This window comes from Kitasatospora albolonga (assembly GCF_039535905.1).
Lineage (GTDB): Bacteria > Actinomycetota > Actinomycetes > Streptomycetales > Streptomycetaceae > Kitasatospora > Kitasatospora albolonga.
In genome coordinates this window covers 1-51,414 of sequence record NZ_BAAAYB010000016.1, presented here as the reverse complement: position 1 = coordinate 51,414, position 51,414 = coordinate 1, and the positions used below count along the sequence as shown (strand labels likewise).

Genomic DNA, 51,414 nt, shown 5'->3' with positions numbered 1-51,414 from the left:
CCGCAGAGGTCCTCCAGGGTCTTGATGCCCTTCGGGTTGCCCTTCTGGACCAGGATCGAGGTGCCGGCCTTGAAGTAGTCGACGAAGTCGACGCCCTTGCCCTGGCGCTCCTTGTTGTCGGTCATCGCCGACATGATCAGGTCGATCCGCTTGGTGGAGAGCGAGGTGATCAGGGTGTCGAAACCGGCGTCCTGGATCTGGAACTTGACGCCCAGCTGCTTGGCCAGCGCGTCGGCCAGGTCCGGGTCGATACCGGTGATCTTGCCACCGTCCTTGAACTCCACCGGCGCGTACGCGACCTCGGAGCCGACCTTGACGACACCGGCCTTCTGGATGTCGGCCGGGAGCTTCGAGTACAGCGGGGCCGAGGAGCCGGCCGCCGAGGTGTCGTCCTTCTTGTCGTCGCCGCAGGCGGTGAGCACCAGCGAGGCGGTCGCGATCAGGGCACCGGCGGCGAGGAGGCGGGTGCGCGGGTTACGGACGGTCATGGGGGGAGTCTCCTCCTGTGGGAGAGGCTGGGCGGAGCGCGCCGCGCTGGCGGCGTACACGGGGGGCCGGGGCTGTCGCCACCCTCCGCCGAGGTGGGCTGTAGCGATCCGAGTTGGTGGGAATCCTGCCACCAGGCATTCGGTAACGGACCACTATTCAGATCAAAATCGGATAACGAGGGGTCAGAGCGTCCGCTATCCGGACGAATACCGTGTCCCTGTCACTCCGTGTATAAGTATGCGGACCGAAGGGCTCCGGAGGGTCAGAACCCGCCGTTGACCACGGCGTTCTGTGCCGCGCCCGCGGAGACGTTCCACTTGGCGAGGATCTTGTCGTACTCGCCGCCGCGGATCACCCGGTCGAGCGCCTTCACCAGCGCGTCGCGCAGCGCGGTGTCGCCCTTGGTCAGCGCGATCCCGTACGGGCCGGGCTGGATCTGGGCGCTGGCCACCTCGAAGGTCCTGCCGCCGTCCTGCTGCTGGGCCACGTAGGCGGCCACCGGGAAGTCGTTCAGGTCGGCCACCGCGCGGCCGGCCTTCACCTCGGCCAGCGCCTGGTCGTCGGTGTCGAAGAGCTTGACCGTGAGGGGCTTCCCCGCCTTGGTGCAGGCGGTGGTCTGCCGGGCGATGATCGCGTCCTGGGTGGTGCCGCGCTGGAGCGCGACGGGGTGGCCGCAGAGGTCGTCGATGGACTTGACGCCCTTCGGGTTGCCCTTCTTCACCAGGATCGAGGTCCCGGCGATGAAGTAGTCGACGAAGTCCACTCCCGGATTCACCTGGGTGCCGTTGTCGTCGGTGCCCTCGCGGCGCTGGCGGTTGTCGCTCAGCGCGGACATCACGACGTCGTACTGCTTCGCGTGCAGGCCGGGGATGAGCTTGTCGAAGGGGGTGTCGACGAACTCCACCCGCAGGCCCAGCTGCTTGCCGATCGCCTCGGCGATCTCCGGGTCGAGGCCGGCGGCCTGGCCGTTGGCGTCCTTGAACTCCACCGGGGCGTAGTTGAGGTCGGAGCCGACCTTGAGCACGCCGGCCTCGCGGACGGCGGCCGGGAGCATCGAGCGCGGGTCCTCGGACGGGGCCTTCGGCGTCGATCCGGCGCCGCAGCCGGTCAGCAGGAGCGATCCTGCGGTCAACGCGGTGGCGGCGCGGGCGACATGACGGGATATGGGGGAACTGTGCTGCATGGGGGTACTGCTCCTCCTGTGGGAGAGGTCGTGCGGGTCCGGAGTGGGCCGGAGTCCGGAGTCTTCCATCCCGCCCTGCCGGGGCGGGTCTCGGATGTGTCAGAATCGGGTATCGGGTGACCCCCGATCAGAACCCCAGGCCGCCGGGTCGCGACAGACCCGGGGCGCGCAGAACCGGAAGTCGGGTACGCAGACTCCGGATTCGAGGCGCCAGCTCCCCTCCGTGTCTGGTGTTCACCTCCTGCGGGTGTGCGTGCACGATCACCAGGGTCCGAGCAGGGCCGCCGGTACTTCCGAAACCGACGGTCGTCAACTGCCCGACCTGGGGATGACGGGCACGTGAAAAGGACAAAAAGGCATAGGTGCGATGCCTCCGTCCGGCCTAGGCTCGTGGTCCGGTACCCACCGGAACCGGCCAGGGCAGACCGGCAGTACAACCGCAGAGACACCCATAAAACCCTCATTCGAGGGCGCGGCCCGACGGCAGCGCCCCGACCCCTCGTCCGGGTCCGTTTCGGCGGCCCGGGTTAACGGCGGGCCGCACGTGACAGCGCCCCACCCCGTGTCCGCGCCGTCATGAACGGTGCGGACGACTACCGGGTCTCGGTCGAGTTCTACGACCTGCTCCAGGCCGAGACCGACCGTCGGCTGGCCGAGCGGCGGTTCGCCCGGGCGGCGGCCCGGGCCCGGCGGGCGATCCTGGATGTCGGCGCCGGCACGGGCATCGTCACCGAAGTCCTGCTGGACGCCTCCGGCGCCCCGGTTCACGCCGTTGAACCCGCTCCGGCCATGCGGGCCGCGCTGCTGTCGCGCCTGGCTGCCCTGGGGGCCGACAGGCGGGCCCGGGTGACCGTGCACGCCGAACCGCTCGTGCGCGCGGGACTGAGAGAGGCGGTGGACCTGGCCATAGCCTCCAACGTCATCGCCTGCCTGGGCCCCGCCACCCGGCGGGCCGCCTGGCGGGACATCGCGGCGGCCCTGGTACCGGGCGGGCTGCTGCTCTTCGACTCGCCGCCGACCGCGCTGCCCGAAGGGTTGGAGGAGTTGGGGTCGCTGGGCCCGGTGCGAGTGGGGCCGGACCAGTACAGCGCCACCGTCACCCGCTGCCCCCACCGGGGCGTGGAGCGGGTCGAGTTCACCTACCGGGTCGAACGGGAGGGCAGGTCGCTGCGCGAGGCGAGCGAGCGGTTCGACCTGTGGCCGGCCACACCCGCCGAGCTCGCGCAGGAGCTGGACGCCGCCGGGCTGCGCGTCGTCCGCGCGCCCGGCCCCGACCTCACCGCCGCCTACCGTCCGCTCGCCGACCTCTGACCCCGGAGAGCGGCCCCGTGCCCGGAGCGGTGGAAGGGGGGTGACATCCGATCGGATGTCACCCCCCTTCCACCGTCGTCCCCGGGTCAGCGTCCGAGGGCGTGTTCGAGCTGCTTCTTGTTCATCGTGGAGCGGCCCTTGATGTTGCGCTGCCGGGCCTCGTTGTACAGCTGGTCGTAGGTCGGGCCCTTGGCACCGCTGTGGGAGCGCAGTCCGCCGCGACGGGCGGAGGAGATGTCGTGGGTGGAGGAGCGGCTGGCGGTCTTCGACTCGCCGTGCCGGGCGCGTTCCTTGTTGACGGTGCGGGCGGCGATCTCCTCCGCCTGCTCCTCGCTCTCCCCGCGCTCCCGCAGGCTCTCCTTGATGTGCTCGTACTGCCGCTCGCGCTTCGGGCTGGATCCTCGCGGCATGACGCCTCCTCAGGTTCCTTCCGGGCCGCCGGTGTTGGTGCTGCCCTTACCGGTGGTCAGTTGGGGCTGATGCGGCCGCGCCAGGAGCCGGTGGCCGTGCCGCGGTCCTCGATGAAGGTCTTGAACCGGCGCAGGTCGCCCTTCACCCGGCGGTCGACCATCCCGAGCACGTCGGCGGCCCGCTCGGCCATGCCCCCGGGCTCGAAGTCCATGGCCAGGTTGACGCGGGTGTGTGCCTCGTCCAGGCGCTGGAAGGTGACGGTGCCGATCTGCTGGACCTCGCCCCCCGTCGTGCGCCAGGAGACGCGCTCGTCGGGGAGTTGGTCGACGACCTCCGCGTCGAACTCGCGCTCGACACCGGCCATGCTGGTGCGCCAGTGCGTGTGCCGCTCGTCGAGCTGGCGGACCTCGTCGACCCCCTTCATGAAGCGGGGGAACTCCTCGAACTGCGTCCACTGGTCGTAGGCGGTGTGCAGCGGGACGTCGACGTCGATCGACTGCTTGACCATGCTCATGGTGGCTCTGCTCCTCCCGGTCGCCGGCCGGGCTACGGGCGGCCCGGCTTCAGGGAGCGCCTGCCCGGTCCGAGCGTCGTCATGCCCTCTGTCCAGCCTGAAGTGCCGAATCGGCGTGCCTACACCCGCACCGCCCGTGGACTCCCCGACCCTGCTGGCCACCCACGGCCCGCCCTTCGCCCGGGAGAGTGCCTGGGCCGCCTCCTCGACCTGACCGGCACACGCAGTCTGTTTCCCCCTGCCCCGGACGATCCGTCAACTGCCGCGGCTGCGGGACCCGGCGGCCGGTGACCGCCGCCGTCCGGTCAGGGCAGCGCGACTCCGCCGGTGGCGTTCACCACTTCGCCGGTCAGGTAGCTCGCCCCGGCGGAGGCGAGGAAGACGTACACCGGTGCGAGCTCGGCGGGTTGGGCGGGTCGGCCGAGCGGTGACTGTTCGCCGAAGGCGGCGACGTGGTCGGGCGGGAGGGTGGCGGGGATGAGAGGTGTCCAGACCGGGCCGGGCGCCACCGCGTTGACCCGGACGCGCCGGGGGGCGAGCTCGCGGGCCAGGCCCTGGGTGAAGGTGACGATCGCGCCCTTGCTCGCGGCGTAGTCCAGCAGGTGCGGTTCGGGCCGGTACGCCTGGACGGAGGCGGTGTTGATGATCGATGATCCCGGGCGAAGGTGTGGCAGCGCGGCCTGGCAGAGCCAGAACATCGCGTAGACGTTGGTCTTCATCACCCGGTCGAACCGGTCGGTGCTGATCGCGGCGAGGCCCTCCTCCCGGGCCTGCTGGTACGCGGCGTTGTTCACCAGCACGTCCAGGCCGCCGAGTTCGGCGACGGCGCGCTCCACCAGCTCCGCGCAGAAGCCCTCCTCCCGGACGTCCCCGGCCACCGCCACGGCCCGCCGGCCGGCCTCCTCCACCAGCCGCACCGACTCGGCCGCGTCCTCCTGCTCGTCGGCGAGGTGGCAGAACAGCACGTCCGCTCCCTCCCGGGCGAAGGCCAGCACGACGGCCCGCCCGATCCCGGAATCCCCGCCGGTGACCAGCGCGACCCGCCCCGACAGCCGCCCGGTGCCGTGGTAAGTCCGCTCGCCGTGGTCGGGCACCGGGTCCATCCGATCGCTCAGCCCCGGATAGGGCTGGCTCTGCGGCGCGAACTCCGGCCTCGGGTACCGCCGGGCCGGATCCTGCGGAACGTGCTGGTCGCTGCTCACGGCACTGCCTCGCCAACGATGTCGGAAACGGGTCGCCGGACGCCTGCCCGGCCGGGGCGGGGTTCACCCTCTGCGGCACGCCGGGCCGCACACCGTGCTCCCCGAGCGTGAGGGCACCCGGATCCGGGAACACGCCGCACCGCAAGCCCCCACGAGCCCCGAACGTAGTGGAGCAAGGCCATGACCGCGACCGCTGACCGACGGCAGTACCTGATGTGCCCGCCCACCTACTTCTCGGTGGAGTACGCCATCAACCCCTGGATGGATCCCTCCCAGGCGGTGGATGTTCGCCGGGCCGAGCGGCAGTGGCAGCGGCTGCGTGCGGTCCACCTGGCCCTCGGCCACACCGTCCACCTGATCACACCGCGTCCCGGGTTGCCGGACATGGTGTTCACCGCGAACGCCGCCACCGTGGTCGACGGCAGGGTGCTGGTGGCCCGCTTCAAGCACCGCGAACGAGCGGCCGAAGCCGCCCACTTCCGCCGGTGGTTCACCCGCAACCGCTACCGGCAGGTCAGCACCGCGGCCCGGGTCAACGAAGGCCAAGGCGATGTCCTGACCGCAGGCCGGATGCTGCTGGCCGGCACCGGCTTTCGCACCGAGCCGGCCGCCCACGGGGAACTGCGCACCGTACTCGGCCTGCCGGTGGTCCCCCTCACCCTGGTGGACCCCCGCTTCTACCACCTCGACACCGCCCTGGCCGTCCTGACGGACGATCAGGCGATGTACTACCCAGCCGCGTTCGACCGCCCCAGCCGCGCCGCACTGCACGCCCTCTTCCCCGACGCCATCGAGGCCGACCGGGCCGACGCCGAGGCACTGGGCGTCAACGCCGTCTGCGACGGCCACCACGTCGTCCTCCCCGACACCGCCGAGCACCTCGCCGCCGCCCTCGCGGCGAACGGGTTCGAGCCGGTCGGCGTCGACGTCTCCGAATTCCGCAAGGCCGGAGGCGGAGCGAAGTGCTGCACCCTCGAACTCCACCGCGGCGGACACTGACGCTCCCACCCCGGCACCCTCCAGGACCTCATGTTTCGTGCCAGTCGATCCGGAAACGCGCCAGGCATGGACATCAAGGACTTGGCACTGCAGACCCAACTCGCCGGGACCACCGGCAGCGCGCTGTGGCTGATCCTGGCCGGCGTGCTGATCGTCGTCGTGATCCTGCTCGCCTTCGTCTTCGGCCAGCGCCGCAAGGACCGCGAACCGCCGCCCAGCGGCATGCACCGGCGAGGAGGCCGACGCTGACCACTCCGGTGACGGCCGGGTGAAGACCGGGGCGGACAAGTTCGGGGGCGGTGAGGTGAGCGCAGATGAGCGCGAGGTTCTCCGGGTGGGAGAAGAAGCGATTGCTCGACATCGAAGCCGCCTTGCGCCAGGACCGGAAACTGGAGCGCCGACTACGGACATGGCGGGCCGGGCCGTGCTGGTCGGTCTGGTGCAGCGTCCGCGCGACCGTGGTCCTGGCCGCTGTGTTGGTCCTGGTATCGGTGGGCGCGTTCGTAGCGGCTGGTGAGGTACCTCAGGGCGGGCTCGTACTGGCCGGCGCGCTGGCGGCCGCCGGTGCGGTCTGCTCGGTACACCGGACCGCCGCGCTCCGTGGGCTGCGTCGTCACCGGCGCACCTGAGCCCGGGCGGGGCGGGCGACCGTCAGCCGGTGAGGGCGGCGCGTAGGTCGGTGAGGGTGTGGCTGAGGAGGCGGGAGACGTGCATCTGGGACAGGCCGAGGCGGCGGCCTATCTCGGCCTGGGTGAGGTCGCCGGTGAAGCGCAGGGCGAGGACGGCGCGTTCGCGTTCGGGCAGGGTGGCGATCAGCGGTTTGAGGGACTGGATGTCGTCGACGGTGACGAAGGACGGGTCCTCGTGGCCGAGGCGCCGGTCGAGAGGCCCGGGGTGCTCGTCTTCGTCGTCGCCGGGGGTGTGGGCGTCGAGTGAGCCGGCGGTGCGGGCGGTGGCGACCGCGATGCCGTCGGCTACGCCTTGTTCGGTCAGGCCGGTGTGTGCGGCGAGTTCGGTGTTGTCGGGCGGGCGGCCGAGGGTCTGCTCGAGTTCGTCGGTGGCCTGGGCGACCGCGAGCCGGGCTTCCTGGAGGCTGCGGGGGACGTGGACGGCCCAGGTGGTGTCGCGGAAGAAGCGGCGCATCTCGCCGAGGACGGTGGGCAGCGCGAAGGTGGCGAACTCGACGCCCCGGTCGGGGTCGAAGCGGTCGATGGCCTTGATCAGTCCGACCATGCCGGTCTGGACGATGTCCTCCATCGGTTCGTGGCTGCTGCGGAAGCGGCGCGCGGCGAAGCGGACCAGGGACATGTTGAGCTCGATCAGGGTGCCGCGGACGTAGGAGTACGTCTCGCTGCCCGGTTCGGCCTCGGCCAGTCGGCGGAACAGCTCCCTGGACAGCTCGCGGGCGTCACCGGTGCTGACCGTGCTCGGGTTCGCGATGATCTCGGGTGCCATCAGGTCTTCCTTCCGCAGACCCCCGTCCTTGCTCCTGCCCGGTTGGGCTGCGGGGAATCACCGCAGGCCCGATGATGTGCCCAACCGGTGGTCTCCTCCTGGGATGGGCAAGGCTCCACCGGGCAGGCGCACGCCATGGAGTGAGCGCTGAGCCGGGTGAGGTGAGAGCAGATGGCTTCGGATTCCTCAGCGTCAGTTTCGTCGCGACCAGCCGGAACGCCCTCGGCCCGCCCCATGGAGATCGACCTGACGGCGGAGCCCCATCCGGTCATCACGGCGCGCAGTACGGTGCGTGACGCCCTGACCGCCCGATCGGTGCCCGACCCGATCCGTGAGGACACCGTGCTGGTGACCTGCGAGCTGGTCGCCAACGCGGCTCTGCATGCCGGCGGGCCCGGCATGCTGCAACTGACCGTCCTGGCGGATGGCGCTCTGCGCATCGCGGTGAGCGACGCCAGCACCGAGCCGCCCCGCCGCCGCCAGGCCTCCCTCGGCCGCCCCGGCGGGCACGGCCTGCAGGTGGTCCACCTGCTCAGCCGCGACTGGGGCACCATGGCCGTGCCGGGCGGCAAGACGGTGTGGGCCGAGATCCCGGGCGACGCCCCGCAGGCGCCGGGAGGGCCGCCGAAGGAAGTTGAGGGCGGGTGAGGTTGCGGTGAAGGAGCAGCCGGGCGGCCGTGACGGCGGGCGCGCCGAGACGGCGGAGGAGCGGGCGGACCGCCCCGGTCTCCTACCACCGCGGCTGGCCGGCGAGCACGTCAAGGCCCGGATGGTCGACGCCGCCGCCCGCCTGGTCTCGCTGGGTCTGCTGCTCCTGCCGGTCACGGTGCTGCGCCGCAAGAGGCGGTGAGGCGGCCCCGGCCGGTTGTCCGGGCGGTGTTGCGATACCGAAATCCAGATACACACTTGAGGGGTGATCGAGCGATAAGAACCCCATACGAGCTGGACATCATTGGCCGGCCCTGGACCCGCCTGACCACTCTGAGGGGAGCGTGCAGCATGGACACTCCGCACATCACCCCGCACCCCGACGGTTGGATCGAGCCGGTGCAGCTGAAGATCACTACCTACGGCACGGCCGACGGCGCGGTGGTCGTGCACCTCGCCGGGGAGATCAGCCTGGACGAAGGCCCCAATCTGCAGGACACGCTCGCCCAGGCCCTCGAACCGGTGCTGAGGTGCCTGATCGTCGACATGGCCGAGGTGTTCTTCTGTGACTCGGCCGGACTCAACGCCCTGCTGAACACCCGAACCGCAACCACCACCGCCGGAGTGGACCTTGTCCTCACCGGAGTGGGTGAACGCATCACGCGGCTGTTCTGGGCGACCGGCACCGCCGAGGTGTTCACCGTCATCGCCACCGTGCAGGAGGCACTCGACCGACCAGGCGACGGCAGCACGCCGTGAACTCACGGCCCTGGCGATCAGGCGGGGCGGGTGAAGGCGTCGGCGAGGGAGTCCACGATGTCCTCGGCGCGGCCGAACCGGCCGAGTGCGGCGCGCTGCCGGTCGGCACCGGTGCCCGCGCGTAGCGTGCGCTTCAGCAGAGCGGTCACCGCGTCGAGGTCTCCGGCGGCGGTCAGCCCGGGGCGGGCGTGGTCGACCAGGCGGTCCAGCAGGTGGCGCAGGCTGGCCGGCCGGCCCGAGAGGGGGTCGAGACCCTGGCCGCTGAGGCCGGCTCGGGCCGCACAGCCGTGCGCGGCCCGCAGCAGGGCATCGGACACCACCGGGGCCTGGCGGCCCTCGCGGACATCGCGCCGCAGCCGGGCGACCAGGCCCCGCACCAGGCCGGCGAGCAGCACGGTGGTGTCCGCATCGGCGCTGACGTCGGCGATCCGTACCTCCAGGGTCGGCACGTGCTCGGAGGGGCGGGCGAACCAGTAGATCATCCGGCGGTCGAGCAGCAGCCCCGAGCTCACCAGGGCATCGGCGAGAACCTCGTAGGCCGCGGCGTCGAGGACGGGGGCAGGGCCGACGGTCGGCCACTCCGCCCAGCAGCGCGCGCGCCAGCTGGCGTGGCCGGTGTCCTTGCCCTGCCAGACCGGCGAGTTGGCGGCGAGCGCCTGCAGGGCGGGCAGCCAGGGCCGCAGATGGGCACTGAGCTGCAGCGCTTCGGCCCGATCGCGGACGCCGAGGTGGATGTGGCAGCCACAGACCGCGCCGGTTCGGCAGTCGGCCATGGCCCCGAAGTGACGGGCCATCAGCCGGTAGCGCGGCGTGTCGGTGACCGGAATCGGCATGGTGGCGGCCAGGGGCGGGCAGCCGGAGGCGACGACCTGGCAGCGGGCTCCGGCTGCGGCCCGGGCCACCTCTCGTCGCAGGTACAGCAGTTGGGTGCGCAGCGCGGGCAGGGTCCGGACCGGCTCGGTGCAGACCTCGACCTGGCAGGCGTAGAACTCGGCTTGAACCAGCCCACCCAGTCCGCGCGCCCCGGCCAGGACCTCCGGCGAGCGGGCGACCGGCGTGCGGGTGGCCGGGTCGACGAGCAGGAACTCCTCCTCCACGCCCAGTGTCGGGACGAGCGCCGCGCCGGCTCGGTGCCCGGCGGAGTCCGCGGGTGAAGTCCGGCGGTCCGCCACGGGGGCGGCGAGGAGCCGGGTGCGCGCGTGGACGGCCACGGCGGGCCTCCTCTTCGCTGTGGTGGGATGCGCGGTCCGATGACGTTCGCGCTGCCGTCCGGCACGAGCGGCCGTCCGGCGGTATCAGTCTGCGGTTGCCCCGGCAGGACGGAACCAAGCAACTGCAGGCCGGCCTTCTCCGGGCTTCGTGCCGGCCGTGAGGGCGGAGTCGCGGCCTACGCTGGAAGTCCACACCGGGTGAGTACGGTGCGCGGGCCGCTGCCAGGTCCAGGCCCGCTCGACTCATCCGGTGGTTGGTCTGGGGATTCTCGAGCTCCTCGTGGAGCGGGAGCTTGCTGGAGCCCCCCTCGGCGCGGCCACGCCGGCCTTGAATGCCGCGGCCGAAGCGGGGCAGGTTGTGACCGGACCGCTTTCCCCTCCGAGAGGGGGTCCGGCCATGTCCAAGCCGGCCAACCCCACCCGCACCCCGACCGCCGCATCGCGTTCCGCGCACCATGAGCACCGCAACCAGCACCGCCTTCCGCACCGGCGTAGCGGGCAGCTCGGTGCCGGCAAACGCTGCTGGGCGCCACCCTCGCACCACGGCACGGCCGGTGGTACCAGCCGTGGGCACCTGCCCGGTGGGTGGTGATGGCCGTGGATGCCGCGACGCGTTACGTGATCACCCTGCCGGGCCGGCCTGGCTCGCACCGTCCGCAGGAGGCGGTGGTCGTGCACGCCACCGGCGAGATGAGCGAGTGGGGCCGGCCCGTCTTCGCGGCCGGGGCCCTGCGGGTCGACATCGCGGACGGCATCGCCCACGTGCTGGCCGCCGCTACCGGGCCGAACGGCCACACCTGCCTGCCCGCCACTCCCCTGCTCTGACGGCGGACGGCACCACACAGCGGGGGAACGGACACAAGTCCTCGACCGGAGAAGGCAACCATGATCCTCCTTGGAGTGCTCCTGCTCATCATCGGATTCGTCACCGGCATCTCGATCCTGTGGACGATCGGCCTGGTGCTCGTCGTCATCGGTCTGGTGCTGTGGATCGCCGGAGCGATGGGCCACGCGGTCGGCGGCCGCAACCACTACTGGTAAGCCTCCGCACCGGTTCGCGCCTCGCCCCACACGAACCGCCCCGGTCTGCCGTCCGCGCGCACGGCTGGCGGACCGGGGCGGAGGCCGGTGTCAGGAGAGCAGCACGCGCACGGCGTCCTCGACCGGACCCTGGGTCGCGGCAGGTCCCCCGTCGGCGCCGAGGTCGGTGAGGGCCGGGGCGATGGTGACGCCTTCGTCGAAGGGAGCGCAGTACGGTGGTCAGGCCGTAGGAGCCGTTGTCCCTCGCGTAGGAGTCCGAGCCGACGCGGAACAGGCCCAGGTCCAGGAGGCGGACGGCGCATGCGAGGACACGTTCGCGGCGAGGTCCTGCTCGACGGCTGCCCGCAGCGTGGGCAGGCAGCGGGCGGCCTCTCGAACGTGATCGTGCTTGGCTTCCTCCTGCAGCGTGCGGAACTCGGGGTGGTAGAGGTACTGGTGTCGCCCGGCGGCGTCCGTGCCGACGGCCTGGAGGTGCCCGTTGGGGTAGGGGCAGATCCACACGTCGTTCCAGGCCGGTGGGACGGCGAGTGCCTTGACCCGGTCCAGCTCCTCCCCGTTCACGGGGGTGCCGTCGGGTGCGAGGTAGCGGAATCCCCGGGCGTGCCGCACGCGCTGGTATCCCGGGCGGTCGGGGTGACTGGTCCTCAGTCTCATGGCGGGTGCTCCGTTCATGACGGGCACCGGTGCGGTGGTCCGTCGCTGCGCGGCCCGGCTCGCGCGCCCCACTGCCCCTCGTAGCGGAGACACCGGACGGACGAGCTCGCGGACGAGCGGTCAACTGCCTGGCGCCACGACGGCTTCCCTGGAGGTGGCCGGGTGAGCGGTGAGGCGGTACACCGCGAAAGCGTGCCGGAGTACAGGACGGGCCACATTTCGGACCGGTACGCCGCCGGCTGTCAGGCCGTGCTCGCAGCCCAGGTGCGCGTGGCCGTGGACGGCGAGGTCGGCTCCGGCGAGGTCGATCGCTTCGGCCAGCAGGTAGCTGCCGAGGAAGGGGTGGATCTCCGGCGGCTCGCCGGCCAGGGTGTCGGCGACGGGGGAGAAGTGGGTGAGAGCCACCCGCAGGTCGTGAGTCTCGAGGGAGGTCAGCGCGTGGTGCAGACCGTCGGCCGGGCCGCGCGAGTAGCGGATGAAGGACTTCATCTCCTCCTCGCCGAACTCGGTGCCGCAGCGCCCCGGGAAGCCCCCGCCGAATCCTTTGGTACCCGCGATGCCCAGCCGCAGCGGACCGACCCGCACGGTGGTCGCGGTTCCCTCCAGCACGGTGGCGCCGCCCAGTTCGGTGAGCACCCGGGCCACCTCGGCCGGGTGGCCGGCGTGATGGTCGTGGTTGCCGAGGACCGCCACCACCGGCACCGGCAGGCCGGCCACTTCGCCCGCCACCACCTCGGCCTCCTCGACGCTGCCGTGCCGGGTCAGGTCGCCGGCCAGCAGCAGCACATCAGCCCGCTCGTCCAGCCTCTCCAAGGCCGGGCGCAGCGATCCTGCGCTCTCGGCGCCCAGGTGGATGTCCCCGACGGCGGCGATCACCACGAGCCCGCCCCGGAAATGGGCTCGCAGCCCCAGCTCGGCGGTGGCGCCGTCGGCCAGTCTTCGCTGCAGCCGGGCCACCCGGTACTCGGGCGCTTCGGCTGGGCCCACCGACGGCCCGGGCAGGTCTCGGCCGAACCGTGCGGTCCGGTCCCCGGACACGGGCACAGTCCGTAGTCCGGGTACGGGGAGGCCCTCCGATGGTGGATCGGACCGATCACCGGGTTCGTGCTCCGAAACGGTGGGCTCGGTCGGGTCAGCTCGTTCGGGAGTCATGGGTAGGCCCTCCTCGCTGGTCGCTCCGCTGCGTCTTCCCGGGCTGGGCAGGGGATAACGCCGACTGAGCGAGAGCAGAACGGGTAGACGACCGAGCCCTGGGGGAGCACTTTCGAGGAGCTTTCGATGCCCACCTCCGACCGACCCCGCCAGACCCCGCCCAGCCCCCAGCAGACCGTCCTGTCCGGTCCAGCCCCCGGACTGCCGCAGCTCGCTCCGCGCCCCCTACCGCCTCGAGCACGCCCTCGCCAACTGCTCACCGCTGGGGAGGTCCAGGAGGACGCCGAGCAGTATGCCGTGCTCGGCGAGGACTGAAGCGCAGTCCATCCGGGTTGGGAACCCGCGGGCTCCGGTCAAGCGCCCGGCACGCCCGTATCCCTGTCGGCGGAGGTCCTGGCCACTGCGGTGACCGGGGCCGTCGACGAGGAGTCAGCCCGATGATCCCCACCGATGACTCAGCGCCCCTGGCGCCGTCCGACCGGCAGCAGGGCGTACTGGAAGCGACGAAACAGGTCGCGCAACTGCTCAAGTCCGAAGGGCACCCCTTCGCGCTGGCCGGCAGTGTCGCAGCGTACGCGCACGGCGTCTCCCGGCGTTCGCCGCACGACACCGACTTCTGCGTGCTCCGCTCGGACGTCGAGGCCATCACCAAAACGCTAGGCGCAGCCGGGCTGCGGGTGTGGCAGCCTCCGGAGGACTGGCTGGTCAAGGCGGAGTACCAGGGGCATGCGATCGACCTGATCTTCGCCCTCGCCGACCGGCCGGTGGACACAGGATTGTTGGAGCGGGCCGAGGTGCGGCCGGTCTACTCGGTGTGGATGCCGGTGCTCGCTCCGACCGATCTGGTGGGCAGTCAGATGGAAGCCTTCTCCGAGCACCACTGCGACTACGGGGCCCTGCTGCCGGTCGCGCGGACCCTGAGGGAGAGGGTGGACTGGGCCTACCTGCGTCGCCGCAGCGAGGAGAGGCCGATGGCGCTCGCCTTCCTCCACCTGCTGGAACTCTTGGACGTCATCCCGGCTCACGGCCTGACACAGGATCAGGCCGGAACCGCCGACGCCCAATGAGACGGCTGTTGGTCGCCGGTCGGTGCCGATCGATCGGTGGTCAGGCGCTGTGGCCGTGGCTGTGGCCGTGGCGGTGGCTGGCCCCGGACCCGGGACGGTCGGGTTCGGTGACGGCGTGCTCGGGGCCGTCGTGGCCGGTCCTGAGCTCCTCGTGGGCGGGCGGAGGAGCACCCTCTCCGGTCATCCGGGCCTCGGGGGTCTCGGCCGGACCGCTGTGTGGGGCGCTGGTCGGGGAGGCGCCGGGCGAGCGGTGGGCCAGGTGGCCGCCGAGCGCACCGGCCAGGGCCACCACGCCGTTGCCCGCCAGGCCGAAGCCGATGCCGGCCAGGCGGTCGCCGCAGCGTCGGGCGCGCAGCGAGCGGAGCTGGAGCATGGTGGCGGCGACGGCGGAGGCGGCGTGCACCAGGCCGGTGCGGCGCTGCTTGCGGTCCAGCTCGGCCCAGTCCAGCCAGCCCGCCCACAGCGCCGGAGGCACCCCGGCCAGGCCGAGGGCGGTCAGGCGCCGCGCTGCCACCGGCGAGCTTCCGGTGAGGTCCAGCACACTGGCCGAAAGCCAGCAGCCGAGGGGGAGTTGGACCAGCGCTGGGTGGAGTGAGTGGCCGAGCCAGCTGCCGCGCAGTAGGCCACGGGCGCGGCCCAGCGACAGACCGTCCACCAGGTGCTTGATCCGATCGGCGGCCGGATCAAGCACCTGCCAACCCGCTGGGGAGTCCAGCCATCCGGGCAACGGCGAGGGGGTGGTGCTCATGGTGTTCATACCCTTGCGTCTGACCTGTCCGGCGGCCATGAAACGAGACTGGTGTGTTGTCGGCGTGGGCTACAGCCCTTTGCTCGGCCGTCTCTCGACGCGGCGCGGTTCGTCGACGGCCAGTACGCGGATGTCGTGGGCTTGATCCGCTTTGACGGACACCCCTGATCAGGGGCCTTGGGCCCCGGAGGGATGATGTCCATCATGGGGAGCATGGGGAAGAAGAAGCCGCGTCCTCGCTGCTCGGCTGAACCTCGGCTCCGGCTCCGGAGCCGGCCCTGGCGGAGGGCAGGGGTCTGGTCGTGGTGAGTTCCCGTCGAAGGCGGACGAGGGCGTCGCGGATGCGGGTCTTCGCGGTTCCCAACGGGATCCCGAGGTGCCCGGCGACCTGCGGGTAGGAGCGGTCCGTGTAGAAGGCGAGGTGGATCGCCTCGAACTGAAGGGCCGTCAGGGTGCCGAGTGCCAGCTCGACGGCTTCGTGGTCACGCTGACGCTCGTCCGGGTCCGTGTCGCTCTCCTCCTGGTACAGGCTGTACTCCTGCGCCGCCCACCGCTGCTCGCACTGCCGTTGCACGCCGAGGTGCCGGATCCGGTCGATGGCGCGGCGGCGGGCGATTATGGCCGCCCAGGGGCGCACGCCACCGAGGGCGCCACGGTAGCGGCCGGCGTGGAGCCACACCTCGGTCATCACTTCCTGGCTGACCTCCTCGGCTTGGGCCCGGTCGCGCAGCACACTGGTGACCACCGCTTCGACGAAGGGCAGGAGCTCGCCGTACAGGAGGCGGAACGCTTCCCCGTCGCCTTCCGCAGCGGCCAGCAGCCGTCGTTCGAGTGTGTTCTCCTGGGCAGGCTGGGGGTCGGCGCTTCGCGCCCGGGGAGGTCGGCGCCGTTCATCCACCAGAGCGCGGGGCTGAACGGAGCAGGCCGAGGGTGACGGTGGCCGGGGGTGGGGCGCGGTGGGCCAAGAGCTTCTACTTCCGGAGCGTGGTCGGCTACTTGACGGTCAGGGTGCCGGTCATGCCGGGGTGGATGCCGCAGATGTAGGGGTAACTGCCCGGGGTGGTGGGGGCGGTGAAGGTGGTGCTCTTGCCGCCGTCGATGCGGTCGGTGTCGAAGGCCTTGGTGGCGGCGGTGACGGTGTGCGGGGTGTTGTCCTGGTTGGTGACGGTGATCCGGGTGCCGGGGGCGACGGTGAGGTCGGCGGGGGCGAAGGCGAAGTCCTTGATGGTGATGTTCACTGCCGACGTGGGGTTGTCGGTGCCGGAGCCGGCCCCGGGCGCACCGGTGGCGGGTGCGGTGGCGGGGGCCGCGGGGCCGGTGGAGCCGGAGCAGCCGACCGCGAGCATCAGCAGGGCGGTGGCCGCCGCAGCGGTCAGGGCGCGGGAGGGGGACAAGTGCACGGGTGGCGTTCTCCTGGGTGGGGGGACGGGGGGCCGGGGCGGGGGCGCGGGATCCTCGTCCGCGTCCCCGCCCCGGGGTTGGTGTCGGGCCGTGTCAGACCGTCAGGAGGCTGGGCTTGGCGGCCTTGTCGACGGGCAGGAAGTCGTCCGGGACGGGGTACTGGCCCAGGACGTAGTTGAGGATGGCGGCGTGCATCGCCTCGACGGGGGCGATGGTGGCGGCGGTGGCGATCCCTGCCGGGCTGGTGACGTTGTAGGTCGCGAACAGGTAGGTCTGCGCGGCCTGGTCCTCCAGCTGCAGGGCCAGCTTGGCGACCGACCCGACGTCGGTGACCTTGCCGAGGGCCGCGGTGACGTCGGCCTGGTTGGACAGCGGCACGGTGGTGATGGCGGGCTTGCCCGCGCCGGTGAGCACCGCGTTCCACGCCTTGGCGTGGTCGGCGTGCTGGGCCATCGCGGTGGTCACGAAGGTGGCCACCGCCGACGGCACGGTGCCGAGCTTGCCGGCCTTGGCCGCGTCCAGCGCCGCCTGGTAGGCGCCGACCGCCTGGTTCTCCAGCGCGGTGGCCAGCGCCACCACCTTCAGGTCACCGGTGTACTGACCGGACGCGGACGCCATCGGCGAGCCGGAGCCGCTCCCGCCGGAGGCGGACGGGGACGCGGTCGAGCTCTTGGGGTCGCTGGAGCAGGCGGCCAGCACCATCGCCGCTCCCACGCCGCCCACGCCCAGCAGGAAGCGGCGGCGGCCCTGGTCCGCCAGGCCCTGATCGTGGCGGCGGGTACGGATCTCCTCGGCCAGGTCCACCGCACTCGCCCGCATCGCGGGCAGGGTGTCCTGGTGGGCCTGCTCCATGTCCCGCGTGAGGCGGGCCAGTTGGCCCTCCGTGATCGGCAGCTCCCAGCCGCCCTTGGCCTTGCCCGTCACTTGACGGCTCCTTCGCTGATCGGGGAGGCGTCCTTGGTCGGGTAGAACGCGTCCGGGAAACCGACACTGCCGGCCGCCGCGGGCAGCTTCGCCGGGTCGACGGGGATGGTGATCAGGTCGGCGGCGTTGCCCGCCAGCAGCGCCTGGACCGCAAGCAGGGTGGCCCGGTGCTGCGCCTCCACCGGCGCCACCGAGGCGAACAGCTTGCGCAGGTCCGCGTTGCTCACCTGCGCGACGTTCTTGGTGTAGGTCTGCGCCGCCACGTCCTCCAGCGTGATGGCCAGCTTCACCACGTCCGCCGGACCCTTGATGGTCGGCAGCGTCTGGTCGACCACCGCCTTGTACTTCGGGTCAGGCCCGGTCTGCGCCTTCCCGCCCGCCTGCGTGGCGGCCGAGTTGAACGCCTTGGCGTGCGCCTGGTGCTGCTCGGTGGTCTTGGCGATGAAGGCCGCCACCGTCTTGTTGCCGTCCTTGATGAACGGCAGCGTGGCGGCGGTCTGGTAGACGCTCACCGCCAGGTTCTCCAGCGACGCGGCCGTCTGCAGCGCCATGATGTCGTCGGCCGTGGCGGTGGCCGCGAAGGCCCGCGCCGAACCGAACAGCGCGGCCGCCCCGGCCACACCCGCCAGGACGCCGCCGCGCCGCCACCAGCGCCGCCCGGCGGGCTCGGTCTCCTGCCCGAAGTCGGTCAACGCGCCCCCGGGTGATCCGCAGCGCGTCGCTGTTCAGGTCCTGCGACTGCTCGGTCAGCTCTTCCAACAAACGGGTGTCGATGCGCTCTGCGGCCATCACGCCCCCATCTCCTCCGATGCCCGCACCACGCGGACACATCGCAGGCACTTCGGCGCACCACCCCGCCCGGCTTGGTGTCGGATCCCCGGAGCCCTCGAAGTTCACCCGTGCGAGCTGACGTGCGGTCAGTCCCTTGACGGCAGGCCCTGACTGCGGACAGCACCGGCGAACCGAGGTGCCGCGCCGGGTGCGCGGCCGGTCCTCGTCAGCAACCGGCCGTGGGGGCGATGGCCGGCGGCGCCACGAGGGTGCAGGCCGGCCCCGGCCGGTCGGCGACCAAGGTGATCACACCGTGGCGCGCTGACGGAGCCGTCGGTCCCGGAGTCTCGGGGCCGGTGCAGTGGGCGTGAGCCAAGTGCTCGGCCCGCAGGCGGTGGAAGGGGCTCTCCGCCGCCGGGCCCATGTAGGGCAGAAGCTCGGGAACCAGCCGGTCCGGCACGAACACCACCTTCGCGCCCGGGCGCAGGAGCACGTCCAGGTCCAGGAGCAGTTGGGCGGCGCGGCTGGGAGGGTAGCCGCTGACCAGGGCGAGGGAGAGCGCGGGCAGGCCCAGGGTCGGCAGGAGCAGCGGGTCGCCCGTGAGCCTGGTGACGTGCGGCCCGACGATGCCGCCCGGCGACCTGAGGGTGGTGAGTGCGAGGACGGGGCTGTGGCGCTCGGCCAGGGAGCGGGCCAGGTCTGCGGCCCGGGCACCGACCGTGAGGACCGGGCCCACCGCCGACCAGCCGGTCGCCTCGATGACCGCGTGGCGCAGCTGGACCGCGCATCGTTGGGGGTGGGGGCTGCCACAGGGGGCTTGTCGGGGCGTCACGTTGATGACTCCTCAAGTGAGGGTGCGCCCCGTCGTGAGTGCCGGGGAGCTTGCGGGAGTCTTCGGGGTGAGGCGTTGGTCGGCTTGGCCCGGCGGGTGGGGTTCACCCGTGGACGCGCTTCACGGCGAGCTGGGTCGGCCGTTCGGGTGATGCCACCAGTCCGGGGTACGGAGGTCTTCGAAGTGGTGGTGTGCGCGCCGTTCGTTTCAGGTGAGACGGCGGGCACGGGTGGGGCCCGGAGGAGGTGTCGGGTCCCACCACCCGGCCTCAGGAGCCGGGCGAGGTCTTCACGCACAGCCGGGCGTTCAGAGAACGATCAGGCCCAGACCCAGCAGGCCGTAGCCGTGGTGGCCGTTGCCCTGCCAGTGGCCGCTGCTCCAGTCGGTGCTGGAGTAGAAGGTCGTGCTCTCGCTGTAGTGGACGTTCCTGGTGGAGGCCTCCACCTGGTGTCCGTAGAACTGCTCCGAGCCGCGGGTGGAGGCGAAGGCGGAACCGGCGGCCGGGACGGCGACGATACCGGCGGCGAGGGCGGTGGTGGCCACGAGACGGGTCATGCGCTTGCTCACGGAGTGTCACCTCCGTTCCGGAGGCGGCGGGTTCCGCCTCCGCCACCGACGCTAGGCAGCGCCACGCCCGCCCGCCGGCTGCGCCACCTGGCTGTCGGACGGGCGGCGTTCCCCATTGGACGCTTTATCCCCCCGGGAATTGAGGATGGCATCACCGGGGATTTGGTTATACATTTGGAAGCGGCAAATCATCTGCCCTTTTCTGAGGTGACAGAAAATGACCAGGAAAATTGCTCGGTCCATTGCGTCATGCTCGCTCGCCGTGACGGCGGTGGCCGTCCCGATCGCTGCGGCCTCCACCGCCGGCGCGGCTCAGGCCCGTTCGGTCAGCGTCTCCAGTAGTTCCTCGGCCTCGTTCTCCACCAGGCACTACAACCAGTCGTTCACGGCCCACACCAGCCACATCAGCGTCAACGTGACCACCCACGGGCACTGGGGCTGCTACCCCGGCTGGGGCTGGTACTACGGTGGCCTGTGGTACGGCGTGGGAGGAATCGTCTTCCTCCTCTGAACGGCCGTATTTCCGCGACTGAGGGTGACCCTTTTCAGGGTCACCCTCAGTCGCGGAAAGGAATCTTCCAAATGTGACCAATCCGTACCGTCTCCGGCTTGAATGGCCTTTTCGAATTCACTTCGGTGGATTCTTCCGAAACGGTACGGGCGGACTCAGTGGGCGCGTTGGAGATCGCGGAGCCACATTCCCGTTGCGGCGAAGGCCGCGACCGCGAGGGTGACGGTCGCGGTGGCGGTGCCCTGGCCGGTCAGGTACCAGGCGGCCGGAGCGGTGACGGCTCCCGCCGCGGTCCCGGTCAGGGCGCAGCGGAGCTGCCACCCTTGCTCCGGAGGTGGCGGGGAGCCGGTACGGCAGCGGGGGTTCGGGGCGGTCGTCCCAGCCGGTCGGTTCGCGGGAGTTCAGGTGGTCGGAGGGGACGAGCGAGCTGCCGTCGGGGAGCACGAGGACCACGCGGCCGCCGGCCGTCCGTTGGTGGACCGTCACCGCGGTCGCGTCGGCCGCGTCGCTGCCGCGCAGGGCGGCTTCGCCCCGGCCCGGCATGACCGGTTGCCAGCCCTCGTGCACGGCGCCGGACGGGCCGTGCCACCGTACGTGGACCACCGGGCGGGAGGCGTTGCGGCCGTGGGAAGCCCGGCCGGCCCGGGCGGTGCCGGGCACGGACGGGCTCCGGAGGACCAGCAGGTACCGGGCTGCCCGACCCGTCCAGAACACCGCCACCGCGGCGCCGGCCGCTGCCGACAGCAGGAGCGGGACGAGCTGCAGGTCCCGCAGGGCGGAGACGTCCTCGGCCTCGGCGGGCACGGCCCGGGGATCGGTGCCGTCGGGGTCGTAGCGCAGCGGGTAGGCGTCGCCCGGGTGGTAGCGGTCGGGGTCGGTGAGGGCGAACCGCCCGCTGTGCCGGGCACCGTGTGCGTCGGTCCACGTCACCACGGCGGACGAGCCCCTGCCGCGGTCGACGCGTTCGACCCGGCCGACGGCGGTCGCGGTGGCCCGTTCGACCTCGGCGTTCGTGCGGGCCAACGCCAGCCAGAAGGCGACGGGAACGGCGGCGCACAGCGCCAGGACGAGGGCCAACTTGCCCAGTACGGCCATCAGTTCCGAGCGCAGCACGATCGCTTCCTTCTCTGGTGTCGCATCCTGAGGGTCTCCGCAGCCGCCCGTCCGATGGCGGGGACCGGGGCGGGCCGGGCGGGGGGAGGGGCGGACCGAACGTCGGTCGTGCCCTCCGCCGGGGCGAGGGGAGCGCGGGTCGTCAGGCGGTGACCTCGATGGTGGTGCTCACCGGCTGGCCGGCCGGGGACGGCGCCGGGCCCGGGGCGGTGCGTCCGAGGATGCCGCTCAGCAGCGCGGCCAGGTCGACGCCGGTGGTGGAGTTGAGCAGTTCGAGACCCTGGGTGACGTTGTCGGCGACCGTCCTGGTGAGCTGGCTCGCGCCGTCTGTGGAGATCACCGTGAGCTTGTCGATCGCACTCAGCGGCTCGGAAGCCTTGCCGACGACCTGGGGCAGGGCCTCGACCAGCATCTGTATCACCGCCGCGTCGCCGTACTGGGCGAGCGCCTCGGCCTTCTTGCGCATCGCCTCGGCCTCGGCGAGTCCCCGGGCCGCGATGGCGGAGGCGCCCGCTTCGCCCTCGATCCGCACCGCCTCCGCGAGCGCGGCGCGGTGCGCCTGCTCGCCCAGACCGGTGAGGCGGGCGCGCTCGGCCTCCGCCTCGGCCTCCTTGACCAGAGCGACCTTGCGGGCCTCGGCCTGCTGCTCGGCCTGGTAGCGGGCCGCGTCGGCGGGCTTGCGGACCTGGGTGTCGAGCTGACGGTCGGTCAGGGCGGCCTGCCGCTCGGCGACCTTCTCCTGCTCGGTGAGCACCTCCTGCTGGCGGGCCGCTTCGGCGAGCGGGCCGGCGGCGTTCGCCTTGGCGGTCGCGGCCTCGGTCTCCACCCGGATCTCGGCCTGCTTCAGGTAGAAGGTGCGCTCGGCGACCGCGACCTCCTCGGCGGCCTTCAGCCGTGCCTGCTCCGAGGCCCGCCGGGCGTTCGACTCGGCGATGTCGGCCTCCTGCTTGGCCCGGGCCGCCTCGGGCCGGCCGAGGTCCTCGAGGTAGGTGCCCTCGGTGGTGATGTCCTGGATCTGGAAGGCGTCCAGGACCAGGCCCTGGCCGGAGAGGCTGGCCTCCGCCTCCTCGGCGACCTGGCCGGCGAAGGCCGCGCGGTCGCGGATGACGTCCTCCACCGACATCCGCCCCACGATCGCGCGCAGGGCGCCCGAGAGGACCTCCTGGGTGAAGCGGACGATGCCGTCCTGCTGCTTGAGGAAGCGCTGGGCGGCGGCGCGGATGGCGTCCTCGTTGCCGCCGACCTTCACGATCGCCACCCCGTCGAGGTTGGCCTTCACGCCGCGCAGGGTGACGGCGCCGCGCACCGCGATCGGGATGTGCCGGCTGGAGAGGTCGAGGGTGAACTTCTGCTGCACGAACGGCACGACGAAGACCCCGCCGCCGACGACGACCTTCTGGCCGCTGTTGTCCGTGCTGACGCGGCCCGTCTCGGGGTTGGTCGAGGTCTTGCCGCGGCGGCCGGTGATGATGAAGGCCTCGCTCGGCCCCGCGACCTTGTAGCGGGTGACGACGACGAGGACGAGCAGCAGCAGGAGGACGAACACTCCGGCGACGGCGGTGACTATTACTGGACTCATGAGGTGTCCCCCTTCGCCCCGTGGAGGGCGGCTGATGGTTCGCTCCGGGTGCTCCGGAGTTGTGCGCGGGTGGGCCGGGTCGGTCAGGGCCGGGTGGGGCGGACCGTGACGGCGGTGGGCGACAGCACGCCGTCGACCCACACCTGCTTGCCGCGCTCGATCGCGGCGGTGCTGCGCGCAGAGACCTTCACGGGCTGCCCGCCGGAGCGCAGCAGGACCTCGCCGAAGCCGTCCGGCCGGATCTCGGTGACGACGGTGCCCGTCGTTCCGACGAGGCCCTCGGCGGTGGGCGTGGCGACGGTGCGATCCCGCCTCAGTGCCCGGTTGAACGCCCAGGTCAGCCCGCCTGTCGCGGTTCCCGCCAGGAGGCCGGCCACGACTGCCGCGGTCGTTCCCAGCGAGGTGACGCCGTGGACGAGAGCGCCGACGAAGCCGAACATCGCGACGAACCCGGCGGCGACCGGCAGCGACAGCAGCCCGTCGAGCGCACCGGCTGACGCACCGTCGAAGAGGCCGTCGAGCAGCCCGTCCAGCACCAAGGAGAGGGCGAGGACGGCGATGCCCGCGAGGCCCAGCCCCAGGAACAACGCCATGCCCCGCCCCCTCCTCGTGGTGCTCCCCCGTCGGGCTGAATCGTTGCAGGAGAGGGCCGTGGAGTTCATTGCCGTGTCCCGGCAGTCTTTACGTGCTCTTAATGCCGTCCCACGGCAGCTTCCGACCCGGACGGGTTGGGGGCGATGACCAGCATGGTCTCGGCGAGCCCCGAAAACCTCGGCGAGTGGTGCCGGCGGCGGGCGATCACCGATACTTCCGGGAAGCGGAAGACAGGAGCACGGCGTGACCCAGGCGGTACCGGACAGCCATCTGGCGGCGTACGCGCGCGTCCTGGAGCAGGTCGCCGACACCGGCCGCAGGCTGAGCCGGGACGAACTCGAGGCCTGCCGCCTGGCGGGCGAGCAGGCGGCCGAAACGGGGCAGAGCCTGCGCGCCGCCGTCCGCGCCCACCTGGCCGCCACCCGGACCGCGTGGCCCGCCGCAGGATCGGAGCGCACCACCACGGTGCTGGCCGCCGTGGAGCAGGCGGTGGACGCCTTCGCGGAGGGCCACGAGCGCGCCCAGCGCCTGGCGGTGCGTCAGGAGGAGACCGCCCGGCGCGAGTTCATCGACGACCTGCTCTACGGGCGCAGCGACCTGGGCCGGCTGGCGGAGCGGGCCAAGCACTTCGGGCTGCTGCTCTCGCACGCGCACGCGGTCGCCGTCGCCCAGGGGCCGGACGCCTACTCCGACGGCGATCCGGTCACCCGGCAGGTGGACAGCGCGCTGATCCACCGCTTCGGCAACCGCCGGATCCTTCTCACCACCAAGGAGGGCCGCCTGGTGTGCGTCGCACCGGGCGACGAGGACGACGTGCTCGACTACTTCGCCCAGCAGACGAGCGCTGCCACAGGCCGTGCCCTGGTGGCGATCGGCCGTCCGCACCCGGGCGCCGGCGGTATCGTCCACTCCTACGAGGAGGCCCTCGGCGCACTGGACCTCGCCGGGAAGATGGACCTGCCAGGACCCGTCCTGCGCGCCTCCGACCTGTTGGTCTTCCCGGTCCTGAGCCGGGACCGGCAGGCACTGGCCGACCTGGTGACCGGTGTGCTGGACCCGCTCCGCAAGGCCCGCGGCGGGCCGGCCACGCTGCTGGAGACACTGTCGGTGTACTTCGACTCCGGTTGCGTCTCGGCCGAGGCGGCGCGCCGGCTGCGCCTGAGCGTGCGGGCCCTGACCTACCGACTCGAGCGGGTGCAACGGCTGACCGGCTCCGACCCGACGGACCCGGTGCACCGCTACACCCTGCAGACCGCCGTCATCGGTGCCCGGCTGTTGGACTGGCCTGCGACCGACCCCTCGGGTTGAGTGTCACGGCTGCCTGGAACGATGCGTGGAGATCGGCGCCGCCATCGGGTTCCGATCGCCACGATCCGGGGAGCGCGGGCGTGCTGACCCTTCGTCAGGCCGTCTGTGTGATCGTCCACGACACGAGTGCCGGGCTGATCGCCGCCGTGCACTACGCGAACGACAGCTGGGCGAAGGAGCCGACGTGGACCGTCCCCGGGGGCAAGGTCGAGGAGGGCGAACGCATCGACCTGGCCGCCGTCCGGGAGCTGCGGGAGGAGACCGGGCTGGTCGTCGAGCCCGCCGACCTGCGGCTGGTGCACACGATCCAGGTGCGGGAGGGCTGGGACGGGAAGGGCGGTTTCCTGCTCCACGCCTTCGCCACCACCCGCTTCGACGGAGAGCTCACCAACACCGAGCCGGACAAGCACCTGGCCGTGACCTGGGTCCCCGCCGACCCCGACCGGTTGCCGATGCCGATGTTCGTGACCTCCCACGCGAGCCTGCTCGCCCACCTCACCGGTTCCACCGGCTTCTCCACCCACGGCTGGGAGCACGACGCCGACCCCCGCGCCGTCGTCCGCGCACGGCCGCCGCGGTCGTGACGCCTGATTTTGGGCGCCTCCCTGACAAGTCGTGGCCGGGACCTCTGAATTGGGCAGTGGGATTCGTTCTTCTGAGGTTAGGTTCGTCGGATGACCGATGAACCCCTCAAGCGTCTGGCCAGGGCCGAAGACGACGGCATCTGGGACCGTTTCTATGACAAGTTCGACTTCCGCCCCAGCATCCATGCCTTCCCCGGAATCACCGAGACTTCGCCGTCGATCACATGGAGCCTCGACGCGCTGAGCGACGACCCTGGCGACCGAAAGCTCGACCGTCTGGTCGATGTGGTGCAGGAAGGACTCGCTGGTTGCAGCGCCCCGGGGGAGTCGTTGTGGATCTTGGACTGGCAGCACACGTGCTATCGGCTCCGTCCGGATCTGCCGGCGACCGACATGTTCCTGCCCCGAGTTCTTGAAGGGCGCTCGCGTGAGGGCTGGCCACTCAGCCCGTATCCGGATGGGGATTACCACATCTTCCTGGCAGAGGACCTGCGTTTCGGCACCTTCGGCCACCCCTGGGAACACTCCCTCTGCGTATTCGGTGGCGAACTGCTCGAAGCGATCCAGGACGACCTGCAGCAGTTGCTGCAGGTCGTCCTTCGCCGGGACGGGAAGGCTGCCAGCTGAGGCTCACGCCGCTCGCTCCCACGCAGAGAGCCGTCCAACAGTGCGTCAGCTTGTTCTTTAACCTTTCCGATCTTGGTGTTCGGCCATGGTGAGGTCGCGTTTGACGGTTTTGCCCACGTCGTAGCGGGGTGCGGGCCGACGGTTCTTCGATCCTGGTGGTCGTCCGGGGCCGGGCTTGCCAGGTTTCGGGGCCCTGGCCGGGCAGAGCATGGTGGCGCGGAGGTTCCTGAACCCGCGCCGGACCCTGGCGGGGGTCAGTCGGCCCGGGGCGGCGGGCTTCTCCCAGGGCCGACGTAGGTCCTCGGCGAGTGGGCGGGCAAGGCGGAGTTGGGTGTGCGCGGCGATGACGGTCCAGGTCCAGCGGTCGGCGGCCTCGGGGGTGCGGATCTTCGGTCGGGTCCAGCCGAGGGTCTGCTTGAACAGCCGGAAGGTGTGCTCAAGGTCGAATCTGCGGAGGTAGGAGCGCCACCAGCGGTCGACGTCGGTAGCGGTGGCGCCGGTGGCCGAGGACCACAGCCACACCGGGTCGGGTGCGCGGTCGCCGGGCAGGTAGTCGACCTCCAGGCGGACCAATGTGCCTTCGATGACGGGCAGTTCGCCGTCGTGGTCGAGCCAGCAGGTGCGGTGTGTGAGCCGGGGGTGGAGCCGGTCCCAGCTCTGGGCGGTGGCGGTGCCGTAGCGGGTGGTCTCGGTCGTGGTGGTGTGCGCTGGTTCGGGCCAGGTGGCGGGCTTGGCCAGGGCGAACTCGGGTCCGTGCTTGGGCGGGCGGCCGTTGGTACCCGGCGCGCGGGGCGGCTTCGGCAGTCGAAGTACCCGGTCCGAGCGGATCCGGCCGAGTACTTCGACGGGCAGGTCCGCCAGCACGTAGGCGAGCCGGGTCACGTCGTAGCCGGCGTCCATCACGACCAGGATGTCCGGATCGCCGTCGGCCCAGTGCCCTGCCGCGACCAATCGCCTGACCACGGAACGCAGTTGATCGGCGGTCACCGCGGTGGCATCGTCAGCGGGCCCCAGCCGGAGTGCGTCCAGCACCCCGGTCCAGGACGTGCGCCCGGATTCCAGCGCGACGACGAAGGAGTAGGGCCAGCCCGGGATGAACTGCGAGACGCTCTTCGCTCGTCCGTGCACGTGGCAGAACAGTCTGTCCGCGCTGGTCGGCGCGTCGGACCGCAGCCAGGGGCTGACGTCCACCGCCAGCACGATCCGGCCGTCGTCCGTCCTCGGCAGCGGCAGGCCGGCCAGCTCGGCGCGCAGCCGGTCCACCTCGATCCGGCCGCAGTTCAGCGCGTCGTACAGTGCGCCGTGGCCGCGCCGGTGCTCAGCGGTCAGCGTCAGGTCGACCAGCGACCTCACCGGCCCGTCGGCGCACAGCAGCGCGTCGGTGAGCTCGAACAGCGCGTCCGCCCGGGCGGTCAGGCAGCCGTAGAAGTCAGCCCTGAACCCGGACAACACGGCCAGCGACTCAACGTGGGCAGCGTCGTCCAGCAGACTCACCATCACGGCCTTGGGTTCGATCATCAGCGTCTCGACAGCGCACATGATCACCCCAAGGCCGATCCGGTGTCCGGAGAACGTCAGAACCCATGGTCAGTCACGGGTCAACGGGCTGAGGTTTCGTCAGGCTTCTGCGGATGCTCTGCCTCCGCCTTGACGCCAGCGGCACATAGCCGATGGACGAGAAGAGTCATCTCGGGCATCGTGCCTGCGAACGTGCCGGCCCGGATCTGTTGGAGTGTCCCCTTTGCCTGTGCCAGATCTCCGCCGAGTTCGGCGCGAAGAACCTTCATCACGAGGACCGGGCTGGCGAGAGGGTCACTGAGTATGAGCCGCGCCTCGCCGTGTTCGGCCAGAAGACGCCGGCGCAGGTCGTCCGGTATGCAGCTTCCTCCCGGCCCGCACTCGTACAACGCGTCGCCGCAGACGGAGCAGTGGTAGCCGATGTCCCATTCAAGCCTCTGCCCAACCAACGCCTGAACGCCGACGCACTCCATCTCGGAGCCGCAGCCCGAGCACTGCGACGGGTACCTGACGGACTCGATCACCGCGACTTGTCCCATCCACTGGCACAACCATGACGACGCCAGCATCCAGGGCCCTGAGGTTAAAGAACAAGGTCAGTTCCTGCTCACGAAGAGGGATTCCTGCGTGGCTTGGTAGCGGTAGGACTCGGTGCCGGTCTGGATCAGGGTGCAGCGGAAGGCGATCCGGTCGGCGATGGCCGGGCAGAGGCGGGCGTCGCCGAAGGTCTTGTCCCACCCGGTGAAGGGCGAGTTCGTGGCGACGGAAGCGGCCGCCCTCGTGCTCCACTCTGGCTCCCGAACTCACCGAAGAACCGCCGGCTCCCCAACAGGCCGAATCCGTGGCTCCACTTCACCCCGGCGAAAACATGACGCCCCTTCGCGCACAAGGTCCGAGGGATCAGTCGTCGCCGTTGTCCTGAGGAGGGGCGACGCTCGGCCGCACGCCGGGAGCGCGGCCGCCGTCGGCTCGGATACGGGCGACGACCTTCTCCAACTCGGCGAGGGTGTCGTGGCCGAGCAGGGAGGGGTCGGCTTCGAGTATGGCGGCGACGTACTCTCCGATGCGCTGCGGTGTGAGGTCGTCCCTCACGTCCAGTTCCTCGGGACCGGCCTCGCCCTCGTCCACGATCCGGGCGTTGCGCAGGAGCCGGAGCTGACCGTCGCTGTAGATCCTGGCCGTCAGGGCGGAGGCGAACCGTCTGCGCGCCTCCGTGCCGCTCATGGTCGTCCGCTGGTCGTTCGGAGCGGTCTCGACCTCCTGGTGGATCTCCGCTGCATCGCCGGCCCGGCGGCCGATCGCGCGCTTGCGGGTGATGCTGCTCCACCTGGCCCTCACGGACGGCAGCGCCCGTTCGTTCCACCGCGTCCGCACTGCTGGCAGCGCCTGCTCGGACCACCACTTGATGACGTGCGGCGCGGCCTTCTCGGCCAGTTTGAGGCCGACTTCGACGAGCACCTCGGCGAGGAACTCCGCGTTCTCCTGCCGCTTCCGGGCTCGGGCCTCCTCCTCGTGGCGGTCGTAGTGGTCGTCGCCGGGCTGGTCGTACAGCTGATACCCGATCGGTTCCGGCTCGTCGTCCTTGAGGAAGATCTCGGCCTGACCCACCTGGTTGGTGTCGGGGTCGCGCGTCATCCCGCGGTTCGCGCCCGCGGTCTTCCTCGACTGCGTCAGCCGTGAGCCCTTCCGGACCCTGACGACGGCCTCGTACTCGTCGTACTCGTTGCTGTCCATTGCCCCGCCCTCGACCTCGTGATGCCCGGGACACTGTACGTCCGGCCGGCCCGGTGTAGGGCCGGAGCGGCGTGGCTCGAAGGCGGCCGCTCCGGCCGGGATTGACGAGGGGTCAGGCGGGGGTGGGCAGGGTCTCCGGGAGGGCGGGGATGCCGGCGGCGCTGGGGAGGATGTGGGTGTGGGGGTGGGAGGCGAGGTAGGCCTGGTCGACCTTGCCGGTGAGGACGCCGACGACGACGCCCGCGCCGGCGTTGGTGCCGGCCTGGAGGTCGACGGCGGTGTCGCCGGCGGCGAGGACGGCGCGGACGTCGAGGACACCGGTCTTCTCCATGGCGCGGTGGATCATGTACGGGGCGGGGCGGCCGCGGCCGACCTCGTCGGAGGTGACCACGGCGTCGAGGTTGCCGCCCTCGCCGGTGGACCAGCCGATGGCGGCGAGCAGCGGGATGGCGACGTCGTCGCTGAAGCCGGTGGTGAGGGCGACCTTGATGCCGCGGGAGCGCAGCTCGGCGAGGGCCTGCTCGACGCCGGGGAGGGGCTGCGGCGGAGTTGCCAGGTAGGCCTCGCGCAGGTACTCGGCGAAGGCCCGGTAGCTCTCCTCGACCAGCTCGGGGGTGGGGGTGCCGCCGGCGAGGCGGACCAGGGCGTCGATGGCCTCGCGCTTGTCGGTGCCCATCCAGGTCTGCAGGTCCTCGTCGGCGACGGCGACGCCGTTGCGCTCCACGGCGGCGCGCAGCGCCTGGTAGACCGCGCCGGCCTCGTCGATGGTGGTGCCGGCCATGTCCAGTACGGCGAGCTCGATCACGTGTCAGTCCTCTTCGGTGCGGGTGCGGGTGCGGTGGTGTTGACGGGAGCGGGAGCGGGAGCGGGAGCGGGTGCGGTGGCGGGGGAGCGGCCGGCGACGGTGCGGCCTTCGAGGGTGTTCTCGATCGTGAAGGTGGCCATCGCGGGGAGGTAGCGGTCGTCGCCGTACTCCAGCGGTTCCCCGTCGCTGGAGGAGGTGATCCGGCGGACCCGCAGCAGCGGATCGCGGGGCCGGACCTCCAGCAGCTCGGCGTCGGCCGCTCCGGCGGCGATGGCGTCGATGGTGTGCCGGGCGCGGTACAGGTCCACGCCGCGGCGGAGCAGTTCGGCGTTGACCGAACCGGAGTCCGGGTCGAAGTCGAACAGGTGGCGGCCGACCTCCGCGACGAAGCTGGAGCGTTCCAGCATCGCGGGGACGCCGTCGAGCAGCCGCAGGCGGACCAGCTCGACCACGTGGTCGTCCTCGGTCAGGCCGAGCCGGGAGGCGGCCGGCTGGGAGGCGCGGCGGCGGGAGACCTCGACCGTCCGCTGCCCGGGCTCCCGGCCGATCGACTCGGCCCACTCGGTGAAGGAGAGGAAGGTCGCGAACGGCTGCGAGGGCGCGGTGCGGCGGGCCACGGGCGGGCGGCCGCGGCCGCCGACCAGGTTGCCCTCGCGGCGCAGCGTGGCCAGGGCCTGGCGGACCGGGCCCCGGGAGACGCCGAACTCGGCGCACAACTGGGCCTCGGTGGGCACCGGTTGGCCCTCGGGCCAGGCCCCGGTGTTGATCCGGCGCAGGAGCTCCACGCTGAGCCGCTGGTGCAGCGGCCCCTCCGAAGTTGTCTTCACAACTCGACTATGACACTACGTCGGCGGATTCCCAAGAGGTGACCTGGGGTGCGATTTTCCTGGTGAACATCAGATGTCACCCGGGTGAGCAGACGGAAAGTTGTCTATACAGCCATTGACAGGTGCTCGGCCGGAGGGAAGTCTGGGCGGCATGAGCACCGCACCTTCTGACCTGGTCGTCGTCGGGGCCGGCATCGTCGGCCTCGCACACGCCTTCGAGGCCCTCGCCAACGGCCTGTCCGTCACCGTCGTCGAACGCGACCGGCGCCCGGTGGGCGCGTCCGTCCGCAACTTCGGACACTGCTGCATCGGCGCCCAGTCGGGGGAGTTGCTCGACATCGCCCGGCTGTCGCGGGGCGGCTGGCTGCGCGCGGCCGCGGCCGCCGGGTTCTGGGCGCGCGAGGCCGGCGCCCTGGTGGTGGCCCGCTCGGAGGCCGAGGCGGCCGTCCTCGAGGAGCTGCACGCCGACCGGGGCGGGGACGCGGTGCGGCTGCGCAGCGCGGCCGAGACCGCCGCGGTGCTCGGCCGGCCGGCCGTGGGCGACCTGGTCGGCGGGGCGTTCCTCCCCGACGACCTGCGGGTGAACCCGCGCGAGGCGGCTCCCGCGCTGGCGGCGTGGATCGCCCAGCAGCCCGGCGCCGAGATCCGGTGGGGCACCTCCGTCACCGGCGTGGAGCCCGGCACGGTGCACACCAGCCGCGGCCCGGTGCACGGCCGTCAGATCCTGGTCTGCGTCGGCCACGACCTCGACCACCTCTTCCCGGAGCCGGCCGAGCGCCACGGGATCGAGCGCTGCCGCCTGAACATGGCCCGGGTCAAGGCCCCCGCCGCCTTCCGCACCGACTCCGCCGTGCTGACGGCCACCTCGATGCTGCGCTACGACGCCTTCACCGCGCAGCCCTCGGCGGCCCGGCTGCGCGAGGAAGTCCTCGCCCACAGACCGGAGTTGGTGGAGATCGGCGCCAACGTCATGTTCACCGGCCTGCCGGACGGCACCATCCTGGCGGGGGACTCCCACCACTACGACGACACCACCCCGCCGTTCCTGGACGAGCGGGTCTCCCGGCTGCTGCTCGACGCGATCGCCGACGTGCTGGGCGTCGAGCGCCTGGAGGTGCTCGAACGCTGGCAGGGCGTCTACGCCAGCAGCGCCCGCGGCCCGCTGCTGGTCCGCGACCTCGCCCCCGGCGTGCGGGCCCTGTCGGTCACCTCGGGCGTCGGCATGACGCTCTCCTTCGGCCTCGCGGCCCGCACCTTCGCGGGCACCCTGGAGCCGACCGAGCTGGAGCCGACCGAGCAGGAGCCGACCGCGCTCTGACGGCCCGTCGGGCGGGCGGTAGGTCGCGGGAGCCCGTGCGGCCGAAGGGCTGACCTGCGGCGTGGTGCCGCCGGGGGCCCGGCTGATGATCACCTAACCTGACGCGGTGTCACCGGGCCCGGTGGCGTACGGCTGCGCGGACGGAGCGGTGCGGTGGGTGCAGCGGACACGCACGCGGTGTCGCGGGGGTCGAGGCTGCGGTCCTGGCTGCTGGAGGGCCTGTCCGATCGGGCCAAGCAGCACCCGGGGCCGCACGCGGACGGCCCGGAGGGGCACAAGGGCGCGCGCTGGTGGCGGGTGATGTGCCTGACCGGCCTGGACTACTTCTCCACCCTCGGCTACCAGCCCGGCATCGCGGCGCTGGCGGCCGGGCTGCTGTCGCCGGTGGCGACCATCGTGCTGGTGGTGGTCACCCTGGCGGGCGCGCTGCCGGTGTACCGGCGGGTGGCCGCGGAGAGCCCGCACGGCGAGGGGTCGATCGCGATGCTGGAGCGGCTGCTGTCGTTCTGGCAGGGGAAGTTGTTCGTGCTGGCGCTGCTGGGCTTCGCCGTCACCGACTTCATGATCACCATCACGCTGTCGGCGGCCGACGCCACCGCCCACCTGGTGGAGAACCCGCACCTGCACGACGCGCTGTCGGGGCGTCAGGTGCTGATCACGCTGGTGCTGATCGCGTTGCTGGGCGCCGTGTTCCTCAAGGGGTTCAGCGAGGCGATGGGCGTCGCGGTGGTGCTGGTCGCGGTCTACCTGGCGCTGAACGTGGTCGTGGTGGGCAACGGGCTGTGGCAGCTGACCCAGGAGCCGCACGTCGTCCAGGACTGGTCCTCGGCCCTGACGACCGAGCACGGCAACGTGTTCGCGATGATCGGGGTCGCCCTGGTGGTCTTCCCCAAGCTGGCGCTGGGCCTGTCCGGGTTCGAGACGGGCGTGGCGGTGATGCCGCACATCGAGGGCGACCCCGGCGACACCGAGGAGCGCCCGACCGGCCGGATCCGGGGCGCGCGCAAGCTGCTGACCACCGCCGCGCTGATCATGAGCACCTTCCTGATCACCAGTAGCTTCGTCACCACGCTGCTGATCCCGGAGTCCGCCTTCGAGGTCGGCGGCCCGGCCAACGGGCGGGCGCTGGCCTACCTGGCGCACGAGAACCTCGGCAACACCTTCGGCAGCGTCTACGACCTCTCCACCATCCTGATCCTGTGGTTCGCCGGAGCCTCCGCGATGGCCGGCATGCTCAACCTGCTGCCGCGCTACCTGCCCCGCTACGGCATGGCCCCGGCCTGGGCGAGGGCGGTGCGGCCGATGGTGATCGTGCTGACCCTGATCGCCTTCCTGGTGACCTGGATCTTCGACGCCTCGGTGGACGCCCAGGGCGGCGCCTACGCCACCGGCGTCCTGGTGCTGATCACCTCGGCGGCCATCGCCGTGACCATCGCGGCTCGCAAGGCCCGCCAGCGCGGCTGGACCGTCGCCTTCGCCACCATCGCGGCGGTCTTCGTCTACACCACCGGCGACAACGTCGCCGAGCGCCCGGACGGGGTGAAGATCGGCGCCTGCTTCATCGCCGCGATCGTGCTGGTCTCGCTGCTCTCGCGGCTCAAGCGCGCCTTCGAACTGCGGGTCACCGACGTGGTGCTGGACGAAGCGGCCGAGCGCTTCCTGCGGGACTACACCCACCGGCCGCTGCGCCTGGTCGCCAACGAGCCGGACCGGCGGGACCTGGCCGAGTACCGGGACAAGAAGCGGCAGATCCGCGCCGACAACGACATCCCCGAGGAGGACGACCTGGTCTTCGTCGAGGTCACGGTCAGGGACCCCTCCGAGTTCGAGGCCGAGCTGACGGTGTGCGGCGAGGTGCTGCACGACCGCTACCGGGTGCTCACCCTGGAGAGCTCCAGCGTCCCCAACGCCCTGGCCGCGCTGCTCCTGACGGTCCGTGACCGCACCGGCCTGCGGCCGCACATCTACTTCGAGTGGACCGAGGGCAGCCCCTTCGCCCAGTTCTTCCGCTTCTTCCTGCTCGGCCAGGGCGAGGTCGCCCCGGTCACCCGCGAGGTCCTCCGCGAGGCCGAGCCGGACCGCTCCCGGCGCCCCCGCGTCCACGTCGGGTAGGGCGGACGGGAGACGTCCGGAGGAGGGGCGGGGGCAACGCACCGGTCCTGCCGGTGCCAATGGGGTGTCAAGATCGGTGGCAGCGGCGCAAGAAGGGCGTCAGGGGATCCCGGGAGGACGCGTCGCCGACCCTAGGTTGGTCACGTCGGGAGCCGGGGCGGTCCGTGGGGGACGCTCCGGCTCCCAGCCTGGCGAGGCGCCAACATCGCGACAGGGAGCGGGTGTTGAGCAACGGTCGCCCACCGGTACGGTGGTCCGTGGGCGTAGCGTCAGCACCGTGCCCGCCGCCGGCTTCGGTGGCCGGACCCTGCCCGAGGAGAGGAACAGCCATGCCGCAGTGCGCGTGCACCGAGGACTCCGAGCCGTGTGAACCCGTCCCGGCCGGACCGCTCTACGTGCCCGTCCGGCCGGGACCGACGGGGCTCACCGCCCGGTTCTTCCGCACGGCGCTCGGCGCCCGGACGGCCGTCGGTTTCACCACCGGGCAGCTGCTGGCCGCCGCGCTCGGTCCGCAGCAGCCGTGGATCCGGCTCGCCGAACCGGCCCTGCGCGCACTCGCCGAGCCGATGGGCGTCACCGTGCTCACCGTGGATCCCCAACTCTCCGCTCCCGCACCCGCCGTGGACACCTGGGACCCCCTGCGGATCGACGCCCCCCGAACCACCGCCCGCCGCCACCTCCCGATCGGCTGAGGGCCCCTCGTGTCCATCGCGCGGCCCACCGCCCACCCGACCGTGTGGGTGCCCGACGAGGCCGGGCTCCGCGACCGGTGCCGTTCCTACCGCTCCGCCTTCCCGGACGCCGACGTGGTGCACGTGGCGCCGCCGTACCTCTGCGGCCCCGTCGTCCGGTGGGTCCGGGAGGAGGGGCTTGGCCTGGAGGTGCGCTCGACGAGGGAGTTGGCCCTGGCGGTGGCGGCCGGTCTCCCGCCGGGGCGGATCCTGCTGCACGGCGGTGCCGGGAGCCCCGAGGTCCTGCGCGCCGCGGTGGAACTCGGCGTGGGGCGCATCGTCCTCGACAGCGCTTCGGAGAGCGCGCGGCTGGCCGCGCTGGTCGCGCCGGGTACCCGCCAGCAGGTGCTGCTCTCGGTGCTGCCGGGCGTCGGGACGGGTGGACGCACGCTCGCCGGCCCGGCCGGCCCGAGGCCCGGCCTCTGCGTCACCGACGGATCCGCCCAGCATGCCATCGCCCGCCTCGTCCGCCGGCCCGAGCTCGAACTCGTCGGCCTCTCCTGCCAGGTCGGTGCCCAGCCCGGGACGCTCAAGCCGTACCTGGCCGCCGTACGCCGGATGGTCGGGCTGATGGCCCGGACGAGGGAGCAACACGGAATCCAGCTGAAGCAGTTGGACCTCGGCGGCGGGAGCGCGTCCGAGGGGCGGGCGAGCCTGACTCCGCCCGTGCTGTCCGCCCTGGCCCACCGCCTCCGGGCCGAACTGGCCCACGGCTGCGCCCAGGCGGGCCTCGCGGTGCCCGGGCTGACCCTGGAGCCGGGCCGCGAGGTCACCGGCCCCGCCGGGCCGACTGACGACCGGTCCTTCAGGACGACTGCCGACCCGATGGAGTGAGGGGCCGACGCCTGCCGCGGCCCCCCGGAACCCGTCCTCCCGGCGGTGCGCCTCTCCCGAGGCGGACCGTCAGTTCGTGCGGCCGGAGCCGGCCGCGCCGCGTGGGTCGGTGGTGGCGACCAGGGCCGGACCGGCCGCGCCGCGGACCGCCACCGGGTGGACCCTCCCACGGGGGGAGGGTCCACGATGGGGGCGTGCACGAGGAGCTACTCACCATCGGGCGGTTCGCCCGCCTGTGCCGGCTGAGCGTCAAGCAGCTGCGGCACTACGACGACACCGGCCTGCTGGCGCCCGCCCGGGTGGACGGGGCCACCGGCTACCGGTACTACGAACCGGCCCAGGCGCGGGACGCGCTGACCATCGCGCTGCTGCGCGAGATGGACCTTCCGTTGGCCGTGATCGCCCGGGCCTTGGCCGCGGGGCCGGGGCAGCGGGCGGAGATCCTGCGCGCCGAGCGGGACAGGGTGGCCGAGCGGATCCGGCGGGACGAGGTGCGGCTGGGCCTGCTGGAGCGGCTGGCGGAGGGCGGTCTGCCGGGGCGGGGCTACGCGGTGACGGTGGTTCAGGAGCCGGAGCTGCGGCTGGCCGTGGTCCGGGGCGACTGCGCTCCCGACCGGATCGCCGAGGCCTTCGGGGCGTGCGCGGGCCGTCTGCTGCCCGCGCTGGCCCGCTCCGGCACGGGGTGGGAGCCCCCGCTGTGGGGGCTGTACCCGCTGGACCTGGCGGAGTCGACGGGCATCGCCGTCGGCGCGCGGACCGTGGCGGCGGAGGTGGAGGGCCTGGAGACCGTGGTCCTGCCGGGCGGGCCGGTGGTGGAGACCACGCACACCGGGTCGTACGCCCAACTCCCGCTCGCCTACCACGCGTTGTTCGCCGCCGTGCACGAGCGCGGGCTGCACCCGCTGGCCCCGGCCCGGGAGGCGTACCTGGTCGGCCCGCACGAGGCGCCGCAGGAGGAACTGGTGACCCGGCTGGTGATCCCGGTCCGCGAGAGCGAGGAGCAGAGCGCATGAGCACGGTGGCCGGTGTGGAGACCCGGGGCGGGCAGCACTGCGAGACCACGGCCTTGGGGGTGCTGCTGCGGCACGAAGGGATCGACCTGTCCGAGCCGATGCTCTTCGGTCTCGGCGCCGGGCTTTCCTTCGTCTACTGGGACGGCAAGGGCATGGACTTCCCCTTCCTGGGCGGCCGGGTCAGGCCCTTCGAGCTCACCCGCAACCTGGCCGCCCGGCTGGGCCTGGACCTGGTGGTCCGGGAGACCAGCTCCCCCGGCAGGGCCTGGGAGAACGTACGGGCGGCGGTGGAGGACGGCCGCCCGGTGGGGCTCCAGCTCGACAGCCACTACCTGGAGTACTTCACCTCGGAGGCGCACTTCGCCGGTCACGTGGTGGCCCTGTACGGATACGAGGACGGCCGGGCACTGCTGGTGGACACGGCGCAGCAGGGCGGCGCCGTCTCCACCGGCCTGGCGAGCCTCGCGGAGGCCAGGGCAGCCCGAGGTCCGATGGCCGCCAAGCACCGCTCCTTCACCCCTGGCGGCACCGGCCGCCGGAACGCTCGACCCGTACCGGCAGATCGTGCCCGCCGTCACCGCCTGCGCCGAGGTCTTCCTCAACCCGCCGATCGCCAACCTCGGTCACCGCGGCATCGCCAAGACGGCGAAGATGGTGGGTGGTTGGCGCGAGCGCGCCGCGGATCCGGAGCGCGACCTGCCGCAGGCCGCCCTGCTGATGGAACGGGCCGGCACCGGTGGTGCGCTGTTCCGCAACCTCTACCGGGACTTCCTCGCGGAGTGCGTCGGGCTGATCGGCGGGGACCGGCTGCGCACCGGCCACGCGCTGTACGCCGAGGCGGCCGGGCTCTGGACGGAGGTGGCGGCCCTGGTCGGACGGGCCGGTGCCCCGGACGGGCAGGCCCGACTCGACGAAGCGGCGTCGCTGCTGGGCGAGTTGGCCCGGATCGAGCGCGAGGCCGTGCAGGTGCTGAGCCGGCTGGAGGAGCGGTGAGCCGACGGAGAGAGCAGGTGGGCCGGCGGTGTCCGGCCGGGCCTCAGGCCGGGCCCCGGCCAGGGGTGGTGAGGAGGCCGAGGCCCTCACGGGTGGCGGCGACCACGACCCGGTCGCCGGGGGAGAGCAGGTGGGTGGGGGCCGGGTTCCAGAGGAGTTCGGGCTCGGCGGTGTAGGGGCTGGTGAGGTCGGGGCGGCGTTCGGCGGGGTCGGCCAGGTCGAGGGCCAGGATGCGCCAGGAGCCCGGGCGTTGGGCCTCGCCGATGGTGCGGTCGGCGAGGTGGGGGTTGCCGGTGACGTCGAGGGCGGCGACCAGCAGGACTTCGCGGCCGATGGCGATGGCGCCGAGCACCTGACGGCCCATCATCGCGGAGGCGAAGGCGGGCGCGGAGAGGAAGGAGACGCTGCGGCTGCGGGTGTCGGCCTGGGGGTAGGAGGCGCGCAGGGCGCGGTAGACGTCGTTGGCGAAGCCGTCGTCGAACAGCCGGAGCACGACCCGGAGCCGGGGGTCGCTCTCGCGGGCGGCCAGCGCCGCCTCCAGGTTGGTGCCGTCCTCGCTGGTGAGGACGAGCAGGGCGCGGCTGTGGCCGATCCTGGCGGCCTCCAGGACACCGTCCTGGGTGGCGTCGCCGATGACCACCGGGACGTCGTAGGTACGGGCGCGGGCGATGCCCTGGGCGGTGGGGGAGCGGTCCACGCAGACCACGGGGATGCCCAGCTCCCAGAGCCGGTCGAGGACGCGGCTGCCGACCCGGCCGAGGCCGACCAGCACGACGTGCCCGGTCAGGCCGGACGGCGGGCGGCGCAGGGCGGAGGCGGAGCGGAAGGTGCCGAGGGCGTCCAGACTGAGGGCGATCAGGAACGGCATCAGCAGCATCCCGCTCACGGCGGAGACCAGTTGGAGGGTCTTGCCGCCGGGGCCGGCCCCGGCGGCCGGGTCCGAGATGCCGAGCACGTCGAGGGTGACCAACCAGGCCGCGTGCACGGGGGGTTGGCCGGTGACCAGCCAGGCGACGGCGGTGAGGACGAGCAGCAGTAGGGCCAGTCCGGCCAGGGCCCAGCGCAGCCGCGGGGTGAAGAGTTCGGCCAGTGGGAGGCGGTTGAGGTCGGGCAGCCGGCGGGGCCGGGGCGGGGTGGTCGGGCCGAGCAGTTCCAGGACGGTGCGGGGGCCGGAGGCCGGGACGTCGGCCGGGTCGGGCAGCGCGACCTGGGCGGGGCGGCCGTCGGGGTGCGGCGGCACCGGGGCGGAGGCGGCCAGGACGGCGAGTTCGGTGCCCTCGGCGCGGGCCCCGGGCTCCAGTTCGGCGACCCGCAGCAGCCTGCCGTCGACGGGCAGGGCGTGGGTGTGGCCGCCCAGGACGGCGGCGACCAGGGCCGGGGCGGCCGTGGCGGAGGCGGACAGCACGGTGGTGGAGGCCGTGAGCGAGCCGGGGGCCAGGCCGGGGTCGCGGGCCAGGGCGGCGCGGTCGAGGAGCTGCTCGACCCGGCTGCCCAGGCGCCGGTTGAAGACCCGCACCACCAGGCGCAGGTCGGGGTTGAGGCGGCGGGCCCGGAGGGCGGCCTGCAGGTTGGCCTGGTCGTCCTCGGAGGTGAGGGCGAGCGCCGCGGCGCGCGGCACCCCGGCGGCGACGAGCGCCGCGGCATCGGTCTCGGCGGCCTCGACGGTGCTGACCCGCAGCCCCTGGTCGGCGGCGAGCGCGGTGATCTGGGGTCCGTGCCCGTGCAGCCGGGACGGGAGGACCACCACGACCTCCTGCCGGTAGAGGGTGGCGAGTTCGAGCGCGATGCGGTGGGCGAGCGCGTCGTTGCCGCAGACCACCATGTGCCCGGAGAGCTCCGGCGGCCGCGCCGGCTCCCGGGGGAGCGGGAGCGGCAGCGGGGGCTGCTCGAACCCGGGCGGTTGGTGCTGCTGGGGCGGGTGGGATGGATGGGGCGGGATCGAAGTGCTCACCGGCACAGTCTGGCCGTCACCGGACCCCTCGGGCACACCGGACACCGATTGTTGACGACCTGTCACCTGCGGCCGGGCTCAGGGCAGCAGCAGCCGGCTGCCCGGGGGGAGGGCGCCGGTGCGGGCGGCTTCGGTGAGGTGGGTGAGCAGGGCGGTGCGGAACTCGGCGGCCGCGCGGCTGAGGGGGACCTCGCGGCCGTGCGCGAGGGCGATGGTGCGGCCCAGGCCGGGGCGGGTGAAGGGGGTGACGTGCAGGCCCGAGCGGGCGGCGACCATGCCGGGGAGGACGGCCGGGCCGAGGCCCGCCCGGACGGAGGCGAGGACGGCGTCCATCTCGCCGCCCTCGACCGCGTAGACGGGCTCGAAGCCGGCCCGGCGGCAGGCGGCCAGGGTGGTCTCCCGGACGTCGTAGCCCTCGCGGAACATCACCAGCGGGCGGTCCCGCAGGTCCTCGATCCGGGCCCGGCGCCCGGCCGCCGGGGCGGTGGCGGAGACCAGGACCAGCTCCTCGTGCAGCACCTCGGTGACGGCCAGCGAGACCGGCCCGCCACCGGCCGGCGGGACCACCAGGGCGAGGTCCAACTCGCCCGCCTCCAGGGCGCTTTCGAGCCCGCGCGAGCCGCCCTCGCGCAGCTGCAGGTCGACCCCGGGGTGGGCGGATCGGAAGGTCCGCAGTACGTCCGGGACCAGGCTGACGCACAGGCTCGGCGGAGCCCCGAAGCGCACCCGGCCGCGCCGCAGCTGGACGGTCTCCTGCACCGCGCGGCGGGCCGACTCGGTGTCGGCCAGGATGCGCCGGGCCAGCGGCAGCAGGGCCTCGCCCGCGTCGGTGAGGGTGGCCCCCGTCCGGGCGCGGTGGAACAGCGCGGCCCCCAACTCCCGCTCCAGGGACCGGATCTGCTGGGAGAGGGAGGGCTGCGCGACCAGCTCCCGCTCGGCGGCCCGGGTGAAGTTGCGGGTCTCGGCGACGGCGGTGAAGTAGCGGAGCTGCTGGAGCTGCATCCACCCATCATAGGCTCTGCCTATCGTCAGGACCGGAACCATGTCTTGGACGCACCGTGCCGAAGGTCCCTACCGTTCTCGGCATGGCACTCGCGACCCGGACGGACGGCCGTCCGCCCTCCCGTCCGTCCAAGCTGGCGGTCCTCTGGCGCTCGACCCTCGGCAAGAAGGCGGTCATGGCGGTCAGCGGACTCGTCATGCTGCTCTACCTGGTGGCCCACATGCTGGGGAACCTCAAGGTGTTCTTCGGGCCGGAGGACATCAACGGCTACGCGCACTGGCTGCGCACCCTGGGCGAGCCGCTGCTGCACTTCGGCTGGTTCCTCTGGCTGGCCCGGGTGGTCCTGCTCACGGCCGTGGTCGCGCACGGCGTCGCCGCGTACCAGCTGAGCCGCCGCGACCTGAAGGCCCGTCCGGTCAGGTACGCGCACACCCGCCGCCGGGCGAGCTACGCCACCCGCACCATGCGCTGGGGCGGGGTGATCCTCGGGCTGTTCATCGTCTGGCACATCCTGGACCTGACCACCCTGACGGTGAACCCGCTGGGCGAGGAGGGCCACCCGTACCAGAACATCGTGGCCTCCTTCTCCACCTGGTACGGAGGCGGGGTCTACTGCCTGGCCGTACTGGCGCTCGGCCTGCACGTGCGGCACGGCTTCTGGAGCGCCGCCCAGACCCTCGGCGCCAACAACCCCCGCCGCGACCGGGGGTTGAAGCTCACCGCGAACGGACTCGCACTGCTGCTCACCGCCGGTTTCCTGTCCGTCCCCGTCGCCGTGATGACCGGAGTGGTCCGATGAGCTACCTCGACTACACCCTCGGCGCGCCCGTCGCCGACACCAAGGCCCCGGACGGCCCGATCGAGGAGCGCTGGGACCGCCGGCGGTTCGAGGCCAAGCTGGTCAACCCGGCCAACCGCCGCAAGCACACCGTCATCGTGGTCGGCACCGGCCTGGCGGGCGGCGCCGCCGGCGCCACCCTGGCCGAACAGGGCTACCACGTGGTGCAGTTCTGCTTCCAGGACTCCCCGAGGCGCGCCCACTCGATCGCCGCCCAGGGCGGCATCAACGCGGCCAAGAACTACCGCAACGACGGCGACTCGGTGCGCCGCCTGTTCTACGACACCGTCAAGGGCGGGGACTTCCGCGCCCGGGAGTCCAACGTGCACCGCCTGGCCCAGGTCTCGGTGGAGATCATCGACCAGTGCGTGGCCCAGGGCGTCCCGTTCGCCCGCGAGTACGGCGGGCTGCTGGACACCCGCTCCTTCGGCGGCGTCCAGGTCTCCCGGACCTTCTACGCCCGCGGCCAGACGGGGCAGCAGCTGCTGCTCGGCGCCTACCAGGCGCTGTCCCGGCAGATCGCCGCCGGGAACGTCGAACTGCACGCCCGCACCGAGATGCTGGACCTGCTGGTGGTGGACGGCCGGGCCCGCGGGATCCTCGCCCGGGACCTGGTCACCGGCGAGCTGACGACCCATCTGGCCGACGCGGTGGTGCTGGCCACCGGCGGCTACGGGAACGTCTTCTACCTCTCCACCAACGCCAAGAACTCCAACGCCACCGCCGTCTGGCGGGCCCACCGGCGCGGCGCGCTGTTCGCCAACCCCTGCTTCACCCAGATCCACCCGACCTGCATCCCGCGCAGCGGCGACCACCAGTCCAAGCTCACCCTGATGAGCGAGTCGCTGCGCAACGACGGCCGGATCTGGGTGCCGAAGGCGAAGGGCGACACCCGCCCGCCGGCCGAGATCCCGGAGCAGGAGCGCGACTACTACCTGGAGCGGATCTACCCGGCCTTCGGCAACCTCGTCCCGCGCGACATCGCCTCCCGGGCCGCCAAGGTGGTCTGCGACGAGGGGCGCGGCGTCGGCCCCGGCGGGCAGGGGGGTCTACCTGGACTTCGCCGACGCCATCGCCCGGCTGGGGCGGGACACCGTCGAGGCCAGGTACGGCAACCTCTTCGAGATGTACCAGCGGATCACCGCCGAGGACCCGTACACCTCGCCGATGCGGATCTACCCCGCGATCCACTACACGATGGGCGGCCTCTGGGTCGACTACGACCTGCAGACCACCGTGCCCGGCCTGTTCGCCATCGGTGAGGCCAACTTCTCCGACCACGGCGCCAACCGGCTCGGCGCCAGCGCCCTGATGCAGGGCCTGGCCGACGGCTACTTCGTGCTGCCGCCCACCCTCAACCACTACCTGGGCTCCACCCCGCTCGCCCCGGTGCCCGCCGACCACCCCGAGATCGCCGCCGTCGAGGCCGAGACCGCCGACCGGCTGGCCCGCATCCTGGCCGTCGACGGCGACCGCACGCCCGACTCGCTCCACCGCGAGCTGGGCGAGCTGCTCTGGGACGAGTGCGGGATGGCCCGCGACGAGGCCGGGCTGCGCCGGGCGCTGGCGCGGATCCCGCAGCTGCGCGAGGAGTTCTGGCGGCGCGTCAAGGTCCCCGGCAGCGGGGCCGAGCTCAACCAGGCGCTGGAGAAGGCCAACCGGCTGGTCGACAACCTGGAGCTGGCCGAGCTGATGTGCCTGGACGCGCTGCACCGCACCGAGTCCTGCGGCGGCCACTTCCGCACCGAGAGCGCCACCGCCGAGGGCGAGGCCGCCCGCCGCGACGAGGAGTTCTCCTACGCCGCCGCCTGGGAGTTCACCGGCACCGGGCGGGCCCCCGTGCTGCACCGCGAGGAACTCCGCTTCGAACACGTCCACCCCACCCAGCGGAGCTACGCGTGAACCTCACCCTGCGCATCTGGCGCCAGCCCGGCCCCGACGCCCCCGGCTCCATGGCCACCTACCAGGTCTCCGGCATCAGCCCCGACATGTCCTTCCTGGAGATGCTCGACACCCTCAACGAGGAGCTGATCCAGCGCGGTGACGTGCCGGTCGCCTTCGACCACGACTGCCGCGAGGGCATCTGCGGCGCCTGCGGCATGGTGATCAACGGCCAGGCCCACGGCCCCGAGCGGACCACCACCTGCCAGCTCCACATGCGGCACTTCCGCGACGGCGACACCATCGACGTCGAGCCCTGGCGGGCCGGCGCCTTCCCGGTGGTCAAGGACCTGGTGGTGGACCGCACCGCCCTGGACCGCATCATCGGCTCGGGCGGCTACGTCACCGCCCCCACCGGCTCCGCCCCCGAGGCGCACGCCACCCCGGTGCCCAAGGAGACCGCCGACCTCGCCTTCGAGCACGCCGAGTGCATCGGCTGCGGCGCCTGCGTGGCGGCCTGCCCGAACGGCTCGGCGATGCTCTTCACCGCCGCCAAGGTGGTCCACCTCAACGTCCTCCCGCAGGGCGCCCCCGAACGCTCCTCCCGGGTCCGCGCCATGGTCGACACCATGGACGCCGAGGGCTTCGGCGGCTGCACCAACACCGGCGAGTGCGCCACCGCCTGCCCCAAGGGCATCCCGCTCACCGGCATCTCCCTGCTGAACCGCGAACACCTCCGGTCCCTGCGCGGCTGACCGCGTGTCAGTGACCGCCGGGGCGAACGGTCACCAGTGGCAGCGGAGTTCGGCCAGCAGGGCGTCGTCGGGCAGCCCGCGCAGGTAGTCGTCGGCGAGCCGCCAGTACGCGGCGGCCTGGGACTCGTCGGGGCGGACGGTGCCCAAGGGGCCCGCGGTCCACTGGTCGGCCCACTGCCCGTCGAGGGTCAGCAGCGCGGCGGTCCGCACGGCCAGTTCGGTGCCGCTCTCCAGGTAGTCCTGCTCCCCGGCGGCGAACACGGCGACCGGGTCCCGCAGGACGAAGCCGTTCGGATAGGCCGGGTCCCCGGCCGTGACCGCGTACTGGGCGAGCGCCTGCACCAGGGGCTGGGCGAGGTGCTCGGCCTTCGCCCGGTCCAGGGCGGGGGAGGGCAGGTCCGGGTCGGCCCCGTGACGGTCGATCAGCGCGGACAGCGGTTCGGCCGGCGGGTGCTCGGCGGAGAAGCGGGCCCACACCGCCCAGGTGGCCGCGGCCGCCGCGACACTGGCGGCCCGCATGCCCTCCAGGTCGAGCGACCCGCGCGACGCGCAGCTCACCAGCTGGTACCAGTCCCACTCGCCGTGCGGGTTGTGGCCCTCCCCGCCGGTGGCGGGGTCGACGTTCCTGTCGAACGGACGCATCGCCGCCGCGATCGCGGCGGCCGGATCGCCGGCGGCGACCGCGGGAAGGCAGACCGTCACCCTGAACTTCGCCATGCGTCCTCCATGATCAACACGCGCAGGCGGACCAGGATACGCACGCCGGACGTCCGGCCGGGCCGCGGGGGTCGGCCGGACGTGTGCTCAGTGCTCGGTGACGTCGACCCCGCGCCAGAAGGCCACCCGGCCGCGGACGTGCTCCGCCTCGGGCAGCGGGTCGGCGTAGTACCAGGCGGCGTCGGGGTTGGTCCGCCCGTCGACGTCGAGGGTGTAGTAGGAGGCCGTGCCCTTCCAGCCGCACATGGTCGTGGTGTCGGAGGAGAGGAGGAACTCCCGCCGGACCGAGTCGAGCGGGAAGTAGTGGTTCCCCTCGACGACGACGGTCTCGTCGCTCCGGGCGATGACGGTGTCCTGCCAGCGTGCGGTAGCCATGCGCTGATTCTGGCGGGGCAGGGCCCGGGTTTCAATGCGCGCCGCGGGACGGGCGGAGGCGGACGGAGCGGAGATGAGAATGCGGTGAGATCCGCAGGGGCGCGGAATCCCCGTCAGTACGGCGCCGACCTGCGGAGCAGCCGCCGGCGGAGCCGCCGAGGAGCCCCCGGACGGCCCGGATTCACAGGGAACCGAGAGATTCCGGTGCCAGGGTCTTACTCCTCGGCGGCGCCAGGCCGCCCGGGCACTCCCCGGAGAGGAGGCCGCGATGGCCGCCGTCGCACCGCGACCCCAGCACAGGGCCCGCCGTTTCCCGGTCGCCACCGTCCCCGTTCTGGTGCGGGCGGCCGTCGCCCTCGGTGCCCTCGCCGTCCTCGCGCTCTGGTGGCAGGGGACCGGTGCGGTCACCGGGGCGGCAGGGTGGCTGACCGGGGCCGGCCGGATCACCGGACTGCTGGCCGGGTACGCGGCCCCGGTGCTGCTCCTGCTGATGGCCCGACTCCCGTTCCTGGAACGGGAGGTCGGCGCCGACCGGCTGGCCCGCTGGCACGCCTTCGGCGGGCGCTACCTGGTCGCGCTGGTGACGGTGCACGTGCTGACGGTCGTCTGGGGCTACGCGCTGACGGACGGTCAGGGAGTGCTCGGCGAGGGCGTGGAGATCGTGTTCCACTACCCCGAGATGCTCAAGGCCGCGCTGGGCACCCTGCTGCTGCTCGGCACCGGCGCCGCCTCCGCCCGCGCGGCCCGCCGGCGGCTGTCCTACGAGGCCTGGTACTTCCTCCACCTCGCGACGTACCTCGCCGTCGCCCTGGCCTTCGGCCACCAACTGGCCACCGGCGCCGACCTCGGCGTCGGCACGCCCGGCCGGGCCGCCTGGTACGTGCTCTACCTCGGCACCGCCGCCGCACTCGGCTGGTACCGGCTGGCCCTGCCGTGGCTGCGCGACCGGCGGCACCGGCTGGTGGTCGCCGAGGTGCGGCCGGAGGGGCCGGGCGTGGTCTCGCTCTTCCTGACCGGCCGTCGGCTGGACCGACTCCGCGCCGAGCCGGGCCAGTTCTTCCGCCTGCAGTTCCAGGCGCCCGGGCTGCGCTGGGCCGCCAACCCCTACTCGCTCTCCGCGCCGCCGCACCCCGGGCACCTGCGCTTCACGGTGAAGGACCTCGGCCCGCACAGCGCGGCGGTCGCCGCCCTGCGCCCGGGCACCCGGGTACGCGCCGAGGGCCCGTACGGCGCCTTCACCGGACGGCTGCACCGGCGGCCGAAGGTGCTGCTGCTCGGCGCGGGTGTCGGGATCACCCCGCTGCGCGCGCTGTTCGAGACGCTGCCGGGCGAGGTGACGCTGGTGCAGCGGGCCCGAGGTCCCGAAGAGCTCCTGTTCACACGGGAGTTGGCGCTGATAGCGGCCCGCCGGAACGCCACGGTGCACGCGCTGACCGGCTCCCGGGCCGAGGTCGGCGAGCTCGGCGCGGCCCTGGGCCGGCTGGTCCCGGACCTGGCGGAGCACGAGGTCTACCTGTGCGGGCCCGAGGCGATGGCGGCGGAGGCCGTCCGGGCACTGCGGGCCGCCGGGGTGCGGGCCGACCGCATCCACCACGAGTCGTTCGCCTTCTGAGGAGCCGTCATGCGCAGAGCCGTCGTCACCGGGACCGCCACCGCCGCCGGGGTGATCCTGCTGCTCTCCCTGAAACCGCACGAGAGCACGCCCGCGGCGGCGATCGGCGCGGGCGGCCCCACCGCAGCGCCGGGAGGGGCGGCGGCAGGGGCGGCGGGAGGGGCCGCGGCCGACGCGTCGGCCGCCACCCGCTCGGTCACCGGCGACGCGGTCGACACCCGGTACGGGCCGGTCCAGGTGAAGGTCACCCTGACGGGGACGCGGATCACCGCCGTCGAGGCGGTCCGGTACCCGTCCGAGGACCGCCGCGACCGGGAGATCAACTCCTACGCCCTCCCCGTCCTCAACCAGGAGGCGATCTCCGCCCAGAGCGCCGACATCGACGTGGTGACGGGGGCGACCTACACCAGCGACGGGTACACCCGCTCCCTGCAGAGCGCGCTCGACAAGGCCGGCGGGAGCGGCTCGTGAAGCACGCCGAGCACGTCATGGGCACGGTCTTCTCGGTCACCGTGCGGGACCCGGGACCGCGTACCGGCGCCGCACTGGAGCGGCTGGTGGCCCGCCTGCACGAGATCGACGCGCGCTTCTCGACCCACCGGGAGACCAGCGAGGTCAGCCGACTGGCCCGGGGCGAGGTCGAACCGGCCGACTGTCACCCGGAGTTGGCCGAGGCGCTGGAGCGCTGCGCGCAGACCGGCCGGGAGACCGACGGCTGGTTCTCCGCCCGGCCCGCCGGCCGGCTGGACCCGAGCGGCTGGGTCAAGGGCTGGGCGGTCGAGGAGGCCTGCCGGATCCTGCGGCACTCCGGCTCCCGCGAGCACTGCGTGAGCGGCGGCGGCGACGTCCAGACCGCCGGCGGCCCCTGGCGGATCGGTATCGCCCACCCGCTGCGGCCGGGCACCCTGGCGGCGGTGCTCACCGGACGCGACCTCGCCGTGGCCACCTCCGGGACGGCCGAGCGCGGCGCCCACGTCCTCGACCCCTCCACCGGCCGCCCGGCCCTCGGCTTCGCCTCGCTGACCCTGGTCGGCGCCCCCGGCACCGGCCTGGCCCGCACCGACGCCTGGGCCACCGCCGTCTGCGCGATGGGCCCCGGACTCGGCCTCGCCTGGGCTGAGGAACGCCAGGAGGTCGAGGCCTTCGCGGTCCTCCCCGACGGCTCCCAGCTGCGCACCCACGGCCTGGCCCGCCACCTCCCGCCCTCCGGGCCCGCCGACTGGACGCTGCGCGCCGCGGGCTGACCGGGCCGGAGCCGACGGACCGTCAGGTCCGGTCCGGGGCGCCGTCGGGGGTCAGGCCAGGTGTCAGGTCGGGTGTCCAGTCGGGGTGTTCGCGGGCGGCCCAGGGGCGGGAGACGGTGCCGGTGCGCATGCCGCGGCGGGCTTCGGGGTCGCGGGCGGCCATCCAGATGTGGCCGGTGACGGCGACGGCGACGGCCGTGGCGAGCCAGTCGTGGACGAAGGTGGCCCCGGTGCGCCAGGCCAGCGGGGCGAGGCCGGTGAACCACATCAGGAGGCCGGTGCCGAGCAGGACCAGGACGGCCCCGGCGGTGAAGGCGGCGTAGAGCTTCTGGCCGGCGTTGAACTTGCCCGCCGGGCGGTGGGGCGAGCCGTGGCGGACCGCGCGGAGCCAGGTGCGGTCGGCGGCGGTGAAGCGGTTGAGCCGGGTGAGGTCGGCGCGCAGGTGGTGGGAGACCAGGCCGAGCAGCAGCGGCACCGGGAGGAGCAGGCCGGCCCACTCGTGCACCGTCCTCACCATTCCCCGCCTGCCCACGAGTTGGGAGAGGGAGGGGAGGTAGAGGACGGCGGCCGTGGCCAGGCAGGTGAGCATCAGGGCGGCGGTGGCCCGGTGCACCCGGCGCTGGGCGGGGCTGAAGCGGGCGACCCGGGGGACCGGGGGGACGTGGGCGGTCTCAGGAGGTCGGGGCATCGTCGCGTCCGTTCGATCGGCCGACCCAGGCGTCGGTCTCGTAGCCGCGGCGCTCCCAGTAGCCGGGTTCGACGGCGGGGGTGAGGGTGATGCCGGAGAGCCACTTGGCGGACTTGTAGAAGTACATCGGCGCCACGTACAGCCGCACCGGCCCGCCGTGCTGGTGGATGACCGGGGCGTCCTGCATCCGCAGGGCCAGCAGGACGTCGTCCCGGCGGGCCTGATCGAGCGTCAGGGACTCGGTGTAGGCGCCGTCGAAACAGCTGAACCGCACCGCCGCCGCGTCCGGCCGCACTCCGGCGGCGTCCAGCAGGTCGGCCAGCCGGACGCCCTCGAAGCGGGTCTCGGGCACCCGCCAGCCGGTCACGCACTGCACGTCGCGGACGATCCGGCGCTGTGGCAGGGCCTGGAGCTCGGGCAGCCGGTAGGCGGCCGGGCGGTCCACCAGACCGTCGACGGTCAGGGTGTAGTCGGCGGCCGTGCGGGGGCGCACCGAGTCGACCACCGAGTAGTAGCGGAAGCCGCTGCCGCCCGGCAGCAGTCCGGTCACCCCGGTCGGGTCGGCGCTGGTGACGGCGTCCACGCCGCGCTGGAGCCAGGGCCCGGCCGCGACCCCGGCCGCGCCGAGCCCGAGCATGGCCAGCACCACCCGCCGCCCCACCGGCGCGCCGGTGGCGGCCGTTTCGTCCTCGTGCTTCATGGCTCCGATTCGAGCAGGTGGAGCGGCCCGGGCCAAGGGGTGGCGGCGGGACGTGAGACTTCCGTCATCTCTCGGCCCGGCGGGGCCGTGGGCGTGTCGGTGCAGCCGGTTCGTAGCGTGGTCGGGCCGGACGGAGCGTGCCGCGCACCGGGCCGCCGGCGAACTCGCCCGGTATGGAGGGCTGCTGATGAGGACCGTCGTTTCGCGCCGTCCCCGTCGCGGCGTCGGAGGACTCACGGGCCGACCGCGACCGCAGGCGCGAGCGCGGCCGGAGACCGGATCAGGCCTTCGCGGGGGTGTCCGGTGCCGGTCTCAGCGGGGTGCCCGGTGCCTGGCGCGGGCCCGGCGGGCGGCGGACAGGCCGGCGGTGAGAGCGGTCACGGCCGCGATCCCGGCCAGCAGGAGCAGCCAGTTGCGCAGGTAGGGCAGCGGGAGGACGGACGGGTTGCCGTGGTCCTCCCCGGCCCGCAGGACGGCTGGCACCGCGACCGCGCTGACCGCCGCGGCCACCGTCAGCCCGGCGCGCACCGCCGGGTGACGGGTGAGCGGCACCCCGGCCAGCAGGACCAGCGGCACCCAGAGCCCGTCGTGGACGACGACGGCGCCGGCCGACCAGAGCAGCACGTCCAGCGGGTCGGTGATGTAGGGGTCGGTCAGCAGCCCGTACAGGCCGAAGGCCAGGAGGGCGGCGCCGACCGCGCCGAGCACGATGCGCAGGGGCCTCATCCGAGCACCTCGATCCGGGAGACCCACTTGGTCTGCAGGACGCCGGGGCGGTTGGGGGGCGATGACCCGGGCCGGGTGGCCGTGGTCGGCGTCGAGGACCTGACCGTTGACGGCCAGGGCGAGCAGGGTGAGCGGATCGCGGGGCGTACACCGGCTCCATGGTGGTGACGGCGTAGGGGCCGGAGGTCTCCAGGGAGACGATCCGCAGCCGGGCGTCGGCGGGCACCCGGGCGAGGTCGAGCAGGTCGCGCAGCCGTACTCCCGTCCAGTCGGCCGAGGCGCTCCAGCCCTCCACGCAGGAGATCGGCAGCCGGGCGGAGTGCTGTGGCAGGGCGCGCAGGTCGGAGAGGGAGAGGCGGAGCGGGGTGGGGCCGTCGACGGTCAGGTGCCAGTCCGCGGGGACGGTGGTGGTGCCGGCCTGGGCGGCGGTGCGGTTGACGGGCAGGCCCTGCGGGCCGAGGTCGGGGCGGCGCGCGGGGCGAGCAGGTCGAGGCCGCGCAGCCAGGGGACGGTCTGTCCGGCGGTGGTGAGGGTGACGGCGGTGACCGAGGCGGCGACGGGTGCCCAGGAAGGCGCGGCGGGCCGGGCAGCGGCAGGCGCGGACGCCACCAGTGCTCGGTGATGGTGGCGGCCTTGGCGGCGACGTGCAGCAGCAGGGCGCCGGTGATGGTCCAGCCGAGCCAGAAGTGGGTCTGCCGGAACGGGAACGGCCACGGGTACCACTGAAGCGTGTTGAGCAGCCCGGTGAACAGCTCCAGCAGGGTGGCCGCGACCAGGACGGCGATGGCCGCGCGCTCCAGCAGGTGCAGGACGCTGCGCGCGCGGCGGCCACTCGAAGAGCCTCGGGTAGACCGTCCAGAGCTTGGCGCCCCAGCAGCGGGATCGCGGCGGTCCCGGCGATCACGTGCAGGCCCTGGGTGGACCCGGTAGCCGTCCACCGGACGGCTCGTCAGCAGGGCGCGCAGCCCAACCGGGCGGCTCCTGGAGGCCGTGGCTGAGCAGACCGGTCAGGAAGCAGAGCACGATCGCCGCCCCGAGCCAGCGGCCGAGGACCACCGCCGTGCGCGGTTCGTGCAGGCGGGAGCGGAAGGTGCCCTCGCGCAGCGGGCCGATCCGCAGGGCGTCCGGGGGTGGCGGCAGGGGGAGGTCGAACCGGCGGGAGGAGCCGTCGGTGGTGGTGTCCTTCATGCCTTCATCAGAGGCGCCGATCGGGGCGGTTCGAGCGGTGCGACATGCTTACGGAAGTCGTACGGCGGCCTGCGGCTCCCGGCTGCGGCCTTGCCGCGGTGGCACGCTGACGGGGTGTCCGACACCACGCGCCCTGACCACACCCGACTGCCCCGACCGTTCTGCCGTCTGGCCCGCCGTCCTCGCCCTGGCGGCC

Annotated in this window: 57 protein-coding genes and 5 pseudogenes; 27 read left to right on the top strand and 35 right to left on the bottom strand. The window is 72.8% G+C overall.

Annotated elements, in window-relative coordinates; all coding sequences use genetic code 11:
• Positions 1 to 488, bottom strand: a 488-nt coding sequence (locus ABD946_RS05045) for a transporter substrate-binding domain-containing protein (RefSeq protein WP_345280476.1), incomplete at its 3' end; no start/stop codon positions are given.
• A gap of 263 nt (positions 489 to 751) precedes the next feature.
• Positions 752 to 1,672 carry an ABC transporter substrate-binding protein gene (locus ABD946_RS05040; protein WP_345280474.1) on the bottom strand — a complete coding sequence of 307 codons (921 nt, stop codon included), beginning with the start codon at positions 1,670 to 1,672 and terminating at the stop codon, positions 752 to 754.
• 576 nt (positions 1,673 to 2,248) lie between these two features.
• Here ABD946_RS05040 and ABD946_RS05035 point away from each other — a divergent pair.
• Complete coding sequence (locus ABD946_RS05035; protein WP_345280472.1) at positions 2,249 to 2,983, top strand: class I SAM-dependent methyltransferase; 735 nt, start codon at positions 2,249 to 2,251, stop codon at positions 2,981 to 2,983.
• Between the two features lie 86 nt (positions 2,984 to 3,069).
• Here the strand turns inward: ABD946_RS05035 and ABD946_RS05030 are convergent, their stop codons facing one another.
• From ABD946_RS05030 to ABD946_RS05020, 3 genes are all read right to left on the bottom strand, one after another.
• Positions 3,070 to 3,393: a plasmid stabilization protein gene (locus ABD946_RS05030; protein WP_345280470.1), complete on the bottom strand. Its 324-nt coding sequence runs from the start codon at positions 3,391 to 3,393 to the stop codon at positions 3,070 to 3,072.
• A gap of 56 nt (positions 3,394 to 3,449) precedes the next feature.
• Complete coding sequence (locus ABD946_RS05025; protein ID WP_345280468.1) at positions 3,450 to 3,908, bottom strand: SRPBCC family protein; 459 nt, start codon at positions 3,906 to 3,908, stop codon at positions 3,450 to 3,452.
• Between the two features lie 305 nt (positions 3,909 to 4,213).
• Positions 4,214 to 5,110, bottom strand: coding sequence for a glucose 1-dehydrogenase (locus tag ABD946_RS05020; protein ID WP_345280466.1), 897 nt, complete (start codon positions 5,108 to 5,110; stop codon positions 4,214 to 4,216).
• Positions 5,111 to 5,290: 180 nt separating this feature from the next.
• Here ABD946_RS05020 and ddaH point away from each other — a divergent pair, with 180 nt between their 5' ends.
• The 3 genes from ddaH (at position 5,291) to ABD946_RS05005 (ending at position 6,738) form a co-directional block, all read left to right on the top strand.
• Positions 5,291 to 6,109: a dimethylargininase gene (gene ddaH, locus ABD946_RS05015; protein ID WP_345280464.1), complete on the top strand. Its 819-nt coding sequence runs from the start codon at positions 5,291 to 5,293 to the stop codon at positions 6,107 to 6,109.
• Between the two features lie 66 nt (positions 6,110 to 6,175).
• Complete coding sequence (locus tag ABD946_RS05010; protein ID WP_345280463.1) at positions 6,176 to 6,358, top strand: DUF6479 family protein; 183 nt, start codon at positions 6,176 to 6,178, stop codon at positions 6,356 to 6,358.
• A gap of 65 nt (positions 6,359 to 6,423) precedes the next feature.
• On the top strand, positions 6,424 to 6,738 hold the full coding sequence (locus ABD946_RS05005) for a DUF3040 domain-containing protein (RefSeq protein ID WP_345280461.1): 315 nt from the start codon (positions 6,424 to 6,426) through the stop codon (positions 6,736 to 6,738).
• Between the two features lie 22 nt (positions 6,739 to 6,760).
• Here the strand turns inward: ABD946_RS05005 and ABD946_RS05000 are convergent, their stop codons facing one another.
• Complete coding sequence (locus ABD946_RS05000) at positions 6,761 to 7,564, bottom strand: SigB/SigF/SigG family RNA polymerase sigma factor (protein ID WP_345280459.1); 804 nt, start codon at positions 7,562 to 7,564, stop codon at positions 6,761 to 6,763.
• A gap of 234 nt (positions 7,565 to 7,798) precedes the next feature.
• On the opposite strand from ABD946_RS05000, the gene ABD946_RS04995 reads away from it, so the two are divergent.
• From ABD946_RS04995 to ABD946_RS04985, 3 genes are all read left to right on the top strand, one after another.
• Positions 7,799 to 8,212, top strand: a complete 414-nt coding sequence (locus tag ABD946_RS04995; protein WP_345280457.1) for an ATP-binding protein — start codon at positions 7,799 to 7,801, stop codon at positions 8,210 to 8,212.
• A 7-nt stretch (positions 8,213 to 8,219) separates the two neighbouring features.
• Complete coding sequence (locus ABD946_RS04990) at positions 8,220 to 8,414, top strand: hypothetical protein (RefSeq protein ID WP_345280455.1); 195 nt, start codon at positions 8,220 to 8,222, stop codon at positions 8,412 to 8,414.
• Between the two features lie 149 nt (positions 8,415 to 8,563).
• The gene (locus tag ABD946_RS04985) at positions 8,564 to 8,971 is read left to right on the top strand and encodes an STAS domain-containing protein (protein ID WP_345280454.1); all 408 of its coding nucleotides are present in this window, start codon (positions 8,564 to 8,566) and stop codon (positions 8,969 to 8,971) included.
• 17 nt (positions 8,972 to 8,988) lie between these two features.
• Here ABD946_RS04985 and ABD946_RS04980 read toward each other — a convergent pair whose 3' ends face one another.
• Positions 8,989 to 10,182, bottom strand: a complete 1,194-nt coding sequence (locus ABD946_RS04980) for a carboxylate-amine ligase (protein ID WP_345280452.1) — start codon at positions 10,180 to 10,182, stop codon at positions 8,989 to 8,991.
• A 597-nt stretch (positions 10,183 to 10,779) separates the two neighbouring features.
• Here ABD946_RS04980 and ABD946_RS04975 point away from each other — a divergent pair.
• Positions 10,780 to 11,007: a DUF6296 family protein gene (locus ABD946_RS04975; RefSeq protein WP_345280450.1), complete on the top strand. Its 228-nt coding sequence runs from the start codon at positions 10,780 to 10,782 to the stop codon at positions 11,005 to 11,007.
• Between the two features lie 60 nt (positions 11,008 to 11,067).
• Positions 11,068 to 11,223 carry a DUF6131 family protein gene (locus ABD946_RS04970; RefSeq protein WP_345280448.1) on the top strand — a complete coding sequence of 52 codons (156 nt, stop codon included), beginning with the start codon at positions 11,068 to 11,070 and terminating at the stop codon, positions 11,221 to 11,223.
• 205 nt (positions 11,224 to 11,428) lie between these two features.
• Here ABD946_RS04970 and ABD946_RS04965 read toward each other — a convergent pair.
• Both ABD946_RS04965 and ABD946_RS04960 read right to left on the bottom strand, forming a co-directional pair.
• Positions 11,429 to 11,877: pseudogene (locus ABD946_RS04965) on the bottom strand (DNA topoisomerase IB); the annotation flags it as partial.
• Between the two features lie 120 nt (positions 11,878 to 11,997).
• A complete protein-coding gene (locus ABD946_RS04960) occupies positions 11,998 to 12,750 on the bottom strand; it encodes a metallophosphoesterase family protein (RefSeq protein ID WP_345280482.1) in 753 nt (250 codons plus the stop codon).
• Positions 12,751 to 13,155: 405 nt separating this feature from the next.
• Between ABD946_RS04960 and ABD946_RS04955 the strand changes: the two genes are divergently transcribed.
• Both ABD946_RS04955 and ABD946_RS04950 read left to right on the top strand, forming a co-directional pair.
• Positions 13,156 to 13,344 (top strand): hypothetical protein, encoded by a 189-nt coding sequence (locus ABD946_RS04955; protein WP_345280446.1) that lies wholly within the window; start codon positions 13,156 to 13,158, stop codon positions 13,342 to 13,344.
• 122 nt (positions 13,345 to 13,466) lie between these two features.
• Complete coding sequence (locus ABD946_RS04950) at positions 13,467 to 14,096, top strand: nucleotidyltransferase family protein (RefSeq protein ID WP_345280444.1); 630 nt, start codon at positions 13,467 to 13,469, stop codon at positions 14,094 to 14,096.
• A gap of 40 nt (positions 14,097 to 14,136) precedes the next feature.
• On the opposite strand, the gene ABD946_RS04945 is transcribed toward ABD946_RS04950, so the two are convergent.
• From ABD946_RS04945 to ABD946_RS04915, 7 genes are all read right to left on the bottom strand, one after another.
• Entirely contained in the window at positions 14,137 to 14,844 is a 708-nt protein-coding gene (locus ABD946_RS04945) for a hypothetical protein (protein WP_345280442.1), read from the bottom strand.
• A gap of 202 nt (positions 14,845 to 15,046) precedes the next feature.
• Positions 15,047 to 15,742, bottom strand: coding sequence for a sigma-70 family RNA polymerase sigma factor (locus tag ABD946_RS04940; RefSeq protein WP_345280440.1), 696 nt, complete (start codon positions 15,740 to 15,742; stop codon positions 15,047 to 15,049).
• A gap of 94 nt (positions 15,743 to 15,836) precedes the next feature.
• Positions 15,837 to 16,244: a cupredoxin domain-containing protein gene (locus ABD946_RS04935; RefSeq protein WP_345280438.1), complete on the bottom strand. Its 408-nt coding sequence runs from the start codon at positions 16,242 to 16,244 to the stop codon at positions 15,837 to 15,839.
• A gap of 94 nt (positions 16,245 to 16,338) precedes the next feature.
• Entirely contained in the window at positions 16,339 to 17,169 is an 831-nt protein-coding gene (locus ABD946_RS04930; protein WP_345280436.1) for a ferritin-like domain-containing protein, read from the bottom strand.
• Positions 17,166 to 17,861, bottom strand: coding sequence for a ferritin-like domain-containing protein (locus ABD946_RS04925; protein ID WP_345280434.1), 696 nt, complete (start codon positions 17,859 to 17,861; stop codon positions 17,166 to 17,168). The genes ABD946_RS04930 and ABD946_RS04925 overlap by 4 nt, the downstream gene beginning before the upstream one ends.
• A 305-nt stretch (positions 17,862 to 18,166) precedes the next feature.
• The gene (locus ABD946_RS04920; protein ID WP_345280432.1) at positions 18,167 to 18,772 is read right to left on the bottom strand and encodes a hypothetical protein; all 606 of its coding nucleotides are present in this window, start codon (positions 18,770 to 18,772) and stop codon (positions 18,167 to 18,169) included.
• 306 nt (positions 18,773 to 19,078) lie between these two features.
• Entirely contained in the window at positions 19,079 to 19,339 is a 261-nt protein-coding gene (locus ABD946_RS04915) for a hypothetical protein (RefSeq protein ID WP_345280430.1), read from the bottom strand.
• Positions 19,340 to 19,601: 262 nt separating this feature from the next.
• Between ABD946_RS04915 and ABD946_RS04910 the strand changes: the two genes are divergently transcribed.
• A complete protein-coding gene (locus ABD946_RS04910; protein WP_345280428.1) occupies positions 19,602 to 19,850 on the top strand; it encodes a hypothetical protein in 249 nt (82 codons plus the stop codon).
• Between the two features lie 117 nt (positions 19,851 to 19,967).
• Here the strand turns inward: ABD946_RS04910 and ABD946_RS04905 are convergent, their stop codons facing one another.
• From ABD946_RS04905 to ABD946_RS04895, 3 genes are all read right to left on the bottom strand, one after another.
• Positions 19,968 to 20,963, bottom strand: coding sequence for a hypothetical protein (locus tag ABD946_RS04905; RefSeq protein ID WP_345280426.1), 996 nt, complete (start codon positions 20,961 to 20,963; stop codon positions 19,968 to 19,970).
• Between the two features lie 142 nt (positions 20,964 to 21,105).
• A complete protein-coding gene (locus ABD946_RS04900) occupies positions 21,106 to 22,542 on the bottom strand; it encodes a flotillin family protein (RefSeq protein WP_345280424.1) in 1,437 nt (478 codons plus the stop codon).
• An 83-nt stretch (positions 22,543 to 22,625) separates the two neighbouring features.
• On the bottom strand, positions 22,626 to 23,135 hold the full coding sequence (locus tag ABD946_RS04895; RefSeq protein ID WP_345280422.1) for an NfeD family protein: 510 nt from the start codon (positions 23,133 to 23,135) through the stop codon (positions 22,626 to 22,628).
• 244 nt (positions 23,136 to 23,379) lie between these two features.
• On the opposite strand from ABD946_RS04895, the gene ABD946_RS04890 reads away from it, so the two are divergent.
• The 3 genes from ABD946_RS04890 to ABD946_RS04880 all read left to right on the top strand — a co-directional run bounded on the left by ABD946_RS04890 (position 23,380) and on the right by ABD946_RS04880 (position 25,655).
• Positions 23,380 to 24,444, top strand: coding sequence for a PucR family transcriptional regulator (locus ABD946_RS04890; RefSeq protein ID WP_345280420.1), 1,065 nt, complete (start codon positions 23,380 to 23,382; stop codon positions 24,442 to 24,444).
• An 80-nt stretch (positions 24,445 to 24,524) separates the two neighbouring features.
• Entirely contained in the window at positions 24,525 to 25,028 is a 504-nt protein-coding gene (locus ABD946_RS04885; protein WP_345280418.1) for an NUDIX domain-containing protein, read from the top strand.
• A 90-nt stretch (positions 25,029 to 25,118) separates the two neighbouring features.
• Positions 25,119 to 25,655, top strand: coding sequence for a DUF2716 domain-containing protein (locus tag ABD946_RS04880; protein WP_345280417.1), 537 nt, complete (start codon positions 25,119 to 25,121; stop codon positions 25,653 to 25,655).
• A 57-nt stretch (positions 25,656 to 25,712) separates the two neighbouring features.
• On the opposite strand, the gene ABD946_RS04875 is transcribed toward ABD946_RS04880, so the two are convergent.
• The 6 genes and pseudogenes from ABD946_RS04875 to ABD946_RS04855 all read right to left on the bottom strand — a co-directional run bounded on the left by ABD946_RS04875 (position 25,713) and on the right by ABD946_RS04855 (position 30,539).
• Positions 25,713 to 27,152, bottom strand: coding sequence for an NF041680 family putative transposase (locus tag ABD946_RS04875; RefSeq protein ID WP_345280480.1), 1,440 nt, complete (start codon positions 27,150 to 27,152; stop codon positions 25,713 to 25,715).
• A gap of 101 nt (positions 27,153 to 27,253) precedes the next feature.
• Entirely contained in the window at positions 27,254 to 27,697 is a 444-nt protein-coding gene (locus ABD946_RS04870) for a hypothetical protein (RefSeq protein WP_345280416.1), read from the bottom strand.
• Between the two features lie 72 nt (positions 27,698 to 27,769).
• A pseudogene (locus ABD946_RS42430) lies at positions 27,770 to 27,931 on the bottom strand (ATP-binding protein); the annotation flags it as partial.
• A 142-nt stretch (positions 27,932 to 28,073) separates the two neighbouring features.
• Positions 28,074 to 28,907 (bottom strand): hypothetical protein, encoded by an 834-nt coding sequence (locus ABD946_RS04865; RefSeq protein ID WP_345280414.1) that lies wholly within the window; start codon positions 28,905 to 28,907, stop codon positions 28,074 to 28,076.
• Between the two features lie 112 nt (positions 28,908 to 29,019).
• Positions 29,020 to 29,712, bottom strand: coding sequence for a phosphonatase-like hydrolase (locus tag ABD946_RS04860; RefSeq protein WP_345280412.1), 693 nt, complete (start codon positions 29,710 to 29,712; stop codon positions 29,020 to 29,022).
• Positions 29,709 to 30,539 carry a GntR family transcriptional regulator gene (locus ABD946_RS04855; protein WP_345280409.1) on the bottom strand — a complete coding sequence of 277 codons (831 nt, stop codon included), beginning with the start codon at positions 30,537 to 30,539 and terminating at the stop codon, positions 29,709 to 29,711. The genes ABD946_RS04860 and ABD946_RS04855 overlap by 4 nt, the downstream gene beginning before the upstream one ends.
• Before the next feature lie 151 nt (positions 30,540 to 30,690).
• Here ABD946_RS04855 and ABD946_RS04850 point away from each other — a divergent pair, with 151 nt between their 5' ends.
• The 6 genes and pseudogenes from ABD946_RS04850 (at position 30,691) to ABD946_RS04825 (ending at position 37,540) form a co-directional block, all read left to right on the top strand.
• Complete coding sequence (locus ABD946_RS04850; protein WP_345280407.1) at positions 30,691 to 31,857, top strand: TIGR03364 family FAD-dependent oxidoreductase; 1,167 nt, start codon at positions 30,691 to 30,693, stop codon at positions 31,855 to 31,857.
• 153 nt (positions 31,858 to 32,010) lie between these two features.
• Complete coding sequence (locus ABD946_RS04845; RefSeq protein WP_345280405.1) at positions 32,011 to 33,969, top strand: APC family permease; 1,959 nt, start codon at positions 32,011 to 32,013, stop codon at positions 33,967 to 33,969.
• A gap of 329 nt (positions 33,970 to 34,298) precedes the next feature.
• Positions 34,299 to 34,661 carry an SAV_915 family protein gene (locus tag ABD946_RS04840; protein ID WP_345280403.1) on the top strand — a complete coding sequence of 121 codons (363 nt, stop codon included), beginning with the start codon at positions 34,299 to 34,301 and terminating at the stop codon, positions 34,659 to 34,661.
• A 9-nt stretch (positions 34,662 to 34,670) separates the two neighbouring features.
• Positions 34,671 to 35,534 carry a diaminopimelate decarboxylase family protein gene (locus tag ABD946_RS04835; protein ID WP_345280402.1) on the top strand — a complete coding sequence of 288 codons (864 nt, stop codon included), beginning with the start codon at positions 34,671 to 34,673 and terminating at the stop codon, positions 35,532 to 35,534.
• Between the two features lie 194 nt (positions 35,535 to 35,728).
• Positions 35,729 to 36,547, top strand: coding sequence for a MerR family transcriptional regulator (locus ABD946_RS04830; protein ID WP_345280401.1), 819 nt, complete (start codon positions 35,729 to 35,731; stop codon positions 36,545 to 36,547).
• Positions 36,544 to 37,540: pseudogene (locus tag ABD946_RS04825) on the top strand (BtrH N-terminal domain-containing protein). The gene ABD946_RS04830 and the pseudogene ABD946_RS04825 overlap by 4 nt, the downstream one beginning before the upstream one ends.
• 43 nt (positions 37,541 to 37,583) lie before the next feature.
• On the opposite strand, the gene ABD946_RS04820 reads toward ABD946_RS04825, so the two are convergent.
• On the bottom strand, positions 37,584 to 39,491 hold the full coding sequence (locus ABD946_RS04820) for an NAD-binding protein (protein ID WP_345280399.1): 1,908 nt from the start codon (positions 39,489 to 39,491) through the stop codon (positions 37,584 to 37,586).
• Between the two features lie 78 nt (positions 39,492 to 39,569).
• Complete coding sequence (locus ABD946_RS04815) at positions 39,570 to 40,493, bottom strand: LysR family transcriptional regulator (protein ID WP_345280397.1); 924 nt, start codon at positions 40,491 to 40,493, stop codon at positions 39,570 to 39,572.
• A gap of 83 nt (positions 40,494 to 40,576) precedes the next feature.
• On the opposite strand from ABD946_RS04815, the gene ABD946_RS04810 reads away from it, so the two are divergent.
• From ABD946_RS04810 to ABD946_RS04800, 3 genes and pseudogenes are all read left to right on the top strand, one after another.
• Positions 40,577 to 41,293: a succinate dehydrogenase cytochrome b subunit gene (locus ABD946_RS04810; protein ID WP_345280395.1), complete on the top strand. Its 717-nt coding sequence runs from the start codon at positions 40,577 to 40,579 to the stop codon at positions 41,291 to 41,293.
• Positions 41,290 to 43,234: pseudogene (locus ABD946_RS04805) on the top strand (fumarate reductase/succinate dehydrogenase flavoprotein subunit). The gene ABD946_RS04810 and the pseudogene ABD946_RS04805 overlap by 4 nt, the downstream one beginning before the upstream one ends.
• Positions 43,231 to 43,968: a succinate dehydrogenase/fumarate reductase iron-sulfur subunit gene (locus ABD946_RS04800; RefSeq protein WP_345280393.1), complete on the top strand. Its 738-nt coding sequence runs from the start codon at positions 43,231 to 43,233 to the stop codon at positions 43,966 to 43,968. The pseudogene ABD946_RS04805 and the gene ABD946_RS04800 overlap by 4 nt, the downstream one beginning before the upstream one ends.
• A gap of 30 nt (positions 43,969 to 43,998) precedes the next feature.
• On the opposite strand, the gene ABD946_RS04795 is transcribed toward ABD946_RS04800, so the two are convergent.
• Positions 43,999 to 44,685, bottom strand: coding sequence for a hypothetical protein (locus ABD946_RS04795; protein WP_345280391.1), 687 nt, complete (start codon positions 44,683 to 44,685; stop codon positions 43,999 to 44,001).
• Positions 44,686 to 44,772: 87 nt separating this feature from the next.
• Positions 44,773 to 45,060 (bottom strand): DUF427 domain-containing protein, encoded by a 288-nt coding sequence (locus ABD946_RS04790; protein WP_345280389.1) that lies wholly within the window; start codon positions 45,058 to 45,060, stop codon positions 44,773 to 44,775.
• A gap of 268 nt (positions 45,061 to 45,328) precedes the next feature.
• Between ABD946_RS04790 and ABD946_RS04785 the strand changes: the two genes are divergently transcribed.
• From ABD946_RS04785 to ABD946_RS04775, 3 genes are read left to right on the top strand one after another with little or no spacing between them, the layout of a single operon-like run.
• Positions 45,329 to 46,672: a ferredoxin reductase family protein gene (locus ABD946_RS04785; protein ID WP_345280387.1), complete on the top strand. Its 1,344-nt coding sequence runs from the start codon at positions 45,329 to 45,331 to the stop codon at positions 46,670 to 46,672.
• 9 nt (positions 46,673 to 46,681) lie between these two features.
• Positions 46,682 to 47,143 carry an FMN-binding protein gene (locus ABD946_RS04780; RefSeq protein WP_345280385.1) on the top strand — a complete coding sequence of 154 codons (462 nt, stop codon included), beginning with the start codon at positions 46,682 to 46,684 and terminating at the stop codon, positions 47,141 to 47,143.
• Between the two features lie 17 nt (positions 47,144 to 47,160).
• Positions 47,161 to 47,916, top strand: coding sequence for an FAD:protein FMN transferase (locus tag ABD946_RS04775; protein WP_345280478.1), 756 nt, complete (start codon positions 47,161 to 47,163; stop codon positions 47,914 to 47,916).
• A gap of 22 nt (positions 47,917 to 47,938) precedes the next feature.
• Here ABD946_RS04775 and ABD946_RS04770 read toward each other — a convergent pair whose 3' ends face one another.
• The 6 genes and pseudogenes from ABD946_RS04770 to ABD946_RS04745 all read right to left on the bottom strand — a co-directional run bounded on the left by ABD946_RS04770 (position 47,939) and on the right by ABD946_RS04745 (position 51,218).
• Complete coding sequence (locus tag ABD946_RS04770; protein WP_345280383.1) at positions 47,939 to 48,604, bottom strand: cytochrome b/b6 domain-containing protein; 666 nt, start codon at positions 48,602 to 48,604, stop codon at positions 47,939 to 47,941.
• On the bottom strand, positions 48,588 to 49,304 hold the full coding sequence (locus ABD946_RS04765) for a molybdopterin-dependent oxidoreductase (RefSeq protein WP_345280381.1): 717 nt from the start codon (positions 49,302 to 49,304) through the stop codon (positions 48,588 to 48,590). Before ABD946_RS04765 ends, ABD946_RS04770 begins: the two co-directional genes overlap by 17 nt.
• Positions 49,305 to 49,616: 312 nt before the next feature.
• Positions 49,617 to 50,030, bottom strand: a complete 414-nt coding sequence (locus tag ABD946_RS04760) for a hypothetical protein (RefSeq protein ID WP_345280379.1) — start codon at positions 50,028 to 50,030, stop codon at positions 49,617 to 49,619.
• A gap of 268 nt (positions 50,031 to 50,298) precedes the next feature.
• A pseudogene (locus ABD946_RS04755) lies at positions 50,299 to 50,370 on the bottom strand (hypothetical protein); the annotation flags it as partial.
• A gap of 41 nt (positions 50,371 to 50,411) precedes the next feature.
• Positions 50,412 to 50,639 carry a hypothetical protein gene (locus tag ABD946_RS04750; protein ID WP_345280377.1) on the bottom strand — a complete coding sequence of 76 codons (228 nt, stop codon included), beginning with the start codon at positions 50,637 to 50,639 and terminating at the stop codon, positions 50,412 to 50,414.
• Positions 50,640 to 50,930: 291 nt separating this feature from the next.
• Complete coding sequence (locus ABD946_RS04745) at positions 50,931 to 51,218, bottom strand: hypothetical protein (protein ID WP_345280375.1); 288 nt, start codon at positions 51,216 to 51,218, stop codon at positions 50,931 to 50,933.
• Between the last annotated feature and the right edge of the window lie 196 nt (positions 51,219 to 51,414).

Bases quoted from the DNA above. Each gene is read 5' to 3' on its own strand.
- ABD946_RS04775 (WP_345280478.1), top strand. From the start codon at position 47,161: ATGGGCACGGTCTTCTCGGTCACCGTGCGGGACCCGGGACCGCGTACC.
- ddaH (WP_345280464.1), top strand. From the start codon at position 5,291: ATGACCGCGACCGCTGACCGACGGCAGTACCTGATGTGCCCGCCCACC.
- ABD946_RS05025 (WP_345280468.1), bottom strand. From the start codon at position 3,908: ATGAGCATGGTCAAGCAGTCGATCGACGTCGACGTCCCGCTGCACACC.
- ABD946_RS04970 (WP_345280448.1), top strand. From the start codon at position 11,068: ATGATCCTCCTTGGAGTGCTCCTGCTCATCATCGGATTCGTCACCGGC.
- ABD946_RS04985 (WP_345280454.1), top strand. From the start codon at position 8,564: ATGGACACTCCGCACATCACCCCGCACCCCGACGGTTGGATCGAGCCG.
- ABD946_RS04795 (WP_345280391.1), bottom strand. From the start codon at position 44,685: ATGGCGAAGTTCAGGGTGACGGTCTGCCTTCCCGCGGTCGCCGCCGGC.
- ABD946_RS04995 (WP_345280457.1), top strand. From the start codon at position 7,799: ATGGAGATCGACCTGACGGCGGAGCCCCATCCGGTCATCACGGCGCGC.
- ABD946_RS05010 (WP_345280463.1), top strand. From the start codon at position 6,176: ATGGACATCAAGGACTTGGCACTGCAGACCCAACTCGCCGGGACCACC.
- ABD946_RS04865 (WP_345280414.1), bottom strand. From the start codon at position 28,907: ATGGACAGCAACGAGTACGACGAGTACGAGGCCGTCGTCAGGGTCCGG.
- ABD946_RS04765 (WP_345280381.1), bottom strand. From the start codon at position 49,304: ATGAAGCACGAGGACGAAACGGCCGCCACCGGCGCGCCGGTGGGGCGG.
- ABD946_RS05005 (WP_345280461.1), top strand. From the start codon at position 6,424: ATGAGCGCGAGGTTCTCCGGGTGGGAGAAGAAGCGATTGCTCGACATC.
- ABD946_RS04955 (WP_345280446.1), top strand. From the start codon at position 13,156: ATGCCCACCTCCGACCGACCCCGCCAGACCCCGCCCAGCCCCCAGCAG.
- ABD946_RS04745 (WP_345280375.1), bottom strand. From the start codon at position 51,218: ATGAAGGACACCACCACCGACGGCTCCTCCCGCCGGTTCGACCTCCCC.
- ABD946_RS04785 (WP_345280387.1), top strand. From the start codon at position 45,329: ATGGCCGCCGTCGCACCGCGACCCCAGCACAGGGCCCGCCGTTTCCCG.
- ABD946_RS04810 (WP_345280395.1), top strand. From the start codon at position 40,577: ATGGCACTCGCGACCCGGACGGACGGCCGTCCGCCCTCCCGTCCGTCC.
- ABD946_RS04760 (WP_345280379.1), bottom strand. From the start codon at position 50,030: ATGAGGCCCCTGCGCATCGTGCTCGGCGCGGTCGGCGCCGCCCTCCTG.
- ABD946_RS04780 (WP_345280385.1), top strand. From the start codon at position 46,682: ATGCGCAGAGCCGTCGTCACCGGGACCGCCACCGCCGCCGGGGTGATC.
- ABD946_RS04770 (WP_345280383.1), bottom strand. From the start codon at position 48,604: ATGCCCCGACCTCCTGAGACCGCCCACGTCCCCCCGGTCCCCCGGGTC.
- ABD946_RS04815 (WP_345280397.1), bottom strand. From the start codon at position 40,493: ATGCAGCTCCAGCAGCTCCGCTACTTCACCGCCGTCGCCGAGACCCGC.
- ABD946_RS05040 (WP_345280474.1), bottom strand. From the start codon at position 1,672: ATGCAGCACAGTTCCCCCATATCCCGTCATGTCGCCCGCGCCGCCACC.
- ABD946_RS04950 (WP_345280444.1), top strand. From the start codon at position 13,467: ATGATCCCCACCGATGACTCAGCGCCCCTGGCGCCGTCCGACCGGCAG.
- ABD946_RS04945 (WP_345280442.1), bottom strand. From the start codon at position 14,844: ATGAGCACCACCCCCTCGCCGTTGCCCGGATGGCTGGACTCCCCAGCG.
- ABD946_RS05000 (WP_345280459.1), bottom strand. From the start codon at position 7,564: ATGGCACCCGAGATCATCGCGAACCCGAGCACGGTCAGCACCGGTGAC.
- ABD946_RS04900 (WP_345280424.1), bottom strand. From the start codon at position 22,542: ATGAGTCCAGTAATAGTCACCGCCGTCGCCGGAGTGTTCGTCCTCCTG.
- ABD946_RS04895 (WP_345280422.1), bottom strand. From the start codon at position 23,135: ATGGCGTTGTTCCTGGGGCTGGGCCTCGCGGGCATCGCCGTCCTCGCC.
- ABD946_RS05035 (WP_345280472.1), top strand. From the start codon at position 2,249: ATGAACGGTGCGGACGACTACCGGGTCTCGGTCGAGTTCTACGACCTG.
- ABD946_RS04790 (WP_345280389.1), bottom strand. From the start codon at position 45,060: ATGGCTACCGCACGCTGGCAGGACACCGTCATCGCCCGGAGCGACGAG.
- ABD946_RS04850 (WP_345280407.1), top strand. From the start codon at position 30,691: ATGAGCACCGCACCTTCTGACCTGGTCGTCGTCGGGGCCGGCATCGTC.
- ABD946_RS05030 (WP_345280470.1), bottom strand. From the start codon at position 3,393: ATGCCGCGAGGATCCAGCCCGAAGCGCGAGCGGCAGTACGAGCACATC.
- ABD946_RS04875 (WP_345280480.1), bottom strand. From the start codon at position 27,152: ATGGTGAGTCTGCTGGACGACGCTGCCCACGTTGAGTCGCTGGCCGTG.
- ABD946_RS04880 (WP_345280417.1), top strand. From the start codon at position 25,119: ATGACCGATGAACCCCTCAAGCGTCTGGCCAGGGCCGAAGACGACGGC.
- ABD946_RS04840 (WP_345280403.1), top strand. From the start codon at position 34,299: ATGCCGCAGTGCGCGTGCACCGAGGACTCCGAGCCGTGTGAACCCGTC.